At 69.5% G+C, this 55,049-nt stretch carries 57 protein-coding genes (2 of these 57 running past the window's edge); 28 read left to right on the top strand and 29 right to left on the bottom strand.

The genetic code is table 11. The features are described 5' to 3' along the window. A protein-coding gene (locus G6N64_RS17710; protein WP_163798305.1) for a DUF7455 domain-containing protein crosses the window boundary here: on the top strand, positions 1 to 77 show its end. It extends 115 nt beyond the left edge of the window; 77 of the gene's 192 nt are visible here — the last part of the coding sequence; its start codon lies off the left edge, out of view; it ends in the stop codon at positions 75 to 77. A gap of 59 nt (positions 78 to 136) precedes the next feature. Then, a complete protein-coding gene (locus tag G6N64_RS17705) occupies positions 137 to 1,138 on the top strand; it encodes a YihY/virulence factor BrkB family protein (protein ID WP_163798303.1) in 1,002 nt (333 codons plus the stop codon). Here G6N64_RS17705 and G6N64_RS17700 read toward each other — a convergent pair. Continuing rightward, on the bottom strand, positions 1,128 to 1,364 hold the full coding sequence (locus G6N64_RS17700; protein WP_163798301.1) for a DUF3039 domain-containing protein: 237 nt from the start codon (positions 1,362 to 1,364) through the stop codon (positions 1,128 to 1,130). The genes G6N64_RS17705 and G6N64_RS17700 overlap by 11 nt on opposite strands. A 78-nt stretch (positions 1,365 to 1,442) precedes the next feature. Between G6N64_RS17700 and G6N64_RS17695 the strand changes: the two genes are divergently transcribed. From G6N64_RS17695 to G6N64_RS17685, 3 genes are all read left to right on the top strand, one after another. Then, positions 1,443 to 1,853: a DUF3099 domain-containing protein gene (locus tag G6N64_RS17695; RefSeq protein WP_163798299.1), complete on the top strand. Its 411-nt coding sequence runs from the start codon at positions 1,443 to 1,445 to the stop codon at positions 1,851 to 1,853. Positions 1,854 to 2,002: 149 nt separating this feature from the next. Then, positions 2,003 to 2,959, top strand: a complete 957-nt coding sequence (locus G6N64_RS17690) for a sigma-70 family RNA polymerase sigma factor (protein WP_163798296.1) — start codon at positions 2,003 to 2,005, stop codon at positions 2,957 to 2,959. Positions 2,960 to 3,118: 159 nt separating this feature from the next. Next, entirely contained in the window at positions 3,119 to 3,808 is a 690-nt protein-coding gene (locus G6N64_RS17685; RefSeq protein WP_163798294.1) for an iron-dependent transcriptional repressor DtxR, read from the top strand. Positions 3,809 to 3,811: 3 nt separating this feature from the next. On the opposite strand, the gene G6N64_RS17680 is transcribed toward G6N64_RS17685, so the two are convergent. Beyond that, positions 3,812 to 4,867 (bottom strand): DUF4192 domain-containing protein, encoded by a 1,056-nt coding sequence (locus G6N64_RS17680; protein ID WP_163798291.1) that lies wholly within the window; start codon positions 4,865 to 4,867, stop codon positions 3,812 to 3,814. A 160-nt stretch (positions 4,868 to 5,027) separates the two neighbouring features. On the opposite strand from G6N64_RS17680, the gene sthA reads away from it, so the two are divergent. Then, entirely contained in the window at positions 5,028 to 6,443 is a 1,416-nt protein-coding gene (sthA, locus tag G6N64_RS17675; protein WP_163798289.1) for a Si-specific NAD(P)(+) transhydrogenase, read from the top strand. Here the strand turns inward: sthA and G6N64_RS17670 are convergent. After that, a complete protein-coding gene (locus G6N64_RS17670) occupies positions 6,440 to 7,234 on the bottom strand; it encodes a trypsin-like serine peptidase (protein WP_163798287.1) in 795 nt (264 codons plus the stop codon). The genes sthA and G6N64_RS17670 overlap by 4 nt on opposite strands. A gap of 175 nt (positions 7,235 to 7,409) precedes the next feature. Here G6N64_RS17670 and G6N64_RS17665 point away from each other — a divergent pair, with 175 nt between their 5' ends. From G6N64_RS17665 to G6N64_RS17655, 3 genes are read left to right on the top strand one after another with little or no spacing between them, the layout of a single operon-like run. After that, a complete protein-coding gene (locus G6N64_RS17665) occupies positions 7,410 to 8,390 on the top strand; it encodes a proteasome assembly chaperone family protein (protein ID WP_163798285.1) in 981 nt (326 codons plus the stop codon). Between the two features lie 38 nt (positions 8,391 to 8,428). Then, positions 8,429 to 9,451, top strand: a complete 1,023-nt coding sequence (locus G6N64_RS17660; RefSeq protein ID WP_163798283.1) for an alpha/beta fold hydrolase — start codon at positions 8,429 to 8,431, stop codon at positions 9,449 to 9,451. Between the two features lie 16 nt (positions 9,452 to 9,467). Next, complete coding sequence (locus G6N64_RS17655; RefSeq protein ID WP_163798281.1) at positions 9,468 to 10,166, top strand: PhzF family protein; 699 nt, start codon at positions 9,468 to 9,470, stop codon at positions 10,164 to 10,166. Positions 10,167 to 10,173: 7 nt separating this feature from the next. On the opposite strand, the gene nrdR is transcribed toward G6N64_RS17655, so the two are convergent. Then, on the bottom strand, positions 10,174 to 10,638 hold the full coding sequence (nrdR, locus tag G6N64_RS17650) for a transcriptional regulator NrdR (protein WP_163798279.1): 465 nt from the start codon (positions 10,636 to 10,638) through the stop codon (positions 10,174 to 10,176). Positions 10,639 to 10,732: 94 nt separating this feature from the next. Continuing rightward, a complete protein-coding gene (locus G6N64_RS17645) occupies positions 10,733 to 11,179 on the bottom strand; it encodes a LysM peptidoglycan-binding domain-containing protein (protein ID WP_163798277.1) in 447 nt (148 codons plus the stop codon). 200 nt (positions 11,180 to 11,379) lie between these two features. On the opposite strand from G6N64_RS17645, the gene lexA reads away from it, so the two are divergent. Next, entirely contained in the window at positions 11,380 to 12,069 is a 690-nt protein-coding gene (gene lexA, locus G6N64_RS17640) for a transcriptional repressor LexA (RefSeq protein ID WP_163798275.1), read from the top strand. A 6-nt stretch (positions 12,070 to 12,075) separates the two neighbouring features. On the opposite strand, the gene G6N64_RS17635 is transcribed toward lexA, so the two are convergent. Next, on the bottom strand, positions 12,076 to 14,094 hold the full coding sequence (locus G6N64_RS17635; protein WP_163798273.1) for an LGFP repeat-containing protein: 2,019 nt from the start codon (positions 14,092 to 14,094) through the stop codon (positions 12,076 to 12,078). Between the two features lie 156 nt (positions 14,095 to 14,250). Beyond that, positions 14,251 to 15,423, bottom strand: a complete 1,173-nt coding sequence (locus G6N64_RS17630) for an acyl-CoA dehydrogenase family protein (protein ID WP_163798271.1) — start codon at positions 15,421 to 15,423, stop codon at positions 14,251 to 14,253. A 105-nt stretch (positions 15,424 to 15,528) separates the two neighbouring features. Between G6N64_RS17630 and G6N64_RS17625 the strand changes: the two genes are divergently transcribed. Next, positions 15,529 to 17,820 (top strand): molybdopterin guanine dinucleotide-containing S/N-oxide reductase, encoded by a 2,292-nt coding sequence (locus tag G6N64_RS17625; RefSeq protein WP_163798269.1) that lies wholly within the window; start codon positions 15,529 to 15,531, stop codon positions 17,818 to 17,820. Here the strand turns inward: G6N64_RS17625 and hflX are convergent. Genes hflX through G6N64_RS17600 form a run of 5 tightly spaced genes read right to left on the bottom strand, consistent with a single transcriptional unit; the run spans position 17,814 to position 22,661 of the window. Next, positions 17,814 to 19,223 carry a GTPase HflX gene (gene hflX, locus G6N64_RS17620; RefSeq protein WP_197748280.1) on the bottom strand — a complete coding sequence of 470 codons (1,410 nt, stop codon included), beginning with the start codon at positions 19,221 to 19,223 and terminating at the stop codon, positions 17,814 to 17,816. The two genes, G6N64_RS17625 and hflX, sit on opposite strands and share 7 nt — an antisense overlap. A gap of 45 nt (positions 19,224 to 19,268) precedes the next feature. Beyond that, positions 19,269 to 20,141 (bottom strand): diaminopimelate epimerase, encoded by an 873-nt coding sequence (gene dapF, locus G6N64_RS17615; RefSeq protein WP_163798265.1) that lies wholly within the window; start codon positions 20,139 to 20,141, stop codon positions 19,269 to 19,271. 16 nt (positions 20,142 to 20,157) lie between these two features. Continuing rightward, entirely contained in the window at positions 20,158 to 21,072 is a 915-nt protein-coding gene (miaA, locus tag G6N64_RS17610; RefSeq protein ID WP_163798262.1) for a tRNA (adenosine(37)-N6)-dimethylallyltransferase MiaA, read from the bottom strand. Further along, entirely contained in the window at positions 21,069 to 21,755 is a 687-nt protein-coding gene (locus tag G6N64_RS17605) for a class III extradiol ring-cleavage dioxygenase family protein (protein ID WP_163798260.1), read from the bottom strand. The genes miaA and G6N64_RS17605 overlap by 4 nt, the downstream gene beginning before the upstream one ends. A gap of 9 nt (positions 21,756 to 21,764) precedes the next feature. Further along, entirely contained in the window at positions 21,765 to 22,661 is an 897-nt protein-coding gene (locus G6N64_RS17600) for a DMT family transporter (RefSeq protein ID WP_163801902.1), read from the bottom strand. Between the two features lie 222 nt (positions 22,662 to 22,883). Here G6N64_RS17600 and G6N64_RS17595 point away from each other — a divergent pair, with 222 nt between their 5' ends. Then, positions 22,884 to 24,215 carry a DUF349 domain-containing protein gene (locus tag G6N64_RS17595; RefSeq protein ID WP_163798257.1) on the top strand — a complete coding sequence of 444 codons (1,332 nt, stop codon included), beginning with the start codon at positions 22,884 to 22,886 and terminating at the stop codon, positions 24,213 to 24,215. Here the strand turns inward: G6N64_RS17595 and G6N64_RS17590 are convergent. Both G6N64_RS17590 and miaB read right to left on the bottom strand, forming a co-directional pair. Next, on the bottom strand, positions 24,212 to 24,820 hold the full coding sequence (locus G6N64_RS17590) for an Rv2732c family membrane protein (protein WP_246230692.1): 609 nt from the start codon (positions 24,818 to 24,820) through the stop codon (positions 24,212 to 24,214). The genes G6N64_RS17595 and G6N64_RS17590 overlap by 4 nt on opposite strands. Then, the gene (gene miaB, locus G6N64_RS17585) at positions 24,817 to 26,349 is read right to left on the bottom strand and encodes a tRNA (N6-isopentenyl adenosine(37)-C2)-methylthiotransferase MiaB (RefSeq protein ID WP_163801901.1); all 1,533 of its coding nucleotides are present in this window, start codon (positions 26,347 to 26,349) and stop codon (positions 24,817 to 24,819) included. Before miaB ends, G6N64_RS17590 begins: the two co-directional genes overlap by 4 nt. 173 nt (positions 26,350 to 26,522) lie before the next feature. Here miaB and G6N64_RS17580 point away from each other — a divergent pair, with 173 nt between their 5' ends. The 6 genes from G6N64_RS17580 (at position 26,523) to G6N64_RS17555 (ending at position 30,422) form a co-directional block, all read left to right on the top strand. Next, positions 26,523 to 27,251, top strand: coding sequence for an amino acid ABC transporter ATP-binding protein (locus G6N64_RS17580; protein ID WP_163801900.1), 729 nt, complete (start codon positions 26,523 to 26,525; stop codon positions 27,249 to 27,251). Between the two features lie 72 nt (positions 27,252 to 27,323). Next, positions 27,324 to 28,112 carry a glutamate ABC transporter substrate-binding protein gene (locus tag G6N64_RS17575; RefSeq protein ID WP_163801899.1) on the top strand — a complete coding sequence of 263 codons (789 nt, stop codon included), beginning with the start codon at positions 27,324 to 27,326 and terminating at the stop codon, positions 28,110 to 28,112. A 41-nt stretch (positions 28,113 to 28,153) separates the two neighbouring features. Beyond that, positions 28,154 to 28,834: an amino acid ABC transporter permease gene (locus G6N64_RS17570; RefSeq protein WP_163798253.1), complete on the top strand. Its 681-nt coding sequence runs from the start codon at positions 28,154 to 28,156 to the stop codon at positions 28,832 to 28,834. Between the two features lie 73 nt (positions 28,835 to 28,907). Continuing rightward, positions 28,908 to 29,741 (top strand): amino acid ABC transporter permease, encoded by an 834-nt coding sequence (locus G6N64_RS17565; RefSeq protein WP_163801898.1) that lies wholly within the window; start codon positions 28,908 to 28,910, stop codon positions 29,739 to 29,741. Positions 29,742 to 29,748: 7 nt separating this feature from the next. After that, positions 29,749 to 30,159: a DUF1622 domain-containing protein gene (locus tag G6N64_RS17560; protein ID WP_163798251.1), complete on the top strand. Its 411-nt coding sequence runs from the start codon at positions 29,749 to 29,751 to the stop codon at positions 30,157 to 30,159. Further along, a complete protein-coding gene (locus G6N64_RS17555; protein ID WP_163798249.1) occupies positions 30,156 to 30,422 on the top strand; it encodes a hypothetical protein in 267 nt (88 codons plus the stop codon). The genes G6N64_RS17560 and G6N64_RS17555 overlap by 4 nt, the downstream gene beginning before the upstream one ends. A 145-nt stretch (positions 30,423 to 30,567) precedes the next feature. On the opposite strand, the gene G6N64_RS17550 is transcribed toward G6N64_RS17555, so the two are convergent. Then, positions 30,568 to 31,050, bottom strand: a complete 483-nt coding sequence (locus tag G6N64_RS17550) for a GNAT family N-acetyltransferase (protein WP_174266835.1) — start codon at positions 31,048 to 31,050, stop codon at positions 30,568 to 30,570. Between the two features lie 225 nt (positions 31,051 to 31,275). Between G6N64_RS17550 and G6N64_RS17545 the strand changes: the two genes are divergently transcribed. Beyond that, positions 31,276 to 31,656 (top strand): VOC family protein, encoded by a 381-nt coding sequence (locus tag G6N64_RS17545; protein WP_163798246.1) that lies wholly within the window; start codon positions 31,276 to 31,278, stop codon positions 31,654 to 31,656. A gap of 69 nt (positions 31,657 to 31,725) precedes the next feature. Here the strand turns inward: G6N64_RS17545 and recX are convergent, their stop codons facing one another. The 4 genes from recX to G6N64_RS17525 all read right to left on the bottom strand — a co-directional run bounded on the left by recX (position 31,726) and on the right by G6N64_RS17525 (position 34,827). Then, positions 31,726 to 32,262, bottom strand: a complete 537-nt coding sequence (gene recX, locus G6N64_RS17540; RefSeq protein WP_163798244.1) for a recombination regulator RecX — start codon at positions 32,260 to 32,262, stop codon at positions 31,726 to 31,728. Further along, positions 32,231 to 33,280: a recombinase RecA gene (recA, locus tag G6N64_RS17535; protein ID WP_163798242.1), complete on the bottom strand. Its 1,050-nt coding sequence runs from the start codon at positions 33,278 to 33,280 to the stop codon at positions 32,231 to 32,233. Before recA ends, recX begins: the two co-directional genes overlap by 32 nt. A 170-nt stretch (positions 33,281 to 33,450) precedes the next feature. Further along, positions 33,451 to 33,645, bottom strand: a complete 195-nt coding sequence (locus G6N64_RS17530) for a DUF3046 domain-containing protein (RefSeq protein WP_163798240.1) — start codon at positions 33,643 to 33,645, stop codon at positions 33,451 to 33,453. A gap of 9 nt (positions 33,646 to 33,654) precedes the next feature. Continuing rightward, positions 33,655 to 34,827 (bottom strand): glycosyltransferase, encoded by a 1,173-nt coding sequence (locus G6N64_RS17525; RefSeq protein ID WP_163798238.1) that lies wholly within the window; start codon positions 34,825 to 34,827, stop codon positions 33,655 to 33,657. Positions 34,828 to 34,868: 41 nt separating this feature from the next. Here G6N64_RS17525 and G6N64_RS17520 point away from each other — a divergent pair, with 41 nt between their 5' ends. Further along, a complete protein-coding gene (locus G6N64_RS17520) occupies positions 34,869 to 35,324 on the top strand; it encodes a limonene-1,2-epoxide hydrolase family protein (protein WP_163798236.1) in 456 nt (151 codons plus the stop codon). A gap of 1 nt (position 35,325) precedes the next feature. Here the strand turns inward: G6N64_RS17520 and pspM are convergent, their stop codons facing one another. The 4 genes from pspM to pgsA form a co-directional block, all read right to left on the bottom strand. Beyond that, positions 35,326 to 36,132 carry a phage shock envelope stress response protein PspM gene (pspM, locus tag G6N64_RS17515; protein WP_163798234.1) on the bottom strand — a complete coding sequence of 269 codons (807 nt, stop codon included), beginning with the start codon at positions 36,130 to 36,132 and terminating at the stop codon, positions 35,326 to 35,328. Between the two features lie 22 nt (positions 36,133 to 36,154). Then, positions 36,155 to 36,967 carry a phage shock protein PspA gene (gene pspA / locus G6N64_RS17510; protein WP_163798232.1) on the bottom strand — a complete coding sequence of 271 codons (813 nt, stop codon included), beginning with the start codon at positions 36,965 to 36,967 and terminating at the stop codon, positions 36,155 to 36,157. Between the two features lie 159 nt (positions 36,968 to 37,126). Further along, positions 37,127 to 37,453, bottom strand: a complete 327-nt coding sequence (gene clgR / locus G6N64_RS17505; protein WP_163798231.1) for a transcriptional regulator ClgR — start codon at positions 37,451 to 37,453, stop codon at positions 37,127 to 37,129. 96 nt (positions 37,454 to 37,549) lie between these two features. After that, positions 37,550 to 38,071, bottom strand: coding sequence for a CDP-diacylglycerol--glycerol-3-phosphate 3-phosphatidyltransferase (gene pgsA, locus G6N64_RS17500; protein ID WP_276017857.1), 522 nt, complete (start codon positions 38,069 to 38,071; stop codon positions 37,550 to 37,552). Between the two features lie 104 nt (positions 38,072 to 38,175). Here pgsA and G6N64_RS17495 point away from each other — a divergent pair, with 104 nt between their 5' ends. Then, positions 38,176 to 38,691, top strand: coding sequence for an amino-acid N-acetyltransferase (locus G6N64_RS17495; RefSeq protein WP_174266834.1), 516 nt, complete (start codon positions 38,176 to 38,178; stop codon positions 38,689 to 38,691). 95 nt (positions 38,692 to 38,786) lie between these two features. Here G6N64_RS17495 and G6N64_RS17490 read toward each other — a convergent pair whose 3' ends face one another. Then, positions 38,787 to 41,336: a DNA translocase FtsK gene (locus G6N64_RS17490; RefSeq protein ID WP_174266833.1), complete on the bottom strand. Its 2,550-nt coding sequence runs from the start codon at positions 41,334 to 41,336 to the stop codon at positions 38,787 to 38,789. Positions 41,337 to 41,558: 222 nt separating this feature from the next. Here G6N64_RS17490 and G6N64_RS17485 point away from each other — a divergent pair, with 222 nt between their 5' ends. The 3 genes from G6N64_RS17485 to G6N64_RS17475 are packed head-to-tail and all read left to right on the top strand — an operon-like array spanning position 41,559 to position 44,936. Continuing rightward, positions 41,559 to 43,730: a SulP family inorganic anion transporter gene (locus G6N64_RS17485; RefSeq protein WP_163798225.1), complete on the top strand. Its 2,172-nt coding sequence runs from the start codon at positions 41,559 to 41,561 to the stop codon at positions 43,728 to 43,730. A 59-nt stretch (positions 43,731 to 43,789) separates the two neighbouring features. Next, positions 43,790 to 44,104 (top strand): putative quinol monooxygenase, encoded by a 315-nt coding sequence (locus G6N64_RS17480; RefSeq protein WP_163798223.1) that lies wholly within the window; start codon positions 43,790 to 43,792, stop codon positions 44,102 to 44,104. 1 nt (position 44,105) lies between these two features. Further along, positions 44,106 to 44,936 carry a mycofactocin-coupled SDR family oxidoreductase gene (locus G6N64_RS17475; RefSeq protein ID WP_163798221.1) on the top strand — a complete coding sequence of 277 codons (831 nt, stop codon included), beginning with the start codon at positions 44,106 to 44,108 and terminating at the stop codon, positions 44,934 to 44,936. Here the strand turns inward: G6N64_RS17475 and G6N64_RS17470 are convergent. The 5 genes from G6N64_RS17470 to G6N64_RS17450 form a co-directional block, all read right to left on the bottom strand. Next, complete coding sequence (locus tag G6N64_RS17470; protein WP_163798219.1) at positions 44,933 to 47,095, bottom strand: thiamine pyrophosphate-dependent enzyme; 2,163 nt, start codon at positions 47,093 to 47,095, stop codon at positions 44,933 to 44,935. The genes G6N64_RS17475 and G6N64_RS17470 overlap by 4 nt on opposite strands. Before the next feature lie 21 nt (positions 47,096 to 47,116). Then, positions 47,117 to 48,310 (bottom strand): acyl-CoA dehydrogenase family protein, encoded by a 1,194-nt coding sequence (locus G6N64_RS17465; protein ID WP_264002238.1) that lies wholly within the window; start codon positions 48,308 to 48,310, stop codon positions 47,117 to 47,119. A 54-nt stretch (positions 48,311 to 48,364) separates the two neighbouring features. Beyond that, the gene (locus G6N64_RS17460) at positions 48,365 to 50,053 is read right to left on the bottom strand and encodes a ribonuclease J (RefSeq protein ID WP_163798217.1); all 1,689 of its coding nucleotides are present in this window, start codon (positions 50,051 to 50,053) and stop codon (positions 48,365 to 48,367) included. Next, positions 50,050 to 50,898: a 4-hydroxy-tetrahydrodipicolinate synthase gene (gene dapA, locus G6N64_RS17455; protein ID WP_246231272.1), complete on the bottom strand. Its 849-nt coding sequence runs from the start codon at positions 50,896 to 50,898 to the stop codon at positions 50,050 to 50,052. The genes G6N64_RS17460 and dapA overlap by 4 nt, the downstream gene beginning before the upstream one ends. A gap of 112 nt (positions 50,899 to 51,010) precedes the next feature. Continuing rightward, positions 51,011 to 51,787, bottom strand: coding sequence for a FadR/GntR family transcriptional regulator (locus tag G6N64_RS17450; RefSeq protein ID WP_163798213.1), 777 nt, complete (start codon positions 51,785 to 51,787; stop codon positions 51,011 to 51,013). 77 nt (positions 51,788 to 51,864) lie between these two features. Here G6N64_RS17450 and G6N64_RS17445 point away from each other — a divergent pair, with 77 nt between their 5' ends. The 4 genes in view from G6N64_RS17445 to G6N64_RS17430 are tightly spaced (at most 48 nt apart) and all read left to right on the top strand, a layout consistent with a single transcriptional unit that may run on beyond the window. Further along, complete coding sequence (locus G6N64_RS17445) at positions 51,865 to 52,809, top strand: proline iminopeptidase-family hydrolase (RefSeq protein ID WP_163798211.1); 945 nt, start codon at positions 51,865 to 51,867, stop codon at positions 52,807 to 52,809. Positions 52,810 to 52,857: 48 nt separating this feature from the next. Then, positions 52,858 to 54,267 carry an APC family permease gene (locus G6N64_RS17440; protein WP_163798209.1) on the top strand — a complete coding sequence of 470 codons (1,410 nt, stop codon included), beginning with the start codon at positions 52,858 to 52,860 and terminating at the stop codon, positions 54,265 to 54,267. 18 nt (positions 54,268 to 54,285) lie between these two features. Next, on the top strand, positions 54,286 to 54,870 hold the full coding sequence (locus G6N64_RS17435; RefSeq protein WP_163798208.1) for a nucleoside deaminase: 585 nt from the start codon (positions 54,286 to 54,288) through the stop codon (positions 54,868 to 54,870). Between the two features lie 34 nt (positions 54,871 to 54,904). Continuing rightward, positions 54,905 to 55,049, top strand: partial view of a hypothetical protein gene (locus G6N64_RS17430; RefSeq protein ID WP_163798206.1) — the 5' portion only. It continues 140 nt past the right edge of the window; the window shows 145 of its 285 coding nt (coding positions 1-145); the start codon lies at positions 54,905 to 54,907; the stop codon falls past the right edge of the window.

Raw genomic sequence — 55,049 nt, 5'->3', positions numbered from 1 at the left:
AGCACCACGCCAACGAGCACGAGGCCAAGCTCGTCGAGCTGGCCGCGGTGATCGAGATGAGCCCGATCGACTCCTGAGCGACGCGCCGGGTACCGGATCGGCGTGACGGCCTCGCGTCGTGGATGCTGGTCTGAACATGAGTGACCAGCCACCTCGCGCGAAGCCGTCCAGGCATCATCTCTGGCGGGTCTTCAAGCGCACCCTGTCCAAGAGTTGGGACGACTCCATCTTCTCGGAGTCGGCTCAAGCTGCCTTCTGGTGCGCACTGTCCCTGCCGCCTCTCCTGTTGGGCATGCTCGGCAGCCTCGCCTACGTGGCGCCGCTGTTCGGGCCCAACACACTGCTGACGATCGAGAACCAGCTGATCTCGACGGCGGGGAATCTGTTCTCGGGCAACGTGGTCACCGAGATCATCGAACCGACCATCAACGACATCGTCGCGGGTGCCCGCGGCGAGGTCGTGTCGCTCGGCTTCGTCATCTCCCTGTGGGCGGGGTCGTCGGCGATCTCGGCATTCGTGGACTCCGTCGTGGAGGCGCACGACCAGACGGACCTGAGACATCCGGTGCGCCAACGTTTTTACGCGCTCGGCCTGTACATCGTGATGCTGGGCGCCATCATCGTCTCGGCACCGTTCCTGGCGCTGGGACCCCTCAAGGTCGCGGAGTACATCCCAGAGAGCTGGGACAGCGTGCTGCGCTACGGCTACTTCCCGGTGCTGTTCCTGGCGCTGGTCGTCACGTTCACGGTCCTCTACCGGGTGGCGCTGCCTCGGCCGCTGCCGTCGCACCGCCTGGTGTGCGGGTCGGTGCTGGCCGCGATCGTCTTCCTGGTCGCCACACTGGGGCTGCGGGTCTACCTGACGTGGATCACGGCGACCGGCTACACCTACGGCGCGCTCGCCACCCCGATCGCCTTCCTGCTGTTCGCGTTCTTCCTCGGCTTCGCCATCATGATGGGCGCCGAGCTGAACGCCGCGATCCAGGAGGAGTGGCCGGCCCCCAACACGCACGCACACCGGCTGCGCGGGTGGCTCGAGGAGCGTTCCGAGACCCGCAACGGCGACTCCGCGGAGACGGCACCGGTTCAGGGTCCCGCGCCCGTCCCGTCGACGGACGGTCCCGCCGTTACGTCTTGAGGGTCTCGAAGATCCGCTTGCAGTCGGCGCACACCGGCGAGCCGGGCTTCGCGGACTTCGTCACCGGGAACACCTCGCCGCACAGCGCGACGACATGGGTTCCCATGACCGCACTCTCGGCGATCTTGTTCTTCTTGACGTAGTGGAACACCTTGGGCGCATCGTCGTCGGTGCCGTCGTCGACCCGTTCGTCGGTGTCCGTGCGTTCGAGTGTCTCGGTCTCCATGGCGTCCATTGTGCCCGGCCATACTTCGGTAAGGAACTGGACAGTTTGATATGTCCCAGGTGTGGAACAGTGGAGTATATGAAACACGGCCAGGAGCTGAGTTTCGACGACGATGGTCGCCCGGTTCTCATCACACGCGCAGCAATTCCCTACGAAGAGCAGCATCGTGAGCGGGTGCGGAAGTACCTCAAGATCATGTCCTTCCGGATCCCCGCCCTCATCTTGGCTGCCGGGGCCTACGGCATCTGGCACAACGGCCTGATCTCACTGGCGATCCTGGTGGCCTCCATCCCGCTGCCGTGGATCGCGGTGCTTATCGCCAACGACCGGCCGCCGCGCACCGCGGAGGAGCCGCGGCGCTACGACTCGCGCCGCAAGATCCCGCTCTTCCCCACCGCGGAACGCCCGGCCCTGCAGGGCTACCGGTACCCGTTGGCCGCCGAACCGGAGCCGGATCCGACCGAAACCCCGCACGACGTTCCACGCTGAGCGAAAACTTCTCGACTTCTTAGCCGATTCTCAGGTCGACGTCGAGAAACCGCAGGTCAGGTGGGGTTAGACCGGCGAACTTTGGGAACTCTTTGGACTACCACGACGTTGTAGTTCATGACAGTTCCAGCCGAGCAGGAGGCCATTGAATGGTTGCCACCGCAAGCCGCATCGATTCCGACCTGGACAGCCAGAGCCCAGCCGCCGACCTGGTCCGCGTGTACCTGAACGGCATCGGCAAGACCGCGCTGCTCAATGCCGCCGACGAGGTCGAACTGGCCAAGCGCATCGAGGCCGGCCTCTACGCCAAGCACGTCCTGGCGACCAAGAAGCGGCTCGGCGACGCACGCAAGCGCGACCTCGCCGCGGTGGTGCGGGACGGGGAGGCCGCCCGCCGGCACCTCCTCGAGGCCAACCTCCGTCTGGTGGTGTCGCTGGCCAAGCGCTACACCGGTCGCGGCATGCCGCTGCTGGACCTGATCCAGGAGGGCAACCTCGGACTGATCCGCGCCATGGAGAAGTTCGACTACGCCAAGGGATTCAAGTTCTCGACCTACGCCACGTGGTGGATCCGTCAGGCCATCACCCGCGGCATGGCCGACCAGAGCAGGACGATCCGGCTCCCCGTCCACCTCGTCGAGCAGGTGAACAAGTTGGCGCGCATCAAGCGCGAGATGCATCAGAACCTCGGCCGCGAGGCGACCGACGAGGAGCTGGCCGAGGAATCGGGCATCCCCGCCGAGAAGATCGCCGACCTGCTCGAGCACAGCCGTGACCCGGTGAGCCTGGACATGCCGGTCGGTAGCGACGAGGAGGCGCCGCTGGGCGACTTCATCGAGGACGCCGAGGCGATGTCAGCCGAGAACGCCGTGATCTCCGAGCTGCTGCATACCGACATCCGGCACGTCCTGGCCACGCTCGACGAGCGCGAACAGCAGGTCATCCGACTGCGTTTCGGCCTCGACGACGGTCAGCCCCGCACGCTGGACCAGATCGGAAAGCTGTTCGGTCTGTCCCGCGAGCGCGTCCGCCAGATCGAGCGCGAGGTCATGGCCAAGCTGCGCCACGGCGACCGCGCCGAGCGCCTGCGCTCGTACGCCAGCTAGTCCCGAACCAACCGAAGAGCACGACCGACCGCCAAGCACGACCCCTTCGTGATGCCCGCCGCCTCCCCCAGCGGCGGGCATCACACTGTGTCGAGGGTGCGATGGAGCCCAGTTCAGCCACCTGCACCGGTAGACTCGCTTCTGACGGAGGGCGGCACCATGAACGATCTGATCGACACCACCGAGATGTACCTGCGAACCATCTACGACCTCGAGGAAGAGGGCGTGGTGCCGCTGCGTGCGCGCATCGCGGAGCGGCTCGAGCAGAGCGGTCCCACCGTGAGCCAGACCGTGTCCCGGATGGAGCGCGACGGGCTGCTGCACGTCGCCGGTGACCGGCACCTGGAACTCACCGACAAGGGCCGCGCGCTCGCGGTGTCGGTGATGCGCAAGCACCGGCTGGCCGAGCGGCTGCTGGTCGACGTCATCGGACTCCCCTGGGAAGAGGTGCACGCCGAGGCCTGTCGCTGGGAGCACGTCATGAGCGAGGACGTCGAGCGCCGGCTGGTGCGCGTGCTCGACAACCCGACGACCTCGCCGTTCGGCAATCCCATCCCGGGACTCTCCGAACTCGGCGTCACCATGTCGAATGCCGACGACGCCAACCTCGTCCGGCTGACCGAGCTGCCCACCGGCTTCCCCGTCGCCGTCCGGGTCCGTCAGCTGACCGAGCACGTGCAGGGCGACGCGGGCCTGATCAGCCGGCTCAAGGACGCGGGCGTCGTGCCCGATGCCCGCGTGACCGTCCAGGTCAGCGAGCACGGCAGCGTCCTCATCGTCATCCCCGGCCACGAGCAGGTCGAACTCCCCCATCACATGGCACACGCCGTCAAGGTCGAGAAGGTCTGACCGCTACCCGGCCCGACTGCCGAAGGTCCGGCGCGGCGGCAGCGCCACCCCCAGCCGCGTGGCGACACGGAACCCGCTGAGAGCCAGCTCCCGGATCTGATTCGGACGCATCGCGTTGTGCAGCGCCTCGTCGAGCATCCCCGCCATGTTGTGGTCGGGATTGCCGGTCAACGCGACCTCGAGGGCTATGCCCGCCAGCGGGCCGTCTCCCCGCGCATAGGCCGAGAAGGCCAGCAGCGCAAGCGCATCCGCTCGCCAGGGGTCGGGCAGTATCCGCGCCAACATCGCCCACAGCGCCTCCGCCTGCCCCGCGTGGCTGCCCACGGCGAGTGCGTACGACATGTCCCGCACCCGCGGATCGGTGAGTGCACACGCCAGCCGCGCGAGGTGAGCGTCCGTCGGCTCGCACGACGGCTCCGTGAGCGCCGTCCGGATCACGACGTCGGCGTCGGCGCGCGTGCGCCCGTCGGCGTCCGGACCACCCGTCGCGCGGGTGGCCGCCTCGGCGGCGATGACGACGGCCAACCTCGCCGTGCGGGCCGGGTCGACGATCGCGATCACCTCCTGCAGATCGGACCGCCGCTGATAGAGGCGACGCCCGTCGAGGACCGCTGCGGCCGCCATGGGCGTCGCCGACGGATCTTCGACCAGTCCGTTGCGGCCGCAGCCGTCGGCGCAGTGCCACCGTCCCCCGGCGGCGATCCGGTCGACGACGTGCGCGGCCCACAGCGTCACGCCGCGCTCGTCCAGGGCCTCGGTCAGCGCCTCGGAGAGCAGGGCGTGCTCGTCGCCGCACATCCGGCAGGCTGCGCCGTCGTCGTCGACGATCACCGCGATGGCGGCATCGGGGCCGTTCTTCGCGGCGGCGACCGCCATGCAGTCGATGCCCTCGATCAGGGCGTCGGACAGGTCGACCCGCATGACCGCGCCGAGTTCACCGCCATCCAGGGTGACGAGGACGAGCGAGTTCTCCGGCACGAAGCCGAGCACGGCGGGGATGGCGGCGATGAGCGCGCCGGGGTGGTCGAGGTGGAAGTCGGGGTTCGGTGAGGTCGTCATGAGCCGAAGTTCTCAGCCGCGTCCGACGCGCAGCGCCGCTGCGACCCGTCCCGGCCGGCCGCTGGGGACGAATCTCCCTCTGGGGATGGCCGACACGAGTTCACGAACTGGTGACGCCGTCGCCATGCGGAAGCGACCCAACCGGCGTAGGACTACACCCATGGGTTCCACGCAGGACTACGACCTCGTCGTCATCGGGTCCGGACCGGGCGGCCAGAAGGCCGCGATCGCCGCGGCCAAGCTCGGCAAGACCGTCGCCGTCATCGAACGCGGACGGATGCTCGGCGGCGTCTGCGTGAACACGGGCACCATTCCGTCGAAGACGCTGCGCGAGGCCGTCGTCTACCTGACCGGCATGAGCCAGCGCGAGCTGTACGGCGCGAGTTACCGCGTCAAGGAGAAGATCACCCCGGCCGACCTGCTGGCCCGTACGCAGCACGTCATCGGCAAGGAGATCGACGTCGTCCGGTCGCAGCTGATGCGCAACCGAGTCGAGCTGTACGTGGGCCACGCCCGCTTCATCGACGACCACTCGCTGACGATCGAGGATCCCAGCCGTGCCGAGAGCATCACCGTGTCCGGGCGGCACGTCGTGATCGCGACGGGCACCAAGCCCCTACGGCCCGCGGGCGTCGAGTTCGACGAGTCGCGGGTGCTGGACTCCGACGGCATCCTCGACCTCAAGTCGATCCCCGGCTCGATGGTCGTCGTCGGCGCCGGCGTGATCGGCATCGAGTACGCGTCGATGTTCGCCGCGCTGGGCACCAAGGTCACCGTCGTCGAGAAGCGCGCCAACATGCTCGAGTTCTGCGACCCGGAGATCATCGAGGCGCTGAAGTTCCACCTCCGCGACTACGCGGTGACGTTCCGCTTCGGCGAGGAGGTCACCGCCGTCGACGTCGGCGCCTCGGGCACCGTCACCACCCTCGCCAGCGGCAAGCAGATCCCGGCCGAGACCGTCATGTACTCCGCGGGTCGGCAGGGTCAGACCGAGGACCTCGACCTGCCTGCCGCGGGTCTCGAGGCCGACGCGCGCGGACGGATCTTCGTCGACGACGACTACCGCACCAAGGTCGACCACATCTACGCCGTCGGCGACGTGATCGGCTTCCCCGCGCTGGCCGCGACGTCCATGGACCAGGGCCGGCTGGCGGCGTACCACGCGTTCGGCGAGCCCTGCAAGGGCATGACCGAACTGCAGCCGATCGGCATCTACTCGATTCCCGAGGTGTCCTACGTCGGTGCCACCGAGGTCGACCTGACGAAGGACTCCGTGCCCTACGAGGTCGGCGTGTCCCGGTACCGCGAACTCGCCAGGGGCCAGATCGCCGGGGACTCCTACGGGATGCTGAAGCTGCTGGTGTCCACCGAGGACCTGCGGCTGCTGGGCGTCCACATCTTCGGCACCAACGCCACCGAGATGGTCCACATCGGCCAGGCGGTGATGGGCTGCGGCGGCACCGTCGAGTACCTGGTCGACGCGGTGTTCAACTATCCGACCTTCTCCGAGGCCTACAAGGTCGCGGCGCTGGACGTCATGAACAAGCTGCGCGCACTCAGCCAGTTCCGCGCCTAGCAGCCGTTGTCGAACGCCGACGGCGGATCGTCGCCCGGACCGCCCTGATCAGCACGTCGGAGTAGAGCGCTGATCGCGACGTCGAACGGCGGCGAGAACGACACGTCGTCCTCGCAACCGCCCCCGTCCAGGCCGCCGGTCAGCCCGACGACCGCGTCACCCGACACCCAGGGCGACCCGCTTGTCCCGTCGGCCATCCCCGCACACGGCAGCGACGGGAAGCCCTGGTCGGCGGCGGTTGTGGCGGTACGGCACCCGATCGGCCCCCCACCGATGCCCAACTCGTACCCCGTGATCGCGACGTCGGTCCCGGGCGCCGGCGCGAGGCCGAGCGCGAGACCGCCGCCCACCGCCTGCTCGAGCGAGCCCGCGCCGTCGCGGCTGACCCGGGCGATCGCGAAGTCCGCCAACGGGTTCTGGTCGTCGAGCCAGCGCGGGTCCAGATAGACGGCGTCGACGTGCCACACGTCGTCGGGCAGCAGGTCACCGGTGTAGCCGGGGACGAAGTAGGCGTCGACGCCGTCGGCCATGCAGTGCGCGGCGGTGAGGATCAGGTCGCCCCCGGCCGAGTCGAGCACCGATCCCGAACACGTGTGCAGCGTCTCGCTACCCAGGAACACCGCGCCGACCCGGCGATCCGGGGCGACCGTCGACGCGCCCGTCTCGGTCGACGCCGACGCGGCAGACGCGGGATCGGTCACCGCGGCCGTCGGCCGACCCGCCTCGGTTCGGTCGACGCACGCCGCGGTCAGCAACGCCAGGGCGACGACCGCCACCCATCGAGTCCGCATCCGACCGATCTTGCCCGACGATCGCCGTATCGGCAGGAGCAGCGGAATGTCGGCCGGTACGCGGGCGTTCGAACCTTTGACCGGGGCTGACGTGGCGGCAGTCCCGACGTACGGGACACTGGAGGTAACGGGTGGCAACGGCGACGCCGTACCCGACCACGAGAGGAGGCGAGCGATGACAGAGAACAATCCAGAACAGCAGTACCAGCCCGAGCAGACCGGCATGTACGAGCTGGAGTTTCCGGCTCCGCAGCTGTCCTCGGCCGACGGCCGCGGGCCGGTGCTGATCCACGCCCTCGAGGGATTCTCCGATGCCGGGCATGCCATCAAGCTGGCCGCGACACACCTCAAGAACACCCTCGACACCGAACTGGTCGCGTCGTTCGCGATCGACGAACTGCTCGACTACCGGTCCCGCCGGCCGCTGATGACGTTCAAGACCGACCACTTCACCCACTACGACACCCCGGAGTTGAACCTCTACGCGCTGCACGACAGCGTCGGCACGCCGTTCCTGCTGTTGGCGGGCCTGGAACCCGACCTGCGGTGGGAACGGTTCATCACCGCGGTGCGCCTGCTCTCCGAACGCCTCGGCGTGCGCAGGGTCATCGGCCTGGGCACCATCCCCATGGCGGTGCCCCACACCCGGCCGGTGTCGATGACGGCGCACGCGACCGACAAGTCCCTGATCGTTGACCACGAACCGTGGGTCGGCGAGGTGCAGGTCCCGGGCAGCGTGTCCAACCTGCTCGAGTACCGGATGTCGCAGCACGGTCACGAGGCGATGGGCTTCACCGTCCACGTGCCGCACTACCTGGCGCAGACCGACTACCCGCCGGCCGCGGAGGCGTTGCTGGCAGAGGTGTCCCGCGCCGGGGCGCTGCAGCTGCCCTTGGCCGCGCTCAGCGAGGCGGGCGCCGAGGTCCACACCAAGATCGGCGAGCAGGTCGAATCGAGCGAAGAAGTCGCTCAGGTGGTGGCGGCGCTGGAGCGACAGTACGATGCGTTCGTCGCCGCACAGGAAAACCGGTCTTTGCTGGCACGTGACGAGGACCTCCCGAGCGGCGACGAGATCGGCGCCGAGTTCGAGAAGTTCCTCGCCGAGCAGGCCGGTGAAGAACCCTCCGACGGGGACGACGGCACCGCAGCGCCCTGACCCCCGGGGCCCGATGACGAAGTCGGCGAGGAGTGGCCATGACGGACCGCAAGCCCAACCTGCGAACGGTGCGCGAGGTCACGCCCACGCTGCAGTACCGGACCATCCACGGCTACCGGCGTGCGTTCCGCGTGGCGGGCTCGGGACCCGCGATCCTCCTCATCCACGGCATCGGGGACAACTCGACGACCTGGAGCACGGTGCAGGCCAAGCTGGCCCAACGGTTCACGGTCATCGCGCCGGACCTGCTGGGCCACGGCAAGTCCGACAAACCGCGCGCCGACTACTCGGTGGCGGCGTACGCCAACGGCATGCGCGACCTGCTCAGCGTGCTGGACGTCGAGAAGGTGACGGTGGTCGGTCACTCACTCGGCGGCGGGGTGGCCATGCAGTTCGCCTACCAGTTCCCGCAGCTCGTCGACCGGTTGATCCTGGTGGGTGCGGGCGGCGTGACCAAGGACGTCAACGTCGCGCTGCGGATCGCCTCGCTGCCCATGGGCACGGAGGCACTGGCCCTGCTGCGCCTGCCGATGGTCCTGCCGGCCGTGCAGGTCGCCGGACGGATCGGTGGCCTGCTGCTCGGCAAGACCGCCGTGGGACGCGACATCCCCAACATGTTGCGCATCCTGGCCGACCTGCCCGAACCCACCGCGTCGTCCGCGTTCGCCAGGACCCTGCGGGCAGTGGTGGACTGGCGCGGTCAGGTGGTCACCATGCTGGACCGCTGTTACCTGACCGAATCGGTTCCCGTGCAACTCGTCTGGGGCGCGCACGACTCCGTGATCCCGGTGGGTCACGGCCGGATGGCGCACGCGGCGATGCCGGGTTCGCAGCTCGAGATCTTCGAGGGCTCCGGACACTTCCCCTTCCACGACGACCCGGACCGGTTCGTCGAACTGGTCGAGAAGTTCATCGACACCACCACGCCAGCGGTGTACGACCAGGAACTGCTGCGCAATCTGCTGCGCGACGGGACGGGCGAGAGCACCATCAGCGGCCCCATCGACACCCGCGTCGCGGTGCTCGACGCGATGGGCGCCGACGAGCGCAGCGCCACCTGAGCCGTAACATCTCCGCATGGCCATCGACGTGACCGTGCTGCGGGTGTTCACCAGTCCGTCGGGCGACCTCGGCAACCCTCTCGGGGTCGTCGACGCCACTCGGGTCCCACCGCCGGACCGCCAGGCCCTCGCGACCGAACTCGGGTACAGCGAGACGATCTTCGTCGAGCTGCCCGCCGCGGAGTCGGCGACCGCCGCCGCGCACATCTACACGCCCGCAGTGGAATTGCCGTTCGCCGGCCACCCGACCGTCGGAGCGGCGTGGTGGCTGAGGGAACGCGGCACACCCGTCAAGACCCTTCAGGTGCCGGCCGGGATCGTCCAGGTGGCGTACGAGAACCTTCCCGACGGAGACTTCACGGTCATCACGGCGCGGCCCTCCTGGGCGCCGGAGTTCGCCATCCACGACATGGCGTCGGTGGACGACGTGCTCGCCGCCGACCCCGACGGGTACGACTCGGACGTCTCGCACTATCTGTGGGCGTGGGAGGACCGGTCGTCCGGCACCATCCGGTCCCGGATGTTCGCGAGCCACCTGGGCGTCCCCGAGGACGAGGCGACCGGCGCCGCCGCCGTGCGCATCACCGACCACCTCAGCCGCGACCTGACGATCACGCAGGGACGGGGATCCCAGATCCGTACGTGGTGGAGCTCCGACGGGTGGGTCAGGGTGGCCGGTCGGGTCGTCGACGACGGGACCCGACGGATCGCCTAGCGCCGCGTCAGGACGTCGACGACACTTCGCGGTGGGCGCGCAGCGCCTCGATCTCCCGCTCGAAGTCCTCGGCCGACGAGAACGACCGGTACACGGACGCGAACCGCAGGTACGCGACCTCGTCGAGGTCCCGCAGCGGACCGAGGATGGCCAGCCCGACCTCGTTACTGGGCACCTCGGGCGAACCGGTGCCGCGCACGGCGTCCTCGACCTTCTGCGCGAGCAGGTTCAGGGCGTCGTCGTCGACGTCGCGGCCCTGACAAGCCCGCCGAACACCCTTCATGACCTTCTCGCGACTGAACGGCTCGGTGACGCCACTGCGCTTCACGACCGCCAGCACGGCCGTCTCGACGGTGGTGAAGCGCTTGCCGCACTCCGGGCAGGACCGTCGCCGGCGGATGGCCTGGCCCTCGTCCGCCTCGCGGGAGTCCACCACCCGCGAATCCGGATGACGACAGAACGGACAGTGCATCTCCGCCCCTTCCCGTACCAGCCCGGACGTCCCGGTCAGGTACGAGCCTACCGCCGCGGGGCAGGGAGTCTGGTGGCGCATGCGCATGGCGCGGTCAGCCGACCGGTGCGATCAGCGTCTGCCCGGCAGCCACTGCCACGGAGTCGAGTTCGTTGAGTTCGCGGATCTCGGCCACCATCGCGCCGACGGGCGCGTCGGGCGCCACCCGCTGCGCGAGCTGCTGCAGCGACTCCCCCAGCTGCACCTGCACCACCGCCAGCTGACCGGGAACGGCGGCCGGCTCCTCGACCGGGGCGCCGAAGTGCGAGACGAGCCCGAGCCACACCGTGATGCCCGCCGCGACCAGCGCCAGCAGCACCGTGGTGGCCGGGGTGATGGGCTTGCGCCGGTGGGACGCCCGCGACATCAGGACGCCGGTGCCGCGGTAGCGCAGCGGCTCGCCGGACGGCCTGCGGCGCTGCGGGCCACGCCGCGCGTCGGGCCGCGGGCGCACCGGGCGGGCGACCAGTTCGGTGGGGTGTTCGCGGGTGATGATGGTCATGTCAGGGCCTTCCGTGGTCGCCGAGTCGGAGCCGTCGTTCGCTCTTGTGTTCGAACTATAATCGCTCAGGTGTTCGATGACTAGAACATGTGATCGAACTGTTGCAGACCATATCGAGGGCCACCGACACGTCCCGTCCGCCGCGACACGCGTCGAACACATGTTTGATTATCGGTCCCGCGAGGACTAGATTCGGCGCCATGAGTGACAGCAGCGACACCCGAAACGGCACACAACCGCGTCGTGACGCCGACCTCACCGAACGACAGCGCACCATCCTCGACGTGATCCGCTCGTCGGTCACCACGCGTGGGTATCCACCGAGCATCCGCGAGATCGGCGACGCGGTCGGACTGACGTCGACGTCGTCGGTGGCGCACCAGTTGCGCACCCTGGAGAAGAAGGGGTTCCTGCGGCGCGACCCGAATCGTCCACGCGCAGTGGACGTCCGGGGCGCCGACGATCACGTGACACCCGTGGTCACCACCGACGTCGCGGGCTCCGACGCACTACCCGAGCCGACGTTCGTCCCCGTCCTCGGCCGCATCGCCGCGGGCGGGCCGATCTTGGCCGAGGAGGCCGTGGAGGACGTGTTCCCCCTGCCCAAGGTCCTGGTCGGCGAGGGTTCACTGTTCCTGCTCAAGGTCGTCGGCGAGTCGATGATCGACGCCGCCATCTGCGACGGTGACTGGGTGGTCGTCCGCCAGCAGAACGTCGCCGACAACGGGGACATCGTCGCCGCGATGATCGACGGCGAGGCCACGGTCAAGACGTTCAAGCGGACCCGCGGTCACGTGTGGCTGCTGCCGCACAACCCCGCGTTCGAACCGATCCCCGGCGACGACGCCGCCATCCTCGGCAAGGTCGTCACCGTCATCCGCAAGATCTGACCGCGGTCAGCCCCGAGTGAATCCGTTCGTAAGGGCGAATTCCTCGCTGGCGAACCAGATCTCGGCCCGCACGCGGTCGTACTCCGGGGACTCCGGCAGGAAGTAGAGACCGGTCCTGGTGTCGGCCTTGATGGGGTAGCCGTCGGGCGCGTCGAACGGATTGTTCATGGCGAGCAGCAACGACGTCTGCGAGGGCGACGTGGCGTCCCTGGAGATCGCCGCGTGCCGGCCGCTGGGCGGACCGCCCGTCAGGTCCTCCGACGTCGTCGGATCCTCCCGGGACGCCGGTTCGGGTTCGTGCTCCGGAGTCGGAGCGATCACCGACGCGGCCAGGCCCGACGGCTCCGGGGGTGAATCGTCCGATGCCGCATTGGCATTCGCGAGTTCGTCGGCGGTGACCACCCGGGTCGGCGTGGTGTCGATCGCATCCTGGTCGTCGGCGAAGGCATCCGGAACCCGACCCGCGTCGGGAGCGTCCACCGGACCGGCGGGACGCTCCTCCTCGTTCGGCATCGCCCAGGCGCTCAGCGGCACGTACGGCGGCTGATTCACCCTGGGTTGATCGCCGACGGGTACCGGGCCCGAGTCGAACTCCCCGTCGTCTTCGTCGTCGTCGTCGTACTCGTCGTAGTCGTCGAAGGTGTTCAACGGCTCCCGGTCGTCGCGGCGACGGCGGTTGAGCACGACGGCCGCCACGACGGCACCGACGAGTACGAGGACGGGGACGACGGCGAGCAGCCACCACCACTGCCGGTACCACTTCTGATCGTCGGCGGAGTCGGTGCCGGCCGACGTCTGGGGAGCCTGCGGCGCGTTCTGGCCGGGCACGTCGAGGCCCGACAGCTGAGATGCGAGGGCCGGTGGTTCGGTGGTGAATTCGCCCGACGCCCGGTTCCACGAGATGGCGCCGTTGGCGAAGGTCTGGGTGACGACGTCGCCGTCGTCGGTCTGATCGGCGGTCGGCGCACCGAGGTCGCCCTCCGCTCCGCCGAGCTTCGTCCACGCCGCGTTCATCGGCCCACGCACGATCATCGCGCCGAAGTCGGGGGTCCAGAAGATCACCGGCTCGTCCTCGGCGGCGAAGGTCGCGAAGCGGCTTGCCGGCGCCAGGCCACCGTCCGCCTCGTCGGCCGTCGGGAAGCCGAGGTCGCCGCCGGGTCCGCCCACGCTCTCGTACTTGGCGAGCACCTGACCGGTGATGACGGCGGCGCCGGTGCCGGGACTGTAGAAGATCTTGCCGCCCGCGAAGGTCTGCTCCAGGCCGTCGTCACCCACGGACGTCGGCGGCCCCTGCGCTGCGCCGAGGGGTCCCAGCGGTCCGCCCGCGGCGCGCCGCGCGGCGGCGATCGCGGAGGTGGCGTCCCCGGGGATCTCGAGTCCGTCGAGTTGTCCGGCCAGTTCGGGCGGCGTGGAGGTGAACGCCTTGGTGACCCGGTTCCACGACAGCTCCCCACCGGTGAACGTCTGGGACACCACGTCGCCTCGGTAGACCTCGTCCTCGGTCGGGACTCCGAGCACGGCCGCGGATCCGCCGAGGCGGTCCCATGCCGCGTTGATGGCACCCCGGACGACGTGCGCGCCGGTGTCGGGCGTCCAGAAGATCACCGGCTTGTCGGCGGCGCTGAACGTCGTGTTGCGGCTGCCGGGGGCGCGCCCCGGGCCCTCGTCGATGTTCGGGAAGCCGAGGTCGCCGTCGCCGGGACCGCCGAGGGCGAGGTACTTGTCGAGGATCGCGCCCTGCATGATCCTGGCGCCGGTGTCCGGGGTGAAGAAGATGCGACCGCCCGCGAAGTTCTGCCCGAAGCCGGCGCCGACGGGATACACGCCGCCGTCCTTGGGTCCGAGCGGACCAGTCGCGCCACCGCCGGCCTCCCACGCCTGCGTCATGGCGACGTCGGCGTCACCGTCCGGAGCGGCCGACGCGAGTGGCACCATGGGCGCCAGTGCGACGACCGCAGCCGCGATGAACACGGCGGCGCTCGCGCGTCCCATGAACCTGCCGACCCACGTGTGAAGCCCAGTCATCAGTCCCTCCCGTGATCGCTCACGGTTCCCTCGAAGTGGCGTGTGCGTCAACTTTGCGTCAGTCGACGTCCATCTTGAGGGATATCGGAGCGGTCGCGGGCGAGTGTCGCGCCACGGGTCCCGTCGAGAGTTCGCCACACGGGGCGCCTCGGACGGCTAGACGCCGAGGCTCCGGCCGATGATCTCCTTCATGATCTCGGTCGTCCCGCCGTAGATGGTCTGGATCCGGGAATCGAGATAAGCCCTGGCCACGGGGTATTCGCGCATGTATCCGTAGCCGCCGTGGATCTGCAGGCAGCGGTCGTTGAGCCGGACCTGGGCCTCGGTCGAGTACCACTTCGCCATGGCGGCCTGCTCGGCCGTCAACTTCTCCTCGAGGTGCAGCGCGAGGAACTCGTCGACCATGATCCGGACGACGGTGGCCTCGGTCGAGAGTTCGGCGAGCGAGAAGCGGGTGTTCTGGAAGCTGCCGATGGGCTTGCCGAACGCCTTGCGCTCCTTGGTGTACTGCAGCGTCTGCTCGAGCACGGCCTCCATGCCCGCCGCGGCCATGACGGCGATGCTGATGCGCTCTTGCGGCAGGTTCTCCATCAGGTACACGAAGCCCGAACCCTCGTCACCCAGCAGGTTCTCGGCCGGAACGTGCACGTCGGTGAACGACAGCTCGGCGGTGTCCTGTGCGTCGAGGCCGATCTTGTCGAGGTGGCGGCCGCGTTCGAAGCCCTCCATGCCGCGCTCGACCACGAGCAGCGAGAACCCCAGGGCACCCTTCTCCGGGTCGGTGCACGCCACCACGATGACGAGGTCGGCGTGAATGCCGTTCGTGATGAACGTCTTCGAGCCGTTGAGGACCCAGCTGCCGTCCTCCTGCTTGACCGCGCGGGTCGTGATGCCCTGCAGGTCGGAGCCGGTGCCGGGTTCGGTCATGGCGATCGCGGTGATCAGCTCGCCGGAGCAGAACCCGGGCAGCCAGCGCTGCTTCTGCTCCTCGGTGCCCAGCCGCAGCAGGTACGGCGCGATGATGTCGTTCTGCAGCGCGAAGCCCAGCCCGCTGAACCGGCCGGCGCTGCACTCCTCGGTGACGATGACGTTGTAGCGGAAGTCGGGGTTGCCGCCGCCGCCGTACTCCTCGGGGACCGCCATGCCGAGGAAGCCCTGCTTGCCCGCCTCGAGCCACACGCCGCGGTCGACGATCTTGTCCTTCTCCCACTGATCGTGGAACGGCGCGACGTGCCGATCGAGGAAGGATCGGAACGACTCGCGGAACATGTCGTGCTCGGCTTCGAACAGGGTGCGCTCGAACTTGATGACCTGGCTGGTCGCGGCCATGGAGAACCTCCGGATCGACGGACGGGATGTGTCTTCGACCATATACCACCCAACCGGATGGTTGAGACCCGTGGTACCGCAGAATCGGGCCCCTAGGATCGACGCATGACCGGCAGCCTCGCCCACTGGGGCGCATTCACCGCCGACGTCGTCGACGGCGACATCGCGGCCGTGCACCCGATGCGGGGCGACGCCGATCCGTCTCCCCTACTCGGCAATCTGCCCGGGTCGCTGCGACACCGGTCCCGGGTCGAGGGCCCCGCGGTGCGGCGCGGCTGGCTCGAGGACGGGCCCGGTCCGAGCGACCGGCGCGGCGCCGAGGAGTTCGTCGCGGTGTCGTGGGACGAGCTGACCGAGCTGCTCGCGACCGAACTGCGGCGCGTCGTCGACACCCACGGCAACGAGGCGATCTACGGCGGGTCCTACGGCTGGTCCAGCGCAGGCCGGTTCCACCACGCGCAGAGCCAGGTGCACCGGTTCCTGAAACTCCTGGGCGGCTACACCTTCTCGCGGCACTCCTACAGCCTCGGTGCCACGGGCGTCATCATGCCGAGGGTCGTCGGCACCCACGACGACCTCTTCAAGCGGTCCACCGACTGGAACGTCATCGCCGCCCACACCGATCTGATGGTGTGCTTCGGCGGGGTGCCGATGAAGAACACCGGCATCAACGACGGCGGCACCACGGCACATCCGACCCGGGACGCCCTGCGTCGGCTGCGCGAGCGCGGCGGTCGCATCGTGTCGTTCTCACCGCTGCGCGACGACGTCGACGGCGACTGCGAGTGGCTGGCCCCGGTGCCGGGCACCGACGTGGCGGTCATGCTGGCCATGGCGCACGTGCTGGCCACCGAGGGCCTCGCCGACAAGGCGTTCCTGGAGCGCTACTGCACCGGGTACGACAGGTTCGAGCGCTACCTACTGGGCGTCGACGATGGCGTCCCGAAGTCGCCGCGCTGGGCCGAGGACGTCTGCGGGCTGCCCGCCGACCAGCTGACCGAACTGGCCCGCCGGATGGCCGCGGGCCGCACCCTGGTGACGATCAGCTGGTCGCTGCAACGCACCCGGCACGGCGAGCAGGCACCGTGGATGGGCCTGACGCTGGCGGCCATGCTCGGCCAGATCGGCGTTCCCGGAGGCGGATTCGGCCACGGCTACGGCTCGATGAACGAGGCCGGCCTGCCACCGCTGCGCTGCCGGCTCCCCTCGCTGCCCCAGGGCCCCAACCCCGTCCGGACGTTCATCCCCGTCGCCGCGGTCAGCGACATGCTGCTTCATCCCGGCGAACCGTTCGACTACAACGGGTTGAGCCTCACCTACCCCGACATCCGGCTGGTCTACTGGGCGGGCGGGAACCCCTTCCACCACCATCAGGACATCGGACGCCTGCGTCGCGCCATGGCCCGGCCCGACACCGTCGTGGTGCACGACCCGTACTGGACGGCGATGGCCAAGCACGCCGACGTGGTGGTGCCGTCCACGACGCCCTACGAACGCGACGACTACTCCGGCTCGCACAACGACCCGCTGCTGGTGGCCATGCCCGCACTCGCCGAACCGCACGCGGACTCGCGCGACGACTACGCCACCTTCTCCGCGCTCGCCCACCGCCTCGGGTTCGGCGAGGCGTTCACCGAGGGACGCACGGCCCGCGAGTGGCTCGAGCACATGTATCAGACCTGGTCGTACGGGCTGACGTTCGAGGTGCCGCCGTTCGACGAGTTCTGGCGGGCCGGATCGGTGCGGTTGCCCACCGAACCCGGTCTCACGCTGCTGGCCGACTTCCGCGCCGACCCCGTCGCGCACCGCCTGCACACGCCAAGCGGTCGCATCGAGATCTTCTCGGATGACATCGATGGGTTCGGCTACGACGACTGCAGGGGCCACCCGGCGTGGCTCGAGCCCGACGAGTGGCTCGGTGGTCCTCGCGCCCAGGAGTTTCCGCTGCACCTGCTGGCCAATCAGCCGGCGACGCGGCTGCACGGTCAGCTCGACGGCGGCGCGGTCAGCCAGGCCTCGAAGGTCCAGGGCCGCGAGCCCATCCGCATGCACCCCACCGATGCGGCCGCGCGCGGCGTCGACGACGGCGAGGTGGTGCGGGTGTTCAACGACCGCGGCGCGTGCCTGGCCGGGGTCGTGGTGGACGACGGCCTGCGTCCCGGCGTGGTGCAGCTGTCGACCGGCGCCTGGTACGACCCCGAGGATCCGGCCGACGCGAATTCGCTGTGCGTGCACGGCAACCCGAACGTGCTCACCGCCGACGTCGGGACGTCGAAGTTGGCCCACGGGTGCACCGGCGCGCACGTGCTGGTGCAGATCGAGCGGTTCGACCGCCCACTGCCGCCCGTCCGGGCGCACGAGCCGCCGGTGATCGTCCGGCGGCCCGACGCTCAGTAGGTCGCGAAGTCGCCGAGGCTCGCCGCCAGCGCCGCGGGCACCCGCGCCTTGACGCGCGTGCCGTCAGGGGTGTGCTCGGTGGCCTCGATGCGACCGTCGGCGTGCATGCGGGCGACCAGGTCACCCCGGTCGTAGGGGATGGTCACGTCGACGGCCTCGTCGGTGGCGATCACCATCTCCCCCATCCGGCGGCGCAGCTGGTCCAGGCCGTCACCGGTGCGCGCCGACACGAACACCGCGTCGGGCAGGGCCGAGCGCAACTGGGCGAGGATCAGCCCAGAAGCGGCGTCGGTCTTGTTGACCACCACCAATTCCGGCGGCGGGGCGATGTCGTAGTCGGCGACGACGTCGTTGACCACCTTGCGGACCGCGTTGATCTGGGCCAGCGGGTTGGTGTCGGACCCGTCGATGACGTGCACCAGCAGGTCGGCGTCGACGACCTCCTCCAGCGTGCTGCGGAACGCCTCGACGAGCTGCGTCGGGAGGTGCCGGACGAAGCCGACGGTGTCGGTGAGGACGAACGGTCGGCCGTCGTCGAAGTGCCCACGGCGCGTGGTCGGTTCGAGTGTGGCGAACAGTGCGTTCTCCACCAGGACGCCCGCGCCGGTCAGCGCGTTCAGCAGGCTGGACTTGCCGGCATTGGTGTAGCCGACGATCGCGACCGACGGCACCTCGCTGCGACGGCGTCCGCCGCGCTGGGTGTCGCGGATCTTCTTCATGTCCTTGATCTCGCGGCGCAGCTTGCTCATCCGCTCGCGGATCCGGCGACGGTCGGTCTCGATCTTGGTCTCACCGGGGCCGCGCGTACCCACGCCGCCGCCGCTGCCACCCGCACCGCCGCCCTGGCGGGACATCGACTCACCCCAGCCGCGCAGCCTCGGCAGCATGTACTCCATCTGCGCGAAGGCCACCTGCGCCTTGCCCTCCGCGGACGTGGCGTGCTGGGCGAAGATGTCGAGGATCAGCGCGGTGCGGTCGATGACCTTGACCTTGACGGCCTTCTCGAGCGCGTTCAGCTGCGCGGGGCTCAGCTCGCCGTCGCAGATGACGGTGTCGGCGCCGGTCGCCTCGACGACGTCGCGCAGTTCCTGGGCCTTGCCGGACCCGATGTAGGTGGACGGGTCGGGCTTGTCGCGGCGCTGGATGAGGCCCTCGAGCACCTCGGAGCCCGCGGTCTCGGCCAGCGCGGCCAGTTCGGCGAGGCTGGCGTCGGCGTCGGCGGCGCTGCCGTCGGTCCACACGCCCACCAGCACGACGCGCTCGAGGCGCAGCTGGCGGTACTCGACCTCGGACACGTCGGCGAGTTCGGTGGACAGACCCGCGACGCGACGCAGCGCGACGCGGTCCTCGAGCGCGAGTTCACCGGTGCTCGGGACGGAGTTGGAGAAGAAATCGGACGTCATGGGCGAATACACGTTCGCACGGAGATCACTGTTCATGCACCTCGATTAACGCAGATGGGAGCGCCACCATTCCTCCGCGAGGTCCCCGTGTGCCAGGAGCACCGAGGGACCGCGCAGGAAACTGGTGGCATCGGTGACGGTGACGGTCACCTCGCCGCCGGGGATCCGGACCAGCAGCGCCCCGGTCTGGACGCCTCGATGCTCGAGGGCGGCGACGGCTGCCGCCACGGTTCCCGTTCCGCAGGAACGGGTTTCGCCCACGCCGCGTTCGTGGACGCGCATGGCGACGGCGCCGTCCAGCTCCTCGGTGAGGATCTCGACGTTCACGCCGTCGGGGAACTGTGCGGCGTCGAACCGGACGGGCGCGGCGACGTCGAGCGCGGCCAGTCCGTCGAGCGTGAGGGTCTCGTCGACGCAGGCGAGGTGCGGGTTGCCCACGTCGACGGCCGTGCCGGTGAAGGTGCGTCCGCCCACCACGGCGGTGCCGGTGCCGGTGGTGTTGGCCTTGCCCATGTCGACGGTGACGTCGGCGTGCACGTCGTCCACGCGGTGCAGGACCACCGGCCGAGGACCGGCCAGCGAACCGACGACGAACTCGTCGCGCGACTCCAGACCACTGGCGCGCAGGTAGTGGGTGAACACCCGGACGCCGTTGCCGCACATCTGCGCGATCGACCCGTCGGCGTTGCGGTAGTCCATGTACCAGTCGTCGGCGGTCACGCCCTCGGGGATGCGGTCGAACACGCCGGCGTTGAGCGCCGCACCGGCGCGCGTCACGCGCAGGACGCCGTCCGCGCCGAGGCCGCGCCGGCGGTCGCACAGCGCGGCGACCGAATCGGCGGCGAGGTCGATCCGCGCGTCGAGGTCGGGCAGCACGACGAAGTCGTTCTGCGTGCCGTGCCCCTTCGCGAACCTCATCCCATCAGGATAGGCGTCAACCTGCGCGGACGGCCGCCAGCACCGCCTCCGCGTTCCCCTCGGCCGCACCGTCCAGCCAGAGGATGCGGTGGTCGCGTCGGAACCACGACCGCTGCCGCCGCACGTACCGTCGCGTCCCGATGAACGTGCGCTCGCGGGCGTCGGTCAGCGCCGCGGCACTCCCCCCGGCGTCGAGCGCCTCGAGCACCTGCGCGTATCCCAGCGCACGGGCGGCGGTGACGCCCTCGCGCAGGCCCTGCTCGCACAGCGCCTCCACCTCGCCGACCAGGCCCTGGTCGAACATCAGGTCCGTGCGTCGGGCGAGCCGCTCGTCGAGCACCGAGGTCTCCCGGTCCACCCCGACGATCAGCGTGCCCCAGCGCGGCTCCCCGATCGTGGGCGCGCTGGCCGCGAAGGGCAGACCCGTCAGCTCCACGACCTCCAGCGCGCGCACGATGCGGCGGCCGTCGGTGGGCAGGATCGAGGCCGCGGCGCCCGGGTCGGCGCGTGCGAGATCGGCGTGCAACGCGGCGACGCCGACCTCGGCGAGCCGGGCCTCCCAGCGCGCCCGTACGTCCGGATCGGTCGCCGGGAAGGCCCACTCGTCGAGCAGCGATTGCACGTACAGCATCGATCCGCCGACCACGACGGGCACCGCACCGCGCGCGGCGATCGCCTCGACGTCGGCGGCGGCGGCCTGCTGGTAGTTCGCGACGGTCGCGGTCTGGGTGACGTCGAGGACGTCGAGCTGGTGGTGCGGCACGCCGCGGCGCTCGTCGACGGGCAGCTTCGCGGTGCCGATGTCCATGCCGCGGTACAGCTGCATCGCATCGGCGTTGACGATCTCGCCGCCGAGCCGCTCGGCGACCTCGAGCGCCAGCGCCGACTTGCCGGTGCCGGTGGGCCCGACGATTGCGACCGGACGCGTCATGGCCTCAGCACACCCACGAAGTACCCCACCCCGTAGGGCGCGCCGCGGTACAGCTCCGTGGCCGACGCCGCACGCTCACCGAGCAGCCCGGCCAGCACCTGGTGCGCGACGCGTCCGACGACGTGCGCGTCGGCGGCCGCCAGCCCGGCCGCGTCGCCGGCGGCCAGCGCGTCGTCGAGGGCGGCCTGCACTTCGATCGAGTCGGGATCGTGTCCGCCGGGCGCGGACGGTGTCAGGGTGTTGGCGCCGTCGGCGACGACCAGCACGCCCACCGGCTCGGTGGTCGCGTCGACCTCGGCCCGCAGCAACCGTCCCGCGGCTACCGCGGCGTCGGGGTCGAGAGCGGCAGCGTAGGCGCGGACCTCGGCCGCGGCACGCGGATTCGCCTCTGCGCGAACCCATCCGGCGATCAGCGCGCAGAGCGGCAGCTCGCTCGGCTCGCCGTCGGGATCGGGTCCGAGCGCGACGGGGACGTCCACGCCATAGCCGGCGAAGGTGCCCCGGGCGGTCGGGGCGACGACGGCCTCGTCGTCGGCGACGCCGATCACCACCCATCGGTCCGGGAGTTCGGCGGCCGCCCGCAGCACCGCGGCGCGCAGGTCGGCCACCTCCGTGGCGGCCCCGGTGGCCAGTTCTGGCACCAGCACGGGCGCGGAGGGAACGACGGCGACGGCGGTCAGCACGTCCCCACGCTAGTCAGCGCCCGCGCCGCCGGAGCCCGCCAGACCCGCCGCCTGGGTGTTGACCGCCTCGCCGCGCGCCAGCGCCGCCGTCGCGATCACCATCACCGTGAACGCGATCGACAGGGTCACCCAGCCCGCCTCGCCGGGGCGCAGCGCCTCCCCGAGGATCACGACGCCGAGCACCGATCCGACGACGGGTTCGGTGACGGTCATCGTCGGCAGCGACGCCGTGAGGGCCCCGGCGCGGAACGCCGACTGCTGCCACGCCGTGCCCAGCACGGCGACCACCACCGCCGCGTACGTCTCGGGGGTCTTGAGCAGCTCCAGGAGTCCGTCGTCGAGACGGTCCATCACGCCCTTCAGCAGGACGGCGAACGCGCCCCACAGCGCCCCCGACACCAGTGCGAGCAGCACCGCGCCCGTCGACCCGTGCAGGAACCGAGCGGCGACGACGCAGACCACCATCGCGGGGACCATCACCGCCAGCACGATCGACCAGGTCTGGACGTCGCCGCGCGACTGGCCCTCGGTCGGGTTGCCGATCGTCACGATGACGCCGATCGCGACCGCCAGCAGCGCCGCCCACGTCCACTGGAACCGGGTCACCGACCGGCCGGTCGCCCGTGCGCTGATCGGCAGCGCGAACAGCAGCGAGGTCACCATCACCGCCTGGACCAGCAGGACCGAGCCGAGACCGAGCGCCGCGGCCTGGCAGCCGAACCCCGCGGCGGACACGCCGCTGCCCAGCCACCACTGCCGGTCGCGAAGCAGCCGGAGGAACAGCGTCAGGTGCCCGACGGGCTCGTCGGTGACGTCGTGGGCGGACCGCTGGTGGATCACGTCGCCGATCGCGATGAAGAACGCGGCCGCGAGCGCCAGGAGCGCGGCGATGTCGGCCCTGTCCACAACCAGGTTCATGCCAATCGCGTCCAACGCCGTCGTCCTCCTGGCCTTCGACCTGCTGCGAACCACGGGTCACCGGCCCGCGAGAAGTCGAGCCTAGGCAACGGCTCGTGCGAAGGCGTGCGCACGGCATCCCACGACCTGTTTGAATAGCGGGCGAGACATCGGCGCCGCGTCGCGCGGCAGGAGCGTGGGTCCCCACGCAGAGTGCACGGAGATGACGACATGACGATCAGCGAGTCAGGCGGACCCCCCAAGCCCGCGCCCCGACCCGGACCACCCCGGCCCGGTCCGAGGCCCGGCCCGACTGCCGCGGCAGCACCAGCGGCGCCGACGGTCCCCCCGACCGCGGACCCGCACCGTTTCGGCCGGGTGGACCCCGACGGCACGGTGTGGCTGATCACCGCATCCGGTGAGCGGCAGATCGGGTCGTGGCAGGCAGGCGACACCGAAGCGGCCTACGCGCACTTCGGGCGCCGGTACGACGACCTGCACACCGAGGTCGCGCTGATGGAGCACCGCCTGTCGTCGGGCACCGGCGACGCGCGCAAGATCAAGGCAGCCGCGGGCACGCTCGCCGAGGGGCTGGCCACGGCGTCGATCCTGGGCGACGTCGACGCGCTCGCCGCGCGCCTGGCGGCCATCGTCGAGACGGCCGACTCGCATGCGACCGAGGAACGGCAGCGCCGCGACGAGCACCGTGCCGCGCAGACCGCGCGCAAGGAGGCCCTCGCCGTCGAGGCCGAAGAGATCGCCGCCTCGTCCACCCAGTGGAAGGCCTCCGGCGATCGCCTGCGGGAGATCCTCGACGAGTGGCGGACGATCACCGGTCTCGACCGCAAGACCGACGACGCGCTCTGGAAGCGGTACTCGTCGGCTCGCGAGACGTTCAACCGGCGCCGCGGCTCGCACTTCGCCGAACTCGACCGCGAACGGGCGGGCGTCCGACAGGCCAAGGAGGCGCTGTGCGAGCGCGCCGAGGCCCTCGCCGACTCGACCGACTGGGGCCCGACCGGCGCGACGTTCCGCGACCTGCTGGTCCAGTGGAAGGCGGCCGGCCGGACGGCCAAGGACGTCGACGACGCGCTGTGGAAGCGGTTCAAGGGCGCGCAGGACAAGTTCTTCAAGGCCCGCAACGCGGTCAACGCCGAACGCGACGCCGAGTTCGCGGGCAACGGCACCGCCAAGGAGGCACTGCTCGCCCAGGCCGAGGCGATCGACGTGACCGACGTCGATGCCGCGCGCGCCGCACTGCGGGCGATCGGCGACAAGTGGGACGCGATCGGCAAGGCACCGCGTGAGCGCGACGCCGACCTCGAACGCCGTCTGCGCAACATCGAGAAGAAGGTGCGCGACGCCGCGTCGACCGGGTGGACCGATCCCGAGGCGAAGGCCAGGGCCGACCAGTTCCGCGAGCGCGCCGACCAGTTCGAACGTCAGGCCGAGAAGGCCGAGGCGGCCGGCCGGGCGAAGGACGCGGAGCAGGCCCGGGCCAGCGCGGCGCAGTGGCGCCAGTGGGCGGAGACCGCGGTCGAGGCGCTCGGCAAGAAGCGCTAGCCGGTCGGGGGGCGGCCGGCGTCGCCCTCGTCGAGCAGGGTCGGGCGCTGCTGCTGGGCCACCATGCGGCGGCGCTCCTCCTCGGCCGCCAGCTGGACGGCGGTGCGCGACCATACGACGCGGATCCAGTGGAACGTCAGCAGGATGACGGCGATCCACGCGATGACCAGGCCGTAGGCCGGCCCCGGGTGGCCGTCGGAGACGGTCTGGCGGGACCACACGGCCAGCATCCCGATCGGGCATGCGATGGCGGACCCGGCGGCGGCGATCCAGGCCAGCGCCCAGCGCCGCGTCAGTAGGGCCAGCATGGAGAAACCGACGCCGAACACCAGGACCAGCCAGGTGAACACCCGCGACGGCAGCGCGATCGCCTCGCGGACGGCGGCGTCGCTGCCGATCAGCGCGTCGAAGCCGCGTGCGCCACCGGTGTGCGGCAGCAGGAACGACAGCAGGAGCACGAACACGAGGATCGCGACGACCAGGGCCCGGGAGCCGGGGTCGATCTCGCGTGACACTCGGCGCTCGGCGTCCTCGAGGTCGCCCTTGAAGTCGTCGAAGTCGCCGTTGGAGGACCCGGCGCCGCCGGGACCACGTTGGTCGGTCACAGGCTGCATCCCGTCACGATGGGTTGGACGGCCGGCACTCCGATGCTTGGAATGCCGAGGCCGACGTTGGTGGTCACGCGCCGACCGGCTTCGTGAGCGTCTCCCGCCCTGGTCCGCCGGTGGGCGATCGGGGTGGCGTCTGCGGTGAGGTGGTGCGGGGCGGCCGCGGTCACGGTGGTGACGACCACGTCGCCGGGGCGGACGTCGCGGCCGTGCGGTGCGAAGTGCACCAGTCGACCGTCACGGGCCCGTCCGGACATCCGGGCGGTCGCGACGTCCTTTCGTCCCTCGCCCGCGGCGACGAGGAGTTCGACGTCCCGGCCGACGAGTGCGCGGTTCTCCTCGAGCGAGATCCGCTCCTGCAGATCGACCAGTCGCTGATAGCGTTCCTGCACAACGGCTTTCGGCAGCTGATCGGGTAGGTCCGCGGCCGGTGTGCCCGGGCGCTTGGAGTACTGGAAGGTGAAGGCACTCGCGAAGCGGGCCTCCTCGACGACCTCGAGGGTGGCGGCGAAGTCCTCCTCCGTCTCACCGGGGAAGCCGACGATGACGTCGGTGGTGATCGCGGCGCGAGGGATGGCCGCGCGCACGCGGTCGATGATGCCGAGGTAGCGCTCGGCGCGGTAGGACCGGCGCATCGCCCTCAGCACGCGGTCGGATCCGGACTGCAGCGGCATGTGCAGCGTGGGGCACACGTTCGGCGTGACGGCCATGGCCTCGATCACGTCGTCGGTGAACTCCGCGGGATGAGGCGAGGTGAACCGTACCCGCTCGAGCCCGTCGACGTCGCCGCAGGCGCGGAGCAGCTTCGCGAAGGCGCCACGGTCGCGGTCGAGGGCCGGGTCGGCGAAGGACACCCCGTAGGCGTTCACGTTCTGGCCCAGCAGGGTGACCTCGAGCACGCCCTGCTCGGCCAGTGCCCGCACCTCGGCGAGCACGTCCGACGGGCTGCGATCCACCTCCTTGCCGCGCAACGCGGGCACGATGCAGAACGTGCAGGTGTTGTTGCACCCCACCGAGACCGACACCCATGCGGCGTAGGCCGATTCGCGGGTGGCGGGCAGCGCGGACGGGAACTCCCGGAGCGCGTCGGCGATCTCGACCTGGGCCTCCCGATTGTGCCGCGCCCGCTCCAGCAGCACCGGCAGTGACCCGATGTTGTGCGTGCCGAACACCACATCCACCCACGGGGCCTTGCGGAGCACCGCGTCGCGGTCCTTCTGCGCGAGGCAGCCGCCGACGGCGATCTGCATGCGCGGGTCGGACTGCTTGCGCGGAGCGAGGTGGCTCAGGTTCCCGTACAGCTTGTTGTCGGCGTTCTCCCGTACCGCGCAGGTGTTGAAGACCACGACGTCGGCGTCCGTCCCGTCCGCGGCGCGCCGGTACCCGGCCTCCTCGAGCAGACCGGCGAGACGCTCGGAGTCGTGCACGTTCATCTGGCAGCCGTAGGTGCGGACCTGGTAGGTCCGGGCGTCCTCGACCCCGTTCGCAGCGACGGCGCCGGTCGCCGGCGAGGGGTCGCGCGTCATGGAGGAGGTCACTCCCCAATGGTATCGGCGGCGCCGACGACACCAAATTCCTCGGATTGCCTAGACCTCGGCGGTCTGGGCGTTACCTGGGTAAGGTCTGTCCGCATGGAATCGATCGGTCGCCGACCGCACCGGGGCGGTTCATGAGCGAACCGGCGTCGATCAGTCAGCCGATGATCTCGATGCAGCACGTCGACAAGCACTTCGGCGAACTGCACGTGTTGAAGGACATCAATCTCGAGGTCCCCCGAGGCCAGGTCGTCGTCGTCCTCGGCCCGTCCGGATCGGGCAAGTCGACGTTGTGCCGCACCATCAATCGCCTCGAGCCGATCGACTCCGGCAGCATCGCCGTCGACGGCGTCCCACTGCCCGCCGAGGGACGCAAGCTCGCCGAGCTGCGGTCCGAGGTCGGCATGGTGTTCCAGTCGTTCAACCTGTTCGCCCACAAGACCATCGTCGACAACGTCGCGCTCGCGCCGATGAAGGTCCGCAAGTTGGGCCGGGCCGAGGCGCGCACGCACGCGATGACGCTGCTCGAACGCGTCGGGGTGGCCAACCAGGCCGAGAAGTACCCCGCGCAGTTGTCCGGGGGGCAGCAGCAGCGCGTCGCGATCGCGCGGTCGCTCGCCATGAACCCCAAGGTGATGCTGTTCGACGAACCGACCAGCGCGCTCGACCCCGAGATGATCAACGAGGTTCTCGCGGTGATGTCGTCGCTGGCCTCGGACGGCATGACGATGGTCGTCGTCACCCACGAGATGGGGTTCGCCCGCCGAGCCTCGCACCGCGTCGTCTTCATGGCCGACGGGGCCATCGTCGAGGACGCCGCACCCGAAGAGTTCTTCAACAATCCGAGATCCGATCGTGCCAAGGACTTCCTCGGCAAGATCCTCAACCACTGAGCACTGTCGAAAGGAATCATCTCCGTGTCTTCCCACAGGCCGTTCTCCCTGCGATTCAAGGTTGCCGCCACCATGGCGGTCGCCGTCGCACTCCCCCTGTCGCTCACCGCGTGTGGCGGTGGCGGTGGCGGTTCCGACGAGGGCAAGATCGTGATCGGCACCAAGTTCGACCAGCCGGGGCTCGGCATGAAGAACCCCGACGGCACCTACAGCGGGTTCGACGTCGACGTCGCCACCTACGTGGCGAAGGAACTGGGCTACGAGCCCGACAAGATCGAGTTCAAGGAGTCGCCGTCGAGCCAGCGCGAAACGTTGATCCAGAACGGTCAGGTCGACTACGTCGTCGCCACCTACTCGATCACCGACGCGCGCAAGGAGAAGGTGTCGTTCGCCGGCCCGTACCTGGTCACCGGTCAGAGTCTGCTCGTCAAGGCCGACAACACCGACATCACCGGCAAGGACTCGCTCGCCAACAACAAGAAGCTGTGCTCGGTCTCGGGATCCACGCCCGCGCAGAAGATCAAGGACGAGTTCCCCAGCGTGCAGCTGCAGCAGTACGACACCTACTCGGCCTGCATCGAGGCGCTGAAGAACGGCGCGATCGACGCGGTGACGACCGACGAGGTCATCCTCGCGGGCTACGCCGCGCAGAGTCCGGGCGCCTTCAAGATCGTCGGTGAGCCGTTCTCCGAGGAGAACTACGGCATCGGCCTGAAGAAGGACGACACCGAGCTGCAGACCAAGATCAACGACGCGCTGACCAAGATGGAGGCCGACGGCGCCTGGAAGGCCGCGTTCGAGAAGAACCTCGGTCCGGCCGGGATCCCGACGCCCGCACCGCCGGCGATCGCCAAGAACTGAACCGGCGCCCAGCGAGCTGACGCCGGACCAGCGGAGCCCACGTGGAGGTCTTCTCCGAGTACCGCGACCAGATCTTCGAGGCGTTCTGGACGACGGTTCAGTTGACGGTGTTCTCGGCCGTCGGTGCGTTGATCATCGGCACGGTGCTGGCCGCCATGCGGATGTCACCGGTGCCGGTGCTGAACTGGCTGGGGACCTCCTACGTCAACGTCGTCCGCAACACGCCTTTGACGCTGATCATCCTGTTCTGCTCGTTCGGCCTGTCCCAGACGCTGGGGATCTCGCTGGTCGACATGGAATCCACGACGTCGATCGAGGACAGCAACTTCCGGCTCGCGGTGCTCGGATTGACGGTCTACACCGCGTCGTTCGTGTGTGAGACCATCCGCTCCGGGGTGAACACCGTGCCGCTGGGTCAGGCCGAGGCCGCCCGCTCACTGGGGCTGTCGTTCAGTCAGAACCTTCGGATCATCCTGCTACCGCAGGCTTTCCGCGCGGTTCTCATCCCACTGGGGTCGGTGTTGATCGCTTTGACGAAGAACACGACGATCGCGTCGGCGATCGGCGTGGCCGAGGCTGCGCTGCTCATGAAGGAGATGATCGAGAACACCGCGGCGCTGCTGGTGATCGGCACGATCTTCGCGCTCGGGTTCATGGTGCTGACGCTGCCACTGGGCCTGCTGTTCGGGTACCTGGGCAAGAGATTGGCCGTGGCGCGGTGATGAGCGCCTGCGCGAAGAACAGAGGTGAACGGTGACGAGTGTCCTGTTCGACGCCCCCGGCCCGCGCGCCAGGATGCGGAACATCGTCATCACCGTGCTCACCGTCCTGGTGCTGATCCTCGTCGCCGTGGTGGTCGGCTGGCGGCTCTACAGCAGGGGTCAACTCGACGCGGCGAAGTGGGAACCGTTCCTCACCTCGAACCTCTGGACGACCTACGTCCTCCCGGGTGTCGAGGGCACCTTGACGGCGGCGGCCGTCTCGATCGTGCTGGCGCTGATCCTGGGCTTCGTGCTGGGCGTCGGTCGGCTGTCGACCCACACCCCGATCCGCTGGCTGTGCTCGGTGATCGTGGAGGTCTTCCGCGCGATCCCCGTGCTGATCATGATGATCTTCGCCTACTTCCTCTTCGCCCTCTACGACGTGTTCCCGTCGAAGTACCTGGCGCTGGCGGGCGTGATCACCGGCCTGACGCTGTACAACGGCGCCGTCATTGCCGAGATCGTGCGGGCGGGCGTCAACGCGCTGCCCCGGGGCCAGTCGGAGGCGGCCGAGGCGCTGGGTCTGCGGTGGGGTCAGACGATGCGGTCGATCATGTTGCCGCAGGCCATCACGTCCATGCTTCCGGTGCTGGTGTCCCAGATGGTGGTGGTGTTGAAGGACACGGCGATCGGCTACCAGATCACGTTCGTCGAGATGGTCCGCCAGGGCACCGTCGTGGGGTCGTCGTACGGGAACTACGTGCCGGCACTCATCGTGATCGCCCTGTTGATGATCGGCGTCAACTTCGCCCTGTCCGCGTTCGCGACCCGGCTGGAGCGTCGTCTGCGGCGGTCGCGGCGTGGACCCGCGCCGCTCGAGATCCAGGGTGTCGAGCAGGAGGGCGCGCCCGGCGCGAAGGCGCTCTAGTGCCGACATGACCTCGACGACACTCGCCTTCGACCTACTCCCCGAGTCGATGCTGCGCGGCACCGTCGACGTGATGGTGCGCCTCGTCGAGGCGTGCGGTGCGATCGTCATCGTGACCGGCGCGCTGGTCGCCATCGTGCGGTTCGTGATGGTGCTGGCGCGCCGCGACGTCGTCGGGTTCTCCTCCGTGCGGCTGACGCTGGGCCGGTTCCTGGCTCTGGGGCTGGAGTTCCAGCTCGCCGCCGACGTGCTGCGGACGGCGATCTCGCCGTCGTTCGACGAGATCGGCAAGCTCGCCGCCATCGCAGCGATCCGCACCGCGCTGAACTACTTCCTGGCCAAGGAGATCGCCCAGGAGCAGTCCGCGATCGATCGGGAGAAGGCGGCGCCGCCACCCGTGGACACCGCGTCGCCGTGATCGCCGTCTCCTGGCTGGTGGCCGCGGCGGCGATCCTGCTGGCGGGTGTCACGCTGGCGGTGTTCGGCCGACCCATCCTCGCGCTGCACGTGCTGCTCGACCTGTTCCTCGCCGCCGGCCTGCTGCGGCTCAGCGCCGACGCCTCCTGGGCGACCATCGCCGTGACGGCAGGCGTCGTCGTGCTCCGTCAGGTGGTGACCCGGGGACTGGTGGCGGCGGACTCGGCGCGAGCCCCATCAGCCCAGGCCCGCGTGGCGCGCTAATGCGGTCATTCGCTCCGCCGCAGCCGAATCCGGGTCGGCGGTGTAGACCGTCAACGCGACGTCACTAGAGTCATTGTCGCCGTCGGAGTGGACGTCGGGGAAACGAACAGAGACTCTCGTTGATCGGTGTCAAGCCGCGGCAGGGTCACAACCCGGGAGTCGACGATTGGTCCAAGACGAACTTCATGTGCGGCAGCACTCGCCCGGGAAGCACGCCGCTGGGTGAGGTGCCGATTCGCTCTGCACCAAAGCGCGTGTAGAAGAGTTCAGCGCCTGGGTCCGCGTCCAGTACTAGCTCCACGAAGCCGAACTCTCGTGCAGCGCGCAAGGTGTGGGTCAAGAGCATCCGGCCACACCCGGTGCCGATCGCTGGCAGATCGACGAAGAGACCCGCGAGTTCCCCGATGGGAGGCGCACCCTCGATGACGCTGACGCCGACGATCGCGGGACCGTCCAGGGCCACCCACGCCATACCCGACGCGCACGCCTCGGCATCGAAAGTGAGTTCCTCGCGGCAGGCATCGAGGAACTCTTCGCTGTAGCCCCAGTAACTCTTCGAGCGCAATGCGAGTTCCGAGATTTCTCGGTGTTCGTCGGCGCGCGCTGCCCGAATAGTCACGTCAGGCATGCTCCGAAATCTAGTAGTTGGCAGGACTATTGGATCAAATTACGGTGTGCAGGAACAGCTGCACTCCGCGCTGAAGCACCCCACTACGGTGGCCCGTGAAAGAAATCGCGCGCACAGCGCAATCTCGCCCAGTAACATTCCGGGCTTGTCCTCGAACGGTGGGCTCCATGGCGTTCAAAGTCGTTGCTCCCCACGAGGGTTTCACGACTGAGAGTAGGTGTCTTAATGGCATGCCGTATCAGCGAACTCGTGCTTGGGTGCCGCAACCCCGAGGTGCTCGCGAAGTTCTGGTGCGAGGTCTTGGACTTCGTTGTGCTTGGTCGCGAGGATGACGGCACCGTGGAAATCGGGCCGCGCGAAGGGTTCGGTGGCCCACAGCCAACGATCATCCTTAGCCGCCGGGACGAACCGGAAAAGGGCAAGTCCCGGCTACACATCGACGTCAACGCCACGGACTGTAGCCAGGAAGCCGAACTTGAACGCCTTCTGGCCCTTGGGGCGCGCCCGGCCGACATCGGCCAGACGGGTAAGGAGAGCTGGTTCGTATTGGCTGATCCCGAGGGGAACGAGTTCTGCCTGCTCCGGACACGCCTGGACCCACTCTGAGAAAGCAGCGTCGATCCCAGTCAGCGCGATGGTCCTCACACCGACTGCGCCGCCGACTGACCCGGGCGACTACACCCGGCGCCGCTCGCGCTCGCCGGCCAGGGCGACCTTGACGACGTCGAGCGCCATCGACTGCCCGTAGCCGCGCCGCGCGAGCATCCCGACCAGCCGCCGCATCACCTTGGCCTCGGCCGCGTCGTCGTCGAACTTCTCGCGCCGGAGCCGGTCGGCGACCAACTGCTCGGCACGCGTGCGTTCGGTGTCGGCGTCGATCCCCGACAGGGCGTCCTCGATGATCTCCTTGTCGACGCCCTTGGTGCGCAATTCGGCAGCCAGGGCGCGTCTTCCCTTGCCCGCGTTGACCTGTCGGGAACGCACCCACTGCTCGGCGAAGTCCTCGTCGTCGATCAGCCCGACGTCGGTGAGCCGGTCGAGCGAACGGGCGATCTCCTCCTCGGCGAAGCCGCGGGTGGCGAGCTTGGTCGCCAGTTCGGCCCGGGTGCGCGCCCGCACGGTGAGCAGGCGCAGGCAGATCGCCCGCGCCTGCTCGTCGCGCGACGGAGAGTCCGCCGGATCAGAAGTCGACGGGAGCGGGAAGGACGTCATCGGAAGCGTCGTTGGTCAACACGGCACCGATGCCGAGCTTCTCCTTGATCTTCTTCTCGATCTCCGCGGCGGTCTCGGGGTTCTCCATCAAGAAGTTGCGGGCGTTCTCCTTGCCCTGCCCCAGCTGCTCGCCCTCGTAGGTGAACCAGGAGCCGGACTTGCGGACGAAGCCATGCTCGACACCCATGTCGATGAGCGAGCCCTCCTTCGAGATGCCCTTGCCGTACAGGATGTCGAATTCGGCCTGCTTGAACGGCGGCGCCATCTTGTTCTTGACGATCTTGCAGCGCGTCCGGTTGCCGACCGCATCGGTGCCGTCCTTGAGGGTCTCGATGCGACGCACGTCGAGGCGCACCGAGGCGTAGAACTTCAACGCCTTGCCGCCCGTGGTGGTCTCGGGCGAACCGAACATCACGCCGATCTTCTCGCGCAGCTGGTTGATGAAGATCGCCGTCGTGTTCGAGTTGCTCAGGGCGCCGGTGATCTTGCGCAGCGCCTGGCTCATCAGGCGGGCCTGCAGACCGACGTGGCTGTCGCCCATCTCGCCCTCGATCTCGGCGCGGGGCACGAGTGCGGCCACCGAGTCGATGACCAGGATGTCGAGCGCGCCGGACCGGATCAGCATGTCGGCGATCTCCAGCGCCTGCTCACCGGTGTCCGGCTGGCTGACCAGCAGGGAGTCGGTGTCGACGCCCAGCTTCTTGGCGTAGTCGGGGTCGAGCGCGTGCTCGGCGTCGATGAACGCCGCGATGCCGCCCGCGGCCTGGGCGTTGGCCACGGCGTGCAGGGCGACGGTGGTCTTGCCCGACGACTCCGGGCCGTAGATCTCGACGACGCGGCCGCGGGGCAGACCGCCGATGCCGAGGGCGACGTCGAGGGCGATCGATCCGGTCGGGATGACCGAGATCGGTTGGCGCACCTCCTCGCCGAGGCGCATCACCGAGCCCTTGCCGTGACTCTTCTCGATCTGTGCGAGGGCCAGCTCTAGGGCCTTCTCGCGATCCGGTGCTTGCGGCATGGTGTGTCTCCGTCCTGGTGGGTTCTCGATCGGTTTCCGATCGGTTGGCCGCGACGTTAGAGGAGGCCACCGACAAGTCCCGCGTTCGAACGATCACCACAGTAGACGAACACGTGTTCGATACAAGTGGACACGCCGTCGGACCCGCCGACGTCAGTTCGCGACGGCCGTCACCACTGGTCGCGCGGCACGTCGAAGTCCGCGCACAGCGCGCGCCAGACGTCGCGCGGGTCGACGCCGGCCTCGATGGCCTGGGCGGGCGTGCGCCCGTCCAACGCGCTCAGCACGTGGTCGACGAGCAGCGAGGCGCCTCGCATCTCACCGAACCGTTCGTAGACCAGCTCGTGGAATTCCGTCAATCGCACGCGACCAACCTACCGAGCGGATCCGAGGGCGTCGTGGCACACCCGTACCGGATCGTCGACCGCGTGGGCGTCGGCTCCGGCGCGCCGCGCGGCGTCCCGGTAGCGCGGATCGGCCAGCACGTCGCGCACCGCGGCCACCAGGGCCTCCTCGCGCAGCGGCCGGATCAACTCCGCACTACCCTGGCGCACAACGCGATTGGCGATTTCCCACTGGTCTCCCCCACCGGGCACGACGACCATCGGGACGCCCGCCAGCAGCGTCTTGGCCACCATGCCGTGTCCGCCGCCGCAGACCACCAGATCCGCGTGACGCAGCAGTTCGTCCTGCCTGCCCAGCCCCACCGCGGCCCACGGTGGCACCTCAACGTCGGCGCCTCCCAGCCGGGACACCACCACCCGCGCTCCCACGGGCAGCGTCCGGCCCGGGACCAGCGTCCGCAGCGCCAACTCCGCGAGTCCCTCGGTCCCGGTCGTCGCGGTGGACGGTGCGACCAGCACCACCGGTCCATCGCCGGCGGGGACGTCGAGGACCGCGTCGGTCGGCTCGAAGTGCAGGGGTCCGACCACGACAGCCTCGGCGGGCCAGTCCGGCCGGTCCACCTCCAGGGCGGGCAGCGTGGCGATCAGCCGTCGCGCCGGACCCGGATCGCGGGTGGGCAGCCCGATGCCGACGCGCGCGGTGCTGCGCTGTTCCTGGCCCTGACGGACCGATCTCGCCGACAGCCGGCGCATGACGGCGTCGCGGAGGCGGCCCCGTACGCCGGTCCCGGGCGCCAGACCGCTGCCGATCGGCGGCAGTCCCCGCGACGGTCGGTACAGCGGATGGGGGCTCAGCTCCACCCAGGGCAGGCCGATCAACTCCGCCGCCATCCCGCCGCAGGCCGTGATGACGTCGGAGACGATCAGGTCGGGTGCGAGGTCGCGCAGCAGCGGCTCGTTGAGCGCCGCCATCGTGGCGGCGCGGCGGTGGATCTTGGCTCCCGCATCGGTGTCGTCGTCGGAGTCGGTCGCGTCCAGCCCGGCGAGTTCGACGGCGTCGACGCCCGCCGAGCGTGCCGTCTCCAGCCACTTCCTGCCGGTCAGCAACGTGGGGTGGTCGCCCGCGGCGAGGAATCGCAGGCACAGCGCGATGGCCGGGAACGCATGTCCCGGATCGGGACCGGCCACGACCGCGACGTGCATCGGCCTACCCTGTCACAGCCCTGGTGACTACTGTTCTTCCCATGACCGAGCAGACATCGGCTTCAGCCAACGGGACCGGCGCGACCAACGCCACCAACGCACGCATCGTGGAGAGGTTCCTCTTCGCCCTGTCCGACCAGGACTTCGAGACGGCCGACGCCCTGCTGGCCGACGACGTCGCCTACCAGAACGTCGGCCTCCCGACGATCCACGGCCGCGCCCGCGTCGTGAAGCTGCTGAGCGGCATGGAGGGCAGGATGGCGTTCGAGGTGAAGTTCCACCGCAACGTCGCCGAGGGTTCCACCGTCCTCAACGAGCGGACCGACGCACTGGTGCTGGGTCCGCTGCGCATGCAGTTCTGGGTGTGCGGCGTCTTCGAGATCCGCGACGGCGAGATCACGCTGTGGCGGGACTACTTCGACTTCTTCGACTTCACGAAGTCGTTCCTGCGGGGCCTCGCCGGGATCGCCGTCCCGGCACTGCGTCCGCGCATGTGACTCAGGCGCCGCGCAGGTGGCCGAGTTCGTCGAAGGCGTGCGCCCACCCGGCGAGCCGATCGGTCGCCGACACGAGTTCACGACGGTAGCGGTCGGCCGACATCGCCGACGTCGACATCGACCCGCTGTTGGCGGCCGACACCAATCGCGCTGCGGCCGTGACCATCTCCTCGTACTGAGCGGCGCCGGCGTGCAGCTGGCCGGTGAAGGCGCGAATCGTGGGGGTCAGGTGGGCCCGCGCCTGCGGGGACGCCGCGATGGCACGCTCCATGGACACGACCTCCCTGGCGGTCGCGGCCATCGCCGCGGACGTCTGGTTGGCCGCCTCGGTGATCTCGCGCACCTCGTCGGCCGGCACCATGCGGCCCCGCTCCATCACGCCCAGCAGCGAGAACAACCCGCGCTCGGCGGATGCGAGCGTGGCCATCGGCTGCCGAGCCGCCGACCCCCACTGCGGGAGGCGGCGGGACGGGCGCTCGGCGGGTAGCGGCGCCCGCTTCAGCCAGCGGTAGCGGGCGAACGCCAGCGTCGCCAGGAAGGCGGCGCCGACCGCGATGGGACTCGGGATCAGCAGCGCCCACGCCGGCGTGCTCCACGAGGCCAGCACGAGCGTCACCGCCACCCAGAAGGCCGTCGCGAACGCGAAGAACACGCCCGCCCGCAACGCCCAGCGCCTCTTGCGGAGCATCTTGGCGCGCGGGTCCGCCGCAGCGCCGAGGCGCTGTGCCGCCACGTCCGACCACTCCGCGGCGGTGTCCACGCCGCGCTGCAGAAGCGTGGTCCAGGTACGGCTTCGAGCGTTCGGCATGGCGTCGGATCCTTCGCGAGACTTATTGCGACAGTGGGTTTTCCGGCGTCGAGGCGGGCGGGTTGACCGCCGGCGTCGCCGGGTTGGTGGCGGAGGTGCCGGTGCCGAGCGAGTCGCCGCGCATCGACGCCCGGATCTGCTCGAGCCGGGAATGGCCCGCCATCTGGACGCTGGCCTGCTGGACTTCCTGCATCCGGCCCTGCACCGAGTTCTGCGCCAGTTCGGCGGCGCCCATCGCGTTGGCGTAGCGACGTTCGATCTTCTGCCGCACCTCGTCGAGGCTGGGGGTGGTGCCCGGAGCGGACAGCTCGCCCATGGACTGCAGCGAGGCGCTGACCTGCTCCTGCATCTTGGCCTGCTCGAGCTGGCTGAGCAGCTTGCTGCGCTCGGCGATCTTCTGCTGCAGCATCATCGCGTTCTGCTCGACGGCCTTCTTGGCCTGGCCGGCAGCCTGCAGGGCCTGGTCGTGCAGCCCCTTGAGGTCCTCGACGCTCTGCTCGGCGGTGACGAGCTGAGCGGCGAACGCCTCGGCGGCGTTGGTGTACTCGGTCGCCTTGGCCGCGTCGCCCGTCGAGGCGGCCTGATCGGCCAGCGTGAGGGCCTGCCGGACGTTGACCTGAAGCTTCTCGATGTCGGCGAGCTGACGGTTCAGCCGCATCTCCAGCTGGCGCTGGTTGCCGATGACCTGTGCGGCCTGCTGCGTCAGGGCCTGGTGCTGACGCTGTGCGTCCTCGATGGCCTGCTGGATCTGCACCTTCGGGTCCGCGTACTCGTCGACCTTGGAGCTGAACAGCGCCATGAGGTACTTCCAGCCCTTGACGAAAGGATTGGCCATGAGTGCATTCCCGCCTTATGAGTCGATGTCTGTCGTTCGTGCCTGCGCGGTCAGGGGTCGCCTGGGCGCCTGCGTCACCTGCCAACCTATCGGTTTCGCACAGGCGACCACACCCCTGCCGCTGAATTCCGGGGGTGTCGCGCGCGTACCGGTCCGGCGCTAGGCGACGGCCATGGTGACGGCGTGCGGGATGACGACCTTGGTGGAGACGTCGACGATGGCGGCGCCGGCGGCAGCTGCGACCGGCCGTTCCTCGCGCTCGAGGACCCGGCCCGCATCGGTCAGGACGCGCGACAGCGGCACTTCGAGGGCGGTGCAGATGGCGCCGAGCAGTTCACTCGAGGCCTCCTTGCGGCCGCGCTCCACCTCGGACAGGTATCCGAGGCTGACGCGGGCATCATCGGACACCTCACGCAGGGTGCGCCCCTGAGCGGTCCTGGCTTGACGCAGCACGTCGCCGATCACTTCACGCAGCAATGCCGTCATCGGGGCTCCTTCGGCTTGAATCGCTCGGCGGTCATCACCTAGTCAAACGCGCGTGCGCGCCGATTTGGTTCCCGGCGGGGCCGAACGGATCCGACGTCACACCGCGCGGGCGCCCCTGACCGCGGACAGCAGGTAGTCCAGGCCGGTGAGCACAGTCAGCACGACCGCCGCGATCATGAGGACCCACGCTGCGGCGAGCCAGGCGCCGGACAGCGGCAGCACGAAGAGACCGATCGCGACGGCCTGGACGAGCGTCTTGAGCTTGCCGCCTCGGCTCGCGGGGATGACGCCGCGGCGGATGACGGCCAGCCGCAGCACCGTGACGGCGACCTCGCGCGCCAGGATGACCACGGTGACCCACCACGGCAGGTCGCCGAGCATCGACAGACCGATCAGAGCGGCGCCGATCAGCGCCTTGTCGGCGATCGGGTCGGCCAGCTTGCCGAATTCCGTGACCATGCCGTAGCTGCGGGCGATCTCGCCGTCGAGCCGGTCGGTGATGACGGCGGCGGTGAAGACGATGAAAGCGACCACTCGCCAGAACGTTTCGTGTCCGTCGCCGACGAACAGTGCGACGAGGAACACCGGCACCAGGACGATGCGCAGACCGGTGAGCATGTTCGCCACGTTGACGACGCTGACGTGCGGAACCACTGGTTTGCTCTCAGACTGGCCCGGCACCGCAACAGAATATCCGTTGCCGCGCCCGATACCCTCCACGTGTGAGCGAGGTACCCGAAAGCGACGCGTTGGTGGTCCGCCGTGCCCGCACGTCCGACGTACCCAGAATCAAGGAACTCGTCGACATCTACGCGGGCCGGATCCTGCTCGAGAAGAATCTCGTCACCCTCTACGAGGCCGTGCAGGAGTTCTGGGTGGCCGAGGTCGACGGCGAGGTCATGGGGTGCGGCGCCCTGCACGTGCTGTGGTCGGACCTTGGCGAGGTGCGCACCGTCGCGGCACATCCGCAGGTGCGCGGCAAGGGCGTCGGGCACGCCGTCGTGGACCGCCTCCTCGACGTCGCGCGCGAACTGCGGCTCGAGCGGATCTTCGTGCTGACCTTCGAGACGGACTTCTTCGGGACGCACGGCTTCGAGGAGATCGACGGCACCCCCGTGACGGCCGAGGTCTACGAGGAGATGTGTCGTTCCTACGACATCGGCGTGGCGGAGTTCCTCGACCTCTCCTACGTCAAGCCCAACACCCTGGGCAACACCCGGATGCTGCTGCACCTCTGAGGCGGGACCCCCGACAGCGCGGACGAACGTGACGCCACTGCGAGGAATTCGCGGAGACCTCGCAGTGGCGTCACGTTCGGCGCAGAAACGCCCAGCTAGAAGTCCGGCTCCTCGTCGCCGCCGACGGCGTCGGAGCCCCCGCGGATCAGTGCCAGCGTGCCGGCCAGCTCGTCGGGCTTGACCAGCACCTCGCGGGCCTTGGACCCCTCGGAGGGCCCGACGATCTGACGGGTCTCCATCAGGTCCATCAGGCGGCCCGCCTTGGCGAAGCCGACCCGCAGTTTGCGCTGCAGCATCGACGTCGAGCCGAACTGGGACGACACGACGAGTTCGACGGCCTGCAGCAGGACGTCCATGTCGTCGCCGATGTCGGGGTCGACGTCGGTGCGCTCGCCGCTCGGCTTCGCGGCGGTGACGCCCTCGATGAACTCGGGTTCGGCCTGCGACTTGGTTGCCTCGACGACGGCGTGGATCTCCTCGTCGCTGATGTAGGCGCCCTGCAGACGGGTCGGCTTGTTGGCGCCCATCGGCAGGAACAGCCCGTCGCCCATGCCGATGAGCTTCTCGGCGCCCGGCTGGTCGAGGATGACGCGGCTGTCGGTGAGCGACGAGGTGGCGAACGCCAGCCGGGACGGCACGTTGGTCTTGATCAGGCCGGTGACGACGTCGACCGACGGCCGCTGCGTGGCCAGCACGAGGTGGATGCCCGCGGCGCGCGCCTTCTGCGTGATCCGCACGATGGCCTCCTCGACGTCGCGGGGCGCCGTCATCATCAGGTCGGCCAGCTCGTCGACGATCGCGAGGATGTAGGGGTACGGCTTGTACACCCGCTCGCTGCCCAGCGGCGTGGTGATCTCGCCGGAGCGCACCTTCTCGTTGAAGACGTCGATGTGGCGCACCCGCGACGCCTGCATGTCCTGGTAGCGCTGCTCCATCTCCTCGACCAGCCAGGTCAGGGCGGCCGCGGCCTTCTTCGGCTGGGTGATGATCGGGGTGATGAGGTGCGGGATCCCCTCGTACGGCGTCAGCTCGACCATCTTGGGGTCGATGAGGATCATCCTGACCTCGTCGGGCGTCGCCCGGGTCAGCAGTGAGACCAGCATTGAGTTCACGAAGCTCGACTTGCCCGAACCGGTGGAGCCGGCGACGAGCAGGTGGGGCATCTTCGCGAGGTTGGCCGAGATCATCTCGCCCTCGATGTCCTTGCCCAGGCCGATCACCAGCGGGTGGTGGTCGCTGCGGGTGACCGGATCGGTGAGGACGTCGGCCAGGCGGACCATCTCGCGGTCGGTGTTGGGCACCTCGATGCCGACGGCGGACTTGCCGGGGATGGGCGCCAGCATGCGGACGCTCTCGGTGGCCACGGCGTAGGCGATGTTCCGCTGTAGGGCGGTGATCTTCTCGACCTTGACGCCCGGGCCGAGTTCGACCTCGTAGCGGGTGACGGTCGGTCCGCGGGTGCAGCCGGTGACGGACGCGTCGACCTTGAACTGTTCCAGGACCGAGTTGATCGAGTCCATCATGTGGTCGTTGGCGGCGCTGCGCCGCTTCGGCGGATCGCCCGCGACGAGCAGGTCGAGCGGCGGCAGCGTGTAGGGACCTTCGACGACCCGGTCGAGGACCAGCGTCTCCTGCTTCTTCGGCGCGGGGGGCGCGGGGGCCGCGGGAGCGGCGGCGGCCGGGACCTTCTTGCGACGGGCGGGCGCGGGTGCCGGCTCGGGCGTGGTCGGCGCCTCGTCGTCGAGCGGATAGTTGTCGAGCGGGGTTCCCGACGCCGGTGCGGCGCCCGGCCAGGCGGTGTCGTCGCCGCGGTAGCCGGCGGGGTCGTCGTAGTAGCCGTCGGAGAAGTCGTCGGCAGCCTCGGGGCCGTCGCCCTCGTCGGCGAATTCGTCGTCGTCGTAGTAGTCGTCGTCGCGCTCACCCGCGCCGAACAGTTCGCGCAGCGCCGAGGGAACCTCGCGGATCGTGGTGCCGGTGAGCAGCAGGACGCCGAAGAGTGCGGCCATCGTCAGCAGCGGCGCGGCGATCCAGGGCGTCAGGCCGTCGGACAGCGGTCCCCCGATGGCGAATCCGACGAACCCGGCGGCGCCCCGTCGGTCGGACGGGTCCGACGGCGAATCCGACCACAGGTGCCACAGTCCGAGGACGGGCAGCGCGATCATCGCGGTGCCGAGGATCAGGCGCGGCCGGGTGTCGGGCTGCGGCTCGGTTCGCATGAGTACGACGGCGATGCCGGCGAGTGCGATCGGGACGAGGACCACCCCGGCGCCGATCACGGTGCGGACCGCGGTGTCGATCCAGCCGCCGACCGGACGCGCAGCGTCGAACCACGAGCTGGCGGCAACGACGACGGCGAGCGCCACGAGGGCGAGCGCGATTCCGTCGCGACGGTGTCCCGGTTCGAGGTCGCGGGCGCGGCCGATGGAGCGCGCCGTGCTGCCCGCGCCCTTCGCCAGCATCAGCCAACCGGCGCGCGCGCCACGCCCCACGGCGGCGCCTGCGGATCCCACGCCGGCGGAGGCGGATGCGCGCTTGGCCGGCTTGCGACGGGGCGCCGCTGGTTTCTTCGGGCGAGCCGCAGTCCGTGCGCCCGCCCCTGACCTGGGGTTTCGCGATCCAGATCGGCTCACGGTCTTACTTGCCATGCCGGTAAGACTAGTCGCAGGGAACCCATTTGCACCATCAGCCACACAGGTCACAAAGGGCTAACCATCGGGCAACGAAACGCGTCGGGGTCCGGCGTGGCGCCCCACCTGCGCACGAGCCAAACGTGCGCAGCGTCACCGATCGGTAACACGACGGAATCCGTCGTCGCCGCTACTGTCGGACCGGTGAGCCAGCTGACGGAATCCCGCCATGTTAAGCCCTTGTTACACAATGTCTTTCGCTACGACGTTCCCGCCTCACTGGTCGTGTTCCTGGTGGCGCTGCCGCTGTCGATCGGCATCGCGGTGGCCTCCGGCGCCCCCGTGGTCGCGGGACTCATCGCCGCGATCGTCGGCGGCATCGTCTGCGCCGTCGTCGGTGGGTCACCGCTGCAGGTCAGCGGTCCCGCCGCAGGGCTGACCGTCGTCGTCGCCGAACTCGTCGCCCAGTTCGGCTGGAAGGCGACCTGCGCGATCACCGCCGCGGCGGGCGTCCTGCAGATCCTGTTGGGCCTCAGTCGCATCGCGCGCGCCGCACTGGCCATCGCGCCCATCGTGGTGCATGCGATGCTCGCGGGCATCGGGATCACCATCGCCCTGCAGCAGATCCACGTCCTCCTGGGCGGCGGACCGCGCAGCAGCGCCTGGGCCAACCTGACCGCACTACCCGGCGAGATCGCCACGCCACAGTGGTCGGAGGTGCTGATCGGCGGCATCGTCATTGCGATCATGCTGCTGTGGCGGTTCGTACCCGCCGGCATCCGTGTCGTGCCCGCAGCCCTGGTCGCGATCGTGGTCGCGACCGCCGCGAGCTACTCGCCCGGCTTGACCACCGACCGCATCGTCCTCGACGAATCGGTGATCGACGCCATCGGTCTTCCGTCGATGCCGCAGGGCTCGTGGAGTTCCATCGCCATGGCGGTCCTCACCGTGGCGCTCATCGCCAGCGTCGAGAGCCTGCTGTCGGCCAGCGCCGTCGACAAGATGCACGACGGCGAACGCACCGACTTCAACCGAGAACTCGTCGGCCAGGGCACGGCGAACGTGTCCTCCGGCCTACTCGGCGGACTGCCGATCACCGGCGTCATCGTCCGCAGCACCGCAAACGTCAGCGCAGGGGCCAAGACCCGGGCATCCGCGGCGCTGCACGGCGTCTGGCTCCTGCTGTTCTCGGTCTTCCTGGTCAACGTCGTCGAGATGATCCCCAACGCCGCCCTGGCGGGCCTGTTGATCGTCATCGGCGTGCAGCTGGTGAAGCTCGCGCACATCGACCTCGCCCGGCGGACGGGCGAACTGATCATCTACGGCGTCACGCTGCTCGCCGTCGTGTTCCTGAACCTGCTCGAAGGGGTCCTCATCGGGCTCGTCCTCGCCATCGCGATCGCCGCCTGGCGCATCGTCCGGGTGTCGATCGTCGCCGAGGACCTGACCAGCCGGATCGGGGCGGGCGGGCCGCCGCGCTGGCACGTCGCGATCACCGGCTCGTGCAGCTTCCTCGCGCTGCCCCGCCTGACCGCCGCCCTGGCGACCATTCCCCCGGGTGCGGAGACCTCGATCGACCTCAACGTCGACTACCTCGACCACGCCGCGCTCGACACGCTCGACGAGTGGATCAGGCAGCGCCGCGCGAACGGCGACGAGGTGACCGTGACCGAGACGGGCACCGCCCGAATGGAATTTGCGCACGCACGGCCACCACGCCGTGACACCGAGGGCCGGCGGGTGATCTCTGCGCTGCGCCAGATCTTGCCCCCGCAGTTCGCGGGCGGCGTGGGCCGCTTCAGCACCGGACTGGCACCGCTGCTGCGCGGCGACGCCAACGGTGCTGCAGCCGAACACGATCCGCACACGATGTTGCTGACGTGCGCCGACGCCCGGATCCTGCCGAACCTCATCACCGACAGCGCTCCCGGTGAGCTGCTGAACGTGCGCAACGTCGGCAACCTCGTCGGCGGGGATCTGTCGGTGGAGTCCGCGCTGAGCTATTCGGTGGAGCGCCTGTCGGTGTCGACCATTGCGATCTGCGGCCACTCCGGCTGCGACGCCATGCACGACCTGATGCACGGGGACGCCACGGGCTCCGTCGGTCGCTGGCTCGAGCTGGGGGCCGAGAGCCTCGCCGCGTTCCGCGACTACGACCCCGTGGCGAAGGCGGCAGCGGAGGCCGGCTTCACCGGGGCCGACCAGCTGAGCGTCGTCAACGTCGCCGTCCAGGTGCGGGCCGTGCAGCGCCATCCCCTGGTGGCCGAGCACCTCGCGCAGGGCACCGTGACGGTCGTCGGGCTGTTCCTCGACCTGGCCACCGCGCGGCTCTACCTCGTCGGTGCCGACGAGATCACCGAGATCGACCAGCGCGGTACCGGTGTCGCCGAAGTACGGGAGGTCGTCCGCTGAGATCCGCTGCGCAGTAATGTGTGCGCCGGATCACTCACCGGAGAGTATGAGGAGCACGCATGCCCGTAGTCGTCGTCGCCACCATGACCGCCAAGCCCGAATCCGTCGATGCGGTGCGCGAGGCGTGCACGACGGCGATCGAGGCGGTGCACTCCGAGCCCGGCTGTGAGCTGTACTCGCTGCACGAAGCCAACGGCACCTTCGTCTTCGTTGAGCAGTGGGCCGACGAAGAGGCGCTCAAGGTCCACAGCACCGCACCCGCGGTCGGGGCGCTGTTCGGCGCGATCGGCGAGCACCTTGACGGTGCCCCCGACATCAAGATGCTCGCGCCGGTGGTCGCAGGCGATCCCGCCAAGGGTCGACTGCGGCCCTGACGTGGCAGCCGCCAGCGGCCCGCTGACGGGCAAGGTCGCCTTCATCACCGGTGCCGCCCGCGGTCAGGGTCGCGCACATGCGGTGCGTCTGGCATCCGACGGCGCCGACGTCATCGCCGTCGACCTCTGCGATCAGATCGCCTCGGTGCCCTACCCGATGGCCACGGCCGACGACCTGGCCGCGACGGTCAAGCTGGTCGAGGACACCGGTGCGCGCATCGTGGCCACCCAGGCCGACGTGCGCGACCGCGATTCGCTCAAGACCGCGCTGCGGGCGGGCGTCGAGGAACTCGGCGGACGTCTGGACATCGTCGTCGCCAACGCGGGCATCGCCCCGATGGCCGGTGAGAACGCCTGGCACGACGTCATCGACGTCAACCTCACCGGCGTCCATCACACCGTCGACGTCGCGATGCGCCCGATGCTCAAGGCGGGCAACGGCGGAGCGATCGTCCTCATCAGCTCGGTCATGGGACTCGTCGGCCTGGGTTCGCCGTTCGCCGGCTCCATCGGCTACTCGGCGGCCAAGCACGGCGTCGTCGGGCTGATGCGGTCCTACGCCAATCTGCTGACGCCGCAGGGAATCCGGGTCAACTCGGTGCACCCGGCCGGGGTCAGGACGCCGATGATCGACAACGAGTTCACCCGCAAGTGGCTCAGCGAGATGACGGGCGCCGAGGAGGGTTCGCTGAACATGGCGAGCGCGGCGAACATGGAGACCGTCGAGCCCGAGGTCATCGCCGATGCCGTGGCGTGGTTGGTGTCCGATTCGGGCAGGCACATCTCGGGAGTCGCCCTGCCCGTCGACGACGGGTACGTCAACAAGCGCTAGGAGCCACGCACCATCTCGAGCGCGGCGTCGAGGATCGTCTCCTCCGACAGGAGCACCTGCAGCGCCGCGTCGCCGAGTGGGATGAAGCTGTCGTGGCTGGCGACCCGCGCCATCGCGCCGGTGAACCCGCCGTCGATCAGCGCCGTGAGCACGACCTCGCTGACGCCGCCGCTGCGCCTGGTCTCGTCGACCACCAGCACCCGGCCCGTCGTCGTGGCCTGTTCGAGGATGTCGCCGACCGGCAACGGGGCCAGCCAGCGGAGGTCCACCACCCGGGTTGCGACGCCGCAGGCGGCGAGGGTGCGGGCCGCCCGCAGGCTCATCGGCACCCCGTTGCCGAACGTGAGGATGGTCAGATCGCCGCCGTCGCCGTAGGTCCGTGCCCGGCCGATCGGGACGACGCCACCGGAATCGGCTGCCAGCCAGGCGTCGTCGCCGTCGGAATGGAGATCGCGCGTGTGGTAGAGCGCGATCGGCTCGAGGTACACGCAGACCAGTCCGGCGGCACGCGCGGCGACGACGCAGGACCGCAGCATCGCCGCGGCGTCGTCGGGCCGCGACGGCGAAGCAACGACCACTCCGGGAATGTCGCGGATCGCGGTGATCGAGTCGTCGTTGTGGAAGTGCCCGCCGAAGCCCTTCTGGTACCCGTAGCCGGCGATCCGCACCACCATGGGGTTGCGGTACTGACGATTCGAGAAGAACTGCAGCGTCGACCCCTCGCCGCGGATCTGGTCGGCGGCGTTGTGCAGGTAAGCCAGGTACTGGATCTCGGGTATGGGCAGCATCCCCGAGACACCCGCCCCCAGTGCGAGTCCCAGGATCGACTGCTCGTCGAGCAGGGTGTCGAAGACCCTCGCCGTCCCGAAGGCGGGTTGCAGTCCGCGGGTTACGCCGTAGACCCCACCCTTGCGAGCGACGTCCTCGCCGAACACCAGCGTGTCCCCGCACTCGGCCAGCACCTCGTGCAGGGCCCCGTTGATGGCCTGCGCCAAGGTGATCGGCGCGGTCTCGGCGCGGTCCGGCGCGGCGTGGGCGCTCGCCTCGGTGGCGGCGACCGCCTCGTCGAACGCCGTCCGCAGGGGTGCCATGACGGCCTCGGCGCTGTCGAGCTGCGGGAGTTCGGCGACCTCGCGGGCGATGTCGAGGACCCGAACGCGCTTCGCCTCGTAGGCATCGAGGACCTCGGACGGCGTGAGCACCCCCGCATCGACCAGCAGCCGCGCGGTGCCGAGCAGCGGGTCGCGCCCGTAGTCGCCGGTGATCTCGGCCGGTGTCCGGTAGGACGGCTCGTAGTCAGAGCCGGCGTGTCCCATCAGCCGTACCGTGGCCAAGTGCAGGAACGCCGGCCGACGCTGGGTCCGCGCGTATGCCGCCGCCTCAGCGGCGATCCGGAGGACCGCCGCCGGGTCGGTGCCGTCGACGGAGAAGTAGCGCAGCCCTTCGCGATTCGCGTAGGTCCGGGCGATCCAGCCCTGCGGTGTCCTGGTGCTGATGCCGATCCCGTTGTCCTCGCAGACCAGGAGCAGTGGCATCGGCAGGCCCTGGTACGCGGTGTGCATGGCGGCGTTGATGGCGCCCACCGCGGTCGAGTGATTGGCCGATGCATCGCCGAAACTGCACACCGCCAGCGCATCGCCGGGCCACGGGGAGTCGACGCCGAGCTTGCGCGCCCGCGCGATCGAGAACGCCACGCCCAGCGCCCGCGGCAGGTGCGAGGCAATGGTCGACGTCTGCGGGATGACGTTCAGGTCGTGGCGACCGAAGACCTTGTGCCGGCCACCGGAGATCGGCTCCTCGGTGGCTGCGACGAGTCCGAGCAGGACGTCGCGCACGGCGTCACTGCCCGCGACCTGCTGGGCGCGGGCCAGGAAGAAGCCGCCCGAACGATAGTGCAGCAGAGCGGGATCGGTGGGCCGCAGCGCCGCGGCCACCGCCGCGTTACTCTCGTGACCGGACGATCCGATGGTGTAGAAGCCCCTGCCCTTCGACCGCAGCCAGCGGGCGGCCAGGTCGAGGTGCCTGCTGCCGAGCTGCGCGTCGAAGACGTCCTCGTACTGCCGGCGCGAGAAGCCCTGCAGCAGTTCGACATTCGGTTCACGCGGCGCAGTCAGCGCGCCGACGGTCGCGGTGAAGAACTCGTCGATCGACTCGGCCACGTCGCGCGCCCTACCGCCCGCTCAGCGGAAGGCCTGCGTGCCGGTGAGGGCCTGCCCGATCATCAGGGTGTGCATCTCCACGGTGCCCTCGTAGGTGAGCACGGACTCGAGGTTGTTGGCGTGCCGCATCACGGGGTACTCGCCGGTGATGCCGCTGGCGCCGAGGATGGTGCGCGACGTCCGCGCGATCTCGATGGCCTCGCGCACGTTGTTGAGCTTGCCGAGGCTCACCTGTTCGGGCAGCAGGCCGACGGTGTCCTTGGTGCGACCGAGGTGCAGCGCCAGCAGGAACGCCTTACCGTACTCGAGCGTCATGTCGGCGAGCTTCTGCTGCGTCAGCTGGAACCCGCCGATGGGCCGATCGAACTGCGTGCGCGACTGGCTGTAGGCCAGCGCCGTCTCGAGGCAGTCCCGCGCCGCACCCACCGCGCCGAAGACGATCCCGAAGCGCGCCTCGTTGAGGCAGCTCAACGGTGCCCGCAAACTGGTCGCCCCGGGCAGGCGGGCGCTGTCCTGGAGGCGGACGTCCTCCAGGACCAGTTCGCTGGTGACCGATGCGCGCAGCGACATCTTGTTCTTGATCGTGTTGGCGGTGAACCCTGGGGTGTCGGTCGGGACGGCGAAGCCGCGCACGCCGTCGTCGCTGCGGGCCCACACGATCGCCACGTCGGCCACCGAACCGTTGGTGATCCACATCTTCGACCCGTTGAGGATCCAGTCGTCCCCCGACCGGGTGGCACGGGTCCGCATGCCGGCGGGGTCGGATCCGAAGTCGGGCTCGGTCAGCCCGAAGCAACCGATCTTGCGCCCCTCTGCCATCTCGGGGAGCCACTGCTGCTTCTGCTCTTCGCTGCCGAACTCGTGCAGCGCGAACATCGCGAGCGATCCCTGCACGCTGACCAGGGAGCGGATGCCGGAGTCGCCGGCCTCCAGTTCGAGACAGGCCAGGCCGTAGGCGGTCGCCGACGTCCCCGCGCAGCCGTACCCCTCGAGGTGCATGCCGAGCAGGCCGAGCTGGCCGAGTTCCACGGCGAGATCCCGGACCGGCAGTTCGCCGGCCTCGTACCACCCGGCGACCTCGGGGGCGATGCGACTCTTGACCAGCGCGCGCACGGTGTCGCGCATCTGCCGTTCCTCGTCGTCGAGCAGGCCGTCGACCCCGAAGAGAACGTCGGGAGTGGTGGGACCGGGCTGCTGCGATGCTTGTCGGGACACGGCTCCACTCTACGGTCGCAGCACGTGCCGCGACGTGGAGTCGGACCTACCGGATCAGTCGATTTCGAGGATCGTCGGCACGATCATCGGCTGCCTGCGGTAGACCTCGCCGACCCACTTGCCGACCGCCCGACGGACCGCCTGGGCGATGCGCGCCGGATCGGTGACGTGCTCCTTGGTGAGGGACTCCATGGCTTCCTCCACCTTGCGGGTCGCCGGTTCGAGCGCCTTGGGATCCTCCGAGAAGCCACGCGAGTGCAGATGCGGCTGACCGACGAGCTTGCCGGTCCCCCGTCGCACCGCGAGGGTAATCGCGATGAAACCCGAAGCGAGCGTGAGCCTCTCGCCGAGCGTGGTGTCGCCCACGTCCCCGGTGACGAGACCGTCGACGAACATCTTGCCCACCGGGACCGCGCCCGCGATGGAGACGGCGCCGTGGACCAGGTCGACGCTGACGCCGTTCTCAGCCAGCATCACGTTCTTCTCGGGTACGCCGCTGAGCACGGCGAGTTTCGCGTTCGCCCGCAGGTGCCGCCAGGTGCCGTGCACCGGCATGACGTTGCTGGGCCGGACCCCGTTGTAGAGGAACATCAGTTCGCCGGCGTAGGCGTGGCCGGTGACGTGCACGCGCGCCTGGGCGTTGGTGACGACGCGGGCGCCGATCTTCGACAGCGCGTCGATGACGCCGTACACCGCCTCCTCGTTGCCGGGGATGAGCGACGACGACAGGATGATCAGGTCGCCGTCGGTCAACGTGATGCTGCGGTGTTCGCCGCGCGACATGCGGGACAGCGCCGCCATCGGCTCGCCCTGGGTGCCGGTGGTGACCAGCACGATCCGGTCGGCGGGCATCATCTCGGCCGCCGCGATGTCGATGACGTCGTCGGGCGAGACGGTGAGGTAGCCCAGCTCCCGCGCGATGCCCATGTTGCGCACCATGGAGCGGCCGACGAACGAGACCTTGCGACCCAGGGCCGTCGCCGCGTCGACGATCTGCTGCACCCGGTCGACGTTGGATGCGAAGCACGCCACGATCACCCGTCCGTCCGCGCCGCGGATCAGCCGGTGCAGGGTGGGGCCGATCTCGCTCTCCGACGGGCTGACACCGGGGTGTTCGGCATTCGTCGAGTCGCAGAGGAACAGGTCGACGCCCTCGCCGCCGAGGCGGGACATACCTGGAAGATCGGTGGGCCTGCCGTCCAGCGGCATCTGGTCGAGCTTGATGTCGCCGGTCGCCAGGACCGTGCCCGCGCCGGTACGCACGGCGATCGCCAGGCATCCGGGGATCGAGTGGTTGACCGCGAAGTATTCGCACTCGAAGACGCCGTGCGTGGTGCGCTGGCCCTCGGCGACCTCGATCATGACCGGCTTGATGCGGTGCTCGCGGCACTTCTCCGCGACCAGCGCCAGCGTGAACTTGCTGCCGACGATCGGCACGTCGCGGCGCAGCTTGAGCAGGTGCGGGATGGCGCCGATGTGGTCTTCGTGCGCGTGGGTGATCACCACGGCCTCGACCTCGTCGAGACGGTCCTCGACCAGGCGCAGGTCCGGCAGGATCAGGTCGACGCCGGGTTCGTCGTGGTTGGGGAACAGCACCCCGCAGTCGACGATCAGCAGGCGGCCGAGATGCTCGAAGAGCGTCATGTTGCGGCCGATCTCGCCGATGCCGCCGAGCGCGGTGACGCGCAGCCCGCCCGGCGCCAACGGCCCCGGCGGCGTCAGCGGTGCGCTGGGGGCCGTCACGTCAGCACCGAGGCGGCGCGCAGGTCGGCGGCCAGTTCCTCGAGTTGAGAGTCGGTCGCGGGAACCTGCGGGAGCCGGGGATTGCCGGTGTCGATGCCCAAGAGACGTAGTCCTGCCTTCGCCATCGTCACGCCACCCAGACGGGTCTGCGCGTCGTTCAGTCTGCCGAGCGCGACGTGGTACTTCCGCGCGGTGCCGACGTCGCCGGAGGCGAACGCCGACCACATGCCGCGCAGTTGGCTCGCCGCGACGTGACCCCACACGCTGATGAAGCCCGTCGCGCCCATCGCCAGCCACGGCAGGTTCAGCGCGTCGTCGCCCGAGTAGTACGCGATGCCGGTCTCGGCCATGATCATCGCGCCGCCGTGCAGATCGCCCTTCGCGTCCTTGATGGCCGCGATGTTCGGGTGCCCAGCCAGCGTGCGGATGGTGTCCCACTCGATGGGCACGACCGACCGCGGCGGGATGTCGTAGAGGACGTTGGGCAGCGCGGTGGCGTCGGCGACCGCGGTGAAGTGCGCGATCAGGCCGGCCTGCGGCGGCCGCGAGTAGTAGGGGGTCACGACCAGCAGGCCGTGGGCACCCTCCCCCTCGCAGGCCTTGGCGAGGTGCACGCTGTGCGCGGTGTCGTAGCTGCCGGCACCGGCGATGACGCGGGCGCGGTCGCCGACGGCGTCGAGCACGGCGGCGAGCAGTGCGATCTTCTCGTCGTCGCTGGTGGTCGGCGACTCACCGGTGGTCCCGGAGACGACCAGCCCGTCGCACCCGGCGTCGACCAGGTGGGTGGCGACCTTCTTCGCGACGGCCAGATCGACGGAGCCGTCCGGGCCGAACGGCGTCACCATCGCAGTCAGCACGGTGCCCAACCGTGCATGCGCGTCGAATCCGCTGGTGGTCACGGGGTCGAGATTACCCGGCTGCCGTCGGCGGACCGGTGCGGCGGTACCCAGAGTCCGGTCATCCCATCAGCACGCCCGCGCGCCGCATCGCGGTGGAGATGTTCTCGAAGTCGATGGCGACGTGCGCGCGGGCCAGTGCGTCGGCGTCGTCGCCTCGGCCCGCGGCGATGGCCTCGACGAGTTCGACGTGCTCGTGCAGCGAGCGCAACTCCATGTCGCGCATGGTCGACGGCTCCCCCCACACGTGGGCGGGGGCGCCGATGCTGACCGAGGACTCCAGGTCGAGCAGCACCTGCTTGAGCACGGCATTGTGGGCGGCGTCCATGATCGCGAGGTGCAGCCTGCTGTCGGCCTGCTGTGCGGCCAGCCCGCTGGCGGCGTTCCGGTAGTCCTCGAGCATGACGTGCAGACCTGCCACGTCGTCGTCGGACCGCGATTCGGCCGCAGCGCGACACACCGCCCCGTGCATTCGGCAGATCGCGTCGCAGCGGTCGCGCAGCTCGGCCAACCGCATCACGAGGGTGCGGCCGACCGCGGCGGTCGACGACTCGGGCCACTGGTCGACGACGTAGGAGCCTCCGCCACGGCCTCGGCGCGTCTCGAGCAGACCGCGGTCGACCAGTCGGGCCAGCGCCGTGCGCACCGTCATCCGGCCGACCCGGAGGGCCGCGGCGAGGTCGCGTTCGACGGGCAGCCGTGCTCCGGGCAGGTATTCGCCGATCGCGATCGCGGTGACGAGGCGATCGGTGATCTCGTCGGCCCGTGACGGCATGATCAGCTGACGGGTGAGGAGTCCGTGCCGGTTCGGCGGCGGCGCGGTGCTGGCGTCGGCCATGTCCTGATCATCACCTCCTCTCGCTACCGGAATGTTAATTGTCTGTTTTGGTCTTGCAAGGAGACCTTTACGGGTCCATGCTGATCGCCATGCAGGTCACCGAGCACACCGTGCCGTTCCGCGACCACGAAACCTGGGTCCGCAGCACCACTCCCGACGTCGCCGTCGACGGGGCGTGGCCGCTCATCGTGCTGCACGGCGGACCCGGCATGGCCCACGACTACGTGCGCAACATCGCCGAACTCGCCGACCAGACCGGCCGCCAGGTCGTCCACTACGACCAGCTCGGGTGCGGCAGGAGCACCCACCTGCCGCAGGCCCCGGCCGACTTCTGGACGCCGGAGCTGTTCGTCGACGAGTTCCACGCCGTCCGCGCCGCACTGGGGATCGACCGGTACCACGTGCTCGGCCAGTCGTGGGGCGGCATGCTCGGAGCGGAGATCGCGGTCCGCCGACCCGACGGGCTCGCCTCGCTGTCGATCTGCAACTCCCCCGCGTCGATGGCGCTGTGGATGGCGGCCGCCGCGGAACTGCGCGCCCAGCTGCCCGAGGACACCCAGCGCGCGCTGGACCGCCACGAGGCCGCGGGCACCATCGCCGACCCCGAGTACGTCGCCGCGACGCAGGAGTTCTACGTGCGGCACGTGTGCCGCGTGACGCCCATGCCCCGGGACTTCGTCGACAGCGAGCAGCAGATGGAGGCGGAGCCGACCGTCTACCACACGATGAACGGGCCCAACGAGTTCCACGTCCTGGGCACCCTGCGGTCCTGGACGATCGTCGATCGCCTCGACCGGGTCGACGCGCCGACCCTGGTGGTCGCCGGTGAGTTCGACGAGGCGACCCCGGCGACGTGGGCGCCCTTCGCCGAGCGCATCCCCGGCGCCCGCAGCCACGTCTTCGCGGGCGCGAGCCACTGCACCCACCTCGAGCAGCCCGACGAGTTCAGGGCGGTCATCGCCGACTTCCTCGCCGAACACGACACTCCCGCACACGACGACACGGCCCCGGCCCAGGCCTGACCCGCACCACCACTCCCGCACGACCCACGCACGAGACAGGACCCACCCATGTCTGACTCCGACATCAAGGCCACCGACGACATCAAGGCCAACGAGCGCGAACTCGAATCATTCGGCTACACACAGGAACTGAAGCGCTCGGTCTCCACCTTCGACCTGCTGGTCTACGGCCTGGTGTTCATGGTGCCCATCGCGCCGTGGGCGATCTTCGGCACCGTTTACAACAGCGCGTCGGGCATGGTGCCGCTGGTCTACGTGATCGGGCTGGTGGCGATGGTGTTCACCGCACTGGCCTACTCGCAGATGGCCAAGTCGTTCCCCCTGGCCGGTTCGGTGTTCTCCTACGTGGGCCGCGGCATCCATCCCGGCGCCGGGTTCTTCGCCGGATGGGCGATCCTGCTCGACTACCTGCTGGTGCCGACGCTGCTCTACGTCTTCGCTGCCGAGTCGATGATCGGCCTGTTCCCCGGTACGCCGCGCTGGCTGTGGGCAGTCGTGTTCGTCGTGGTCAACACCCTCATCAACCTGGCGGGCATCGGGTCGCTGAAGATCGCCAACCGGGTGTTCCTCGCCATCGAGCTGGTGTTCGTCGTCGTCTTCGTCGTGATCGCGGTCCGGGCCATCAACGGCCAGTCGCTGCCCAACGTCGGCTGGAGCACCGCACCGATCTGGAACCCCGAGACGGTCAGCGCTCCCCTGCTGGCCGCCGCGCTGTCCATCGCGGTCCTGAGCTTCCTCGGCTTCGACGGCATCTCGACGCTCGCCGAGGAGTCGACCGGCCGGAAGAACCCGGCGGGCCGGGCCATGATCATCGCGCTGTTCGTCGTGGCGACCCTGTTCGTCACCCAGACGTGGCTGGCGAGCCTGCTCGCCGGCGGCCGGGAGTCTTTCAGCGACGACGAGATGGGCAACGCGTTCTTCACCCTCGTCCAGGCGGCGTCGAACACGGGCTGGATGAACGCGTTCTTCGCGGTCAACGTGATGGCCGTCGGCTTCGCCAACGCGATGGCCGCCCAGGCCGCGACCAGCCGCCTGCTGTACTCGATGAGCCGCGACAGGCAGCTGCCGGCGTTCCTGTCGAAGATCAGCAGCCGTCAGGTGCCGATGGCCGCCCTGCTGTTCGTCAGCGCGATCAGCCTGGTGCTGGTGCTGTTCTTCGTCGGCCAGATCGGCCTGATCTCCTCGCTGGTGAACTTCGGCGCGCTGTTCGGCTTCTGCCTGCTGCACGTGTCGGTGGTCTGGTACTACGTGGTGCGCCAGAAGTCGAAGAACTACCTGCTGCACCTGGTGGTGCCGGTCCTGGGCTTCGTGATCATCGCCTACGTGCTGTTCAACGCCGACGTGCTCGCGAAGATCGGCGGCCTGGTGTGGCTGGTCCTCGGCGCGATCGTGTTCGGGGTGAACGTGGTGCGCGGCCGCGGGGTGCCCCAGTTCTCCGACGAGACGACGAAGGGATAGCGGCCTAGGGTTCCGGGCATGAGCCCGTCCCTGGCGTCCCGACTGCTCGACGTCATCTCCGACGACGTCCTGCCACTCACCGAACGCGGCGTCGCCGACGGCAACAAGGTGTTCGGTGCGGCGATCCTGCGCAAGTCGGACCTGTCGCTGGTGGTGGCCGGCACCAACGCCGAGACCCGGAACCCGCTGCTGCACGGCGAGATCAGCACGCTCAACGCGTTCTACGAACTCCCGACCCGGCCGCCGGCGGCAGAGCTGCTCTTCCTGACGACGCACGAGCCGTGCACCCTGTGCATGTCGGCCATCACCTGGGCGGGCTTCGACAACTACTACTACTTCTACAGCCACGTCGACTCCCGGGACAGCTTCGAGATACCGCACGACCTGGTGATCCTCAAGGAGGTCTTCGGCCTCGAGCCCGGGGGCTACCGCCGGAGCAACGCGTTCTGGACCGCTCGTGCGATCACCGCGCTGATCGACGACGAGGACGAACCACTGCGCAGCCGGCTGGCCGAGCGGGCCGACGGGTTGCGTGCCCGCTACGACGAGCTGTCCCGCCGGTATCAGGACACCAAGGGCGACAACGACATTCCGTTGGCCTGAGACGCGGCCACGGCACAGCGGGTATGCAGGGACCATGAATCTTCGACCCGTTCGCCGCCCCGTCGACGGGGACGTCGACGCCACCTTCGGACCGCAGTACGAGACCGCCGACGGCACCGTCGTCATCCCGGTGTCGAATCCGGTGGGCATCTTCGTGGTGAAGGACGGCAGGTCCAGCT

Source organism: Mycolicibacterium sediminis, from assembly GCF_010731735.1.
Classification (GTDB): domain Bacteria; phylum Actinomycetota; class Actinomycetes; order Mycobacteriales; family Mycobacteriaceae; genus Mycobacterium; species Mycobacterium sediminis.
Note: the sequence above shows the minus strand (reverse complement) of the source record. Positions and strands in the feature narration are given on the sequence as shown.

Bases quoted from the DNA above. Each gene is read 5' to 3' on its own strand.
- G6N64_RS17705 (WP_163798303.1), top strand. From the start codon at position 137: ATGAGTGACCAGCCACCTCGCGCGAAGCCGTCCAGGCATCATCTCTGG.
- G6N64_RS17700 (WP_163798301.1), bottom strand. From the start codon at position 1,364: ATGGAGACCGAGACACTCGAACGCACGGACACCGACGAACGGGTCGAC.
- G6N64_RS17695 (WP_163798299.1), top strand. From the start codon at position 1,443: ATGAAACACGGCCAGGAGCTGAGTTTCGACGACGATGGTCGCCCGGTT.
- G6N64_RS17690 (WP_163798296.1), top strand. From the start codon at position 2,003: ATGGTTGCCACCGCAAGCCGCATCGATTCCGACCTGGACAGCCAGAGC.
- G6N64_RS17685 (WP_163798294.1), top strand. From the start codon at position 3,119: ATGAACGATCTGATCGACACCACCGAGATGTACCTGCGAACCATCTAC.
- G6N64_RS17680 (WP_163798291.1), bottom strand. From the start codon at position 4,867: ATGACGACCTCACCGAACCCCGACTTCCACCTCGACCACCCCGGCGCG.
- sthA (WP_163798289.1), top strand. From the start codon at position 5,028: ATGGGTTCCACGCAGGACTACGACCTCGTCGTCATCGGGTCCGGACCG.
- G6N64_RS17670 (WP_163798287.1), bottom strand. From the start codon at position 7,234: ATGCGGACTCGATGGGTGGCGGTCGTCGCCCTGGCGTTGCTGACCGCG.
- G6N64_RS17665 (WP_163798285.1), top strand. From the start codon at position 7,410: ATGACAGAGAACAATCCAGAACAGCAGTACCAGCCCGAGCAGACCGGC.
- G6N64_RS17660 (WP_163798283.1), top strand. From the start codon at position 8,429: ATGACGGACCGCAAGCCCAACCTGCGAACGGTGCGCGAGGTCACGCCC.
- G6N64_RS17655 (WP_163798281.1), top strand. From the start codon at position 9,468: ATGGCCATCGACGTGACCGTGCTGCGGGTGTTCACCAGTCCGTCGGGC.
- nrdR (WP_163798279.1), bottom strand. From the start codon at position 10,638: ATGCACTGTCCGTTCTGTCGTCATCCGGATTCGCGGGTGGTGGACTCC.
- G6N64_RS17645 (WP_163798277.1), bottom strand. From the start codon at position 11,179: ATGACCATCATCACCCGCGAACACCCCACCGAACTGGTCGCCCGCCCG.
- lexA (WP_163798275.1), top strand. From the start codon at position 11,380: ATGAGTGACAGCAGCGACACCCGAAACGGCACACAACCGCGTCGTGAC.
- G6N64_RS17635 (WP_163798273.1), bottom strand. From the start codon at position 14,094: ATGACTGGGCTTCACACGTGGGTCGGCAGGTTCATGGGACGCGCGAGC.
- G6N64_RS17630 (WP_163798271.1), bottom strand. From the start codon at position 15,423: ATGGCCGCGACCAGCCAGGTCATCAAGTTCGAGCGCACCCTGTTCGAA.
- G6N64_RS17625 (WP_163798269.1), top strand. From the start codon at position 15,529: ATGACCGGCAGCCTCGCCCACTGGGGCGCATTCACCGCCGACGTCGTC.
- hflX (WP_197748280.1), bottom strand. From the start codon at position 19,223: ATGACGTCCGATTTCTTCTCCAACTCCGTCCCGAGCACCGGTGAACTC.
- dapF (WP_163798265.1), bottom strand. From the start codon at position 20,141: ATGAGGTTCGCGAAGGGGCACGGCACGCAGAACGACTTCGTCGTGCTG.
- miaA (WP_163798262.1), bottom strand. From the start codon at position 21,072: ATGACGCGTCCGGTCGCAATCGTCGGGCCCACCGGCACCGGCAAGTCG.
- G6N64_RS17595 (WP_163798257.1), top strand. From the start codon at position 22,884: ATGACGATCAGCGAGTCAGGCGGACCCCCCAAGCCCGCGCCCCGACCC.
- miaB (WP_163801901.1), bottom strand. From the start codon at position 26,349: ATGACGCGCGACCCCTCGCCGGCGACCGGCGCCGTCGCTGCGAACGGG.
- G6N64_RS17580 (WP_163801900.1), top strand. From the start codon at position 26,523: ATGATCTCGATGCAGCACGTCGACAAGCACTTCGGCGAACTGCACGTG.
- G6N64_RS17575 (WP_163801899.1), top strand. From the start codon at position 27,324: ATGGCGGTCGCCGTCGCACTCCCCCTGTCGCTCACCGCGTGTGGCGGT.
- G6N64_RS17565 (WP_163801898.1), top strand. From the start codon at position 28,908: ATGCGGAACATCGTCATCACCGTGCTCACCGTCCTGGTGCTGATCCTC.
- G6N64_RS17560 (WP_163798251.1), top strand. From the start codon at position 29,749: ATGACCTCGACGACACTCGCCTTCGACCTACTCCCCGAGTCGATGCTG.
- G6N64_RS17550 (WP_174266835.1), bottom strand. From the start codon at position 31,050: ATGCCTGACGTGACTATTCGGGCAGCGCGCGCCGACGAACACCGAGAA.
- G6N64_RS17545 (WP_163798246.1), top strand. From the start codon at position 31,276: ATGGCATGCCGTATCAGCGAACTCGTGCTTGGGTGCCGCAACCCCGAG.
- recX (WP_163798244.1), bottom strand. From the start codon at position 32,262: ATGACGTCCTTCCCGCTCCCGTCGACTTCTGATCCGGCGGACTCTCCG.
- recA (WP_163798242.1), bottom strand. From the start codon at position 33,280: ATGCCGCAAGCACCGGATCGCGAGAAGGCCCTAGAGCTGGCCCTCGCA.
- G6N64_RS17525 (WP_163798238.1), bottom strand. From the start codon at position 34,827: ATGCACGTCGCGGTCGTGGCCGGTCCCGATCCGGGACATGCGTTCCCG.
- G6N64_RS17520 (WP_163798236.1), top strand. From the start codon at position 34,869: ATGACCGAGCAGACATCGGCTTCAGCCAACGGGACCGGCGCGACCAAC.
- pspM (WP_163798234.1), bottom strand. From the start codon at position 36,132: ATGCCGAACGCTCGAAGCCGTACCTGGACCACGCTTCTGCAGCGCGGC.
- pspA (WP_163798232.1), bottom strand. From the start codon at position 36,967: ATGGCCAATCCTTTCGTCAAGGGCTGGAAGTACCTCATGGCGCTGTTC.
- clgR (WP_163798231.1), bottom strand. From the start codon at position 37,453: ATGACGGCATTGCTGCGTGAAGTGATCGGCGACGTGCTGCGTCAAGCC.
- pgsA (WP_276017857.1), bottom strand. From the start codon at position 38,071: ATGCTCACCGGTCTGCGCATCGTCCTGGTGCCGGTGTTCCTCGTCGCA.
- G6N64_RS17490 (WP_174266833.1), bottom strand. From the start codon at position 41,336: ATGGCAAGTAAGACCGTGAGCCGATCTGGATCGCGAAACCCCAGGTCA.
- G6N64_RS17480 (WP_163798223.1), top strand. From the start codon at position 43,790: ATGCCCGTAGTCGTCGTCGCCACCATGACCGCCAAGCCCGAATCCGTC.
- dapA (WP_246231272.1), bottom strand. From the start codon at position 50,898: ATGGTGACGCCGTTCGGCCCGGACGGCTCCGTCGATCTGGCCGTCGCG.
- G6N64_RS17450 (WP_163798213.1), bottom strand. From the start codon at position 51,787: ATGGCCGACGCCAGCACCGCGCCGCCGCCGAACCGGCACGGACTCCTC.
- G6N64_RS17445 (WP_163798211.1), top strand. From the start codon at position 51,865: ATGCTGATCGCCATGCAGGTCACCGAGCACACCGTGCCGTTCCGCGAC.
- G6N64_RS17440 (WP_163798209.1), top strand. From the start codon at position 52,858: ATGTCTGACTCCGACATCAAGGCCACCGACGACATCAAGGCCAACGAG.
- G6N64_RS17435 (WP_163798208.1), top strand. From the start codon at position 54,286: ATGAGCCCGTCCCTGGCGTCCCGACTGCTCGACGTCATCTCCGACGAC.